At 72.7% G+C, this 56,586-nt stretch carries 45 protein-coding genes and 1 pseudogene; 21 read left to right on the top strand and 25 right to left on the bottom strand.

Features of this window, described 5'->3' with window-relative positions:
* Positions 1-238 precede the first annotated feature (238 nt).
* The 5 genes from IG62_RS0132060 to IG62_RS0132040 all read right to left on the bottom strand — a co-directional run bounded on the left by IG62_RS0132060 (position 239) and on the right by IG62_RS0132040 (position 6,206).
* A complete protein-coding gene (locus IG62_RS0132060) occupies positions 239-1,489 on the bottom strand; it encodes a styrene monooxygenase/indole monooxygenase family protein (protein ID WP_030811409.1) in 1,251 nt (416 codons plus the stop codon).
* Between the two features lie 143 nt (positions 1,490-1,632).
* Positions 1,633-2,250 carry a GTP-binding protein gene (locus tag IG62_RS0132055; protein WP_030811406.1) on the bottom strand — a complete coding sequence of 206 codons (618 nt, stop codon included), beginning with the start codon at positions 2,248-2,250 and terminating at the stop codon, positions 1,633-1,635.
* 37 nt (positions 2,251-2,287) lie between these two features.
* Entirely contained in the window at positions 2,288-2,689 is a 402-nt protein-coding gene (locus IG62_RS0132050; protein ID WP_030415977.1) for a DUF742 domain-containing protein, read from the bottom strand.
* Positions 2,686-3,180: a roadblock/LC7 domain-containing protein gene (locus IG62_RS0132045; RefSeq protein WP_030811402.1), complete on the bottom strand. Its 495-nt coding sequence runs from the start codon at positions 3,178-3,180 to the stop codon at positions 2,686-2,688. Before IG62_RS0132045 ends, IG62_RS0132050 begins: the two co-directional genes overlap by 4 nt.
* Entirely contained in the window at positions 3,177-6,206 is a 3,030-nt protein-coding gene (locus IG62_RS0132040; RefSeq protein WP_234326830.1) for a nitrate- and nitrite sensing domain-containing protein, read from the bottom strand. Before IG62_RS0132040 ends, IG62_RS0132045 begins: the two co-directional genes overlap by 4 nt.
* Positions 6,207-6,819: 613 nt before the next feature.
* Between IG62_RS0132040 and IG62_RS0132035 the strand changes: the two genes are divergently transcribed.
* Entirely contained in the window at positions 6,820-7,665 is an 846-nt protein-coding gene (locus IG62_RS0132035; protein WP_030811396.1) for a protein phosphatase 2C domain-containing protein, read from the top strand.
* 33 nt (positions 7,666-7,698) lie between these two features.
* Here the strand turns inward: IG62_RS0132035 and IG62_RS0132030 are convergent, their stop codons facing one another.
* Positions 7,699-8,190: a MarR family transcriptional regulator gene (locus IG62_RS0132030; protein WP_030811393.1), complete on the bottom strand. Its 492-nt coding sequence runs from the start codon at positions 8,188-8,190 to the stop codon at positions 7,699-7,701.
* 311 nt (positions 8,191-8,501) lie between these two features.
* Here IG62_RS0132030 and IG62_RS0132025 point away from each other — a divergent pair, with 311 nt between their 5' ends.
* Entirely contained in the window at positions 8,502-9,365 is an 864-nt protein-coding gene (locus IG62_RS0132025) for a lysozyme (RefSeq protein WP_030811390.1), read from the top strand.
* Positions 9,366-9,471: 106 nt separating this feature from the next.
* Here IG62_RS0132025 and lon read toward each other — a convergent pair whose 3' ends face one another.
* On the bottom strand, positions 9,472-11,880 hold the full coding sequence (gene lon / locus IG62_RS0132020; protein WP_030811388.1) for an endopeptidase La: 2,409 nt from the start codon (positions 11,878-11,880) through the stop codon (positions 9,472-9,474).
* Positions 11,881-11,969: 89 nt separating this feature from the next.
* Positions 11,970-12,794, bottom strand: coding sequence for a pentapeptide repeat-containing protein (locus tag IG62_RS0132015; RefSeq protein WP_051798883.1), 825 nt, complete (start codon positions 12,792-12,794; stop codon positions 11,970-11,972).
* 300 nt (positions 12,795-13,094) lie between these two features.
* Between IG62_RS0132015 and IG62_RS0132010 the strand changes: the two genes are divergently transcribed.
* Positions 13,095-13,598: a YfbM family protein gene (locus tag IG62_RS0132010; protein ID WP_030811381.1), complete on the top strand. Its 504-nt coding sequence runs from the start codon at positions 13,095-13,097 to the stop codon at positions 13,596-13,598.
* 134 nt (positions 13,599-13,732) lie between these two features.
* Entirely contained in the window at positions 13,733-14,287 is a 555-nt protein-coding gene (locus tag IG62_RS0132005; protein ID WP_030811378.1) for a hypothetical protein, read from the top strand.
* Between the two features lie 335 nt (positions 14,288-14,622).
* Here the strand turns inward: IG62_RS0132005 and IG62_RS0132000 are convergent, their stop codons facing one another.
* A complete protein-coding gene (locus IG62_RS0132000; protein WP_420711140.1) occupies positions 14,623-15,474 on the bottom strand; it encodes a rhomboid-like protein in 852 nt (283 codons plus the stop codon).
* 396 nt (positions 15,475-15,870) lie between these two features.
* Between IG62_RS0132000 and IG62_RS0131995 the strand changes: the two genes are divergently transcribed.
* The 4 genes from IG62_RS0131995 (at position 15,871) to IG62_RS0131980 (ending at position 22,683) form a co-directional block, all read left to right on the top strand.
* Positions 15,871-16,647 carry a spermidine synthase gene (locus IG62_RS0131995; RefSeq protein ID WP_030811371.1) on the top strand — a complete coding sequence of 259 codons (777 nt, stop codon included), beginning with the start codon at positions 15,871-15,873 and terminating at the stop codon, positions 16,645-16,647.
* A gap of 72 nt (positions 16,648-16,719) precedes the next feature.
* Positions 16,720-17,460 carry a response regulator transcription factor gene (locus tag IG62_RS0131990; RefSeq protein WP_030811368.1) on the top strand — a complete coding sequence of 247 codons (741 nt, stop codon included), beginning with the start codon at positions 16,720-16,722 and terminating at the stop codon, positions 17,458-17,460.
* Complete coding sequence (locus tag IG62_RS0131985; RefSeq protein WP_051798879.1) at positions 17,457-18,617, top strand: HAMP domain-containing sensor histidine kinase; 1,161 nt, start codon at positions 17,457-17,459, stop codon at positions 18,615-18,617. Before IG62_RS0131990 ends, IG62_RS0131985 begins: the two co-directional genes overlap by 4 nt.
* Before the next feature lie 250 nt (positions 18,618-18,867).
* Positions 18,868-22,683 carry a multifunctional oxoglutarate decarboxylase/oxoglutarate dehydrogenase thiamine pyrophosphate-binding subunit/dihydrolipoyllysine-residue succinyltransferase subunit gene (locus tag IG62_RS0131980; protein WP_030811362.1) on the top strand — a complete coding sequence of 1,272 codons (3,816 nt, stop codon included), beginning with the start codon at positions 18,868-18,870 and terminating at the stop codon, positions 22,681-22,683.
* Between the two features lie 78 nt (positions 22,684-22,761).
* Here the strand turns inward: IG62_RS0131980 and fxsT are convergent, their stop codons facing one another.
* From fxsT to IG62_RS49210, 7 genes are all read right to left on the bottom strand, one after another.
* On the bottom strand, positions 22,762-25,839 hold the full coding sequence (gene fxsT, locus IG62_RS0131975; protein ID WP_234326829.1) for an FxSxx-COOH system tetratricopeptide repeat protein: 3,078 nt from the start codon (positions 25,837-25,839) through the stop codon (positions 22,762-22,764).
* A 116-nt stretch (positions 25,840-25,955) separates the two neighbouring features.
* Entirely contained in the window at positions 25,956-27,158 is a 1,203-nt protein-coding gene (locus IG62_RS0131970; RefSeq protein ID WP_030811356.1) for an FxsB family cyclophane-forming radical SAM/SPASM peptide maturase, read from the bottom strand.
* A gap of 204 nt (positions 27,159-27,362) precedes the next feature.
* Positions 27,363-27,581: a YxD-tail cyclophane-containing RiPP peptide gene (locus IG62_RS0131960; RefSeq protein WP_030811353.1), complete on the bottom strand. Its 219-nt coding sequence runs from the start codon at positions 27,579-27,581 to the stop codon at positions 27,363-27,365.
* A 104-nt stretch (positions 27,582-27,685) separates the two neighbouring features.
* Entirely contained in the window at positions 27,686-31,357 is a 3,672-nt protein-coding gene (locus tag IG62_RS0131955; protein WP_030811350.1) for an SAV_2336 N-terminal domain-related protein, read from the bottom strand.
* A gap of 5 nt (positions 31,358-31,362) precedes the next feature.
* Positions 31,363-32,427, bottom strand: a complete 1,065-nt coding sequence (locus IG62_RS0131950; RefSeq protein ID WP_030811347.1) for an AAA family ATPase — start codon at positions 32,425-32,427, stop codon at positions 31,363-31,365.
* Between the two features lie 324 nt (positions 32,428-32,751).
* The gene (locus IG62_RS0131945) at positions 32,752-34,926 is read right to left on the bottom strand and encodes a trypsin-like peptidase domain-containing protein (RefSeq protein ID WP_030811344.1); all 2,175 of its coding nucleotides are present in this window, start codon (positions 34,924-34,926) and stop codon (positions 32,752-32,754) included.
* On the bottom strand, positions 34,926-35,516 hold the full coding sequence (locus IG62_RS49210; protein ID WP_030811341.1) for a CU044_2847 family protein: 591 nt from the start codon (positions 35,514-35,516) through the stop codon (positions 34,926-34,928). Before IG62_RS49210 ends, IG62_RS0131945 begins: the two co-directional genes overlap by 1 nt.
* A 153-nt stretch (positions 35,517-35,669) precedes the next feature.
* Between IG62_RS49210 and IG62_RS0131935 the strand changes: the two genes are divergently transcribed.
* The 4 genes and pseudogenes from IG62_RS0131935 to IG62_RS0131920 all read left to right on the top strand — a co-directional run.
* Complete coding sequence (locus tag IG62_RS0131935) at positions 35,670-35,849, top strand: DUF6104 family protein (protein ID WP_030811338.1); 180 nt, start codon at positions 35,670-35,672, stop codon at positions 35,847-35,849.
* A 327-nt stretch (positions 35,850-36,176) separates the two neighbouring features.
* Entirely contained in the window at positions 36,177-37,052 is an 876-nt protein-coding gene (locus tag IG62_RS0131930) for a DUF4097 family beta strand repeat-containing protein (RefSeq protein ID WP_051798875.1), read from the top strand.
* 2 nt (positions 37,053-37,054) lie between these two features.
* On the top strand, positions 37,055-38,212 hold the full coding sequence (locus IG62_RS0131925; protein ID WP_030811335.1) for a PadR family transcriptional regulator: 1,158 nt from the start codon (positions 37,055-37,057) through the stop codon (positions 38,210-38,212).
* A 367-nt stretch (positions 38,213-38,579) separates the two neighbouring features.
* A pseudogene (locus tag IG62_RS0131920) lies at positions 38,580-39,371 on the top strand (SCO6745 family protein); the annotation flags it as partial.
* Positions 39,372-39,792: 421 nt separating this feature from the next.
* On the opposite strand, the gene IG62_RS0131915 reads toward IG62_RS0131920, so the two are convergent.
* Together IG62_RS0131915 and IG62_RS0131910 are read right to left on the bottom strand one after the other, a co-directional pair.
* Positions 39,793-40,755 (bottom strand): zinc-binding dehydrogenase, encoded by a 963-nt coding sequence (locus tag IG62_RS0131915; RefSeq protein ID WP_030811329.1) that lies wholly within the window; start codon positions 40,753-40,755, stop codon positions 39,793-39,795.
* 190 nt (positions 40,756-40,945) lie between these two features.
* Positions 40,946-42,175 carry an NAD(P)-dependent malic enzyme gene (locus IG62_RS0131910; RefSeq protein ID WP_030811326.1) on the bottom strand — a complete coding sequence of 410 codons (1,230 nt, stop codon included), beginning with the start codon at positions 42,173-42,175 and terminating at the stop codon, positions 40,946-40,948.
* Between the two features lie 541 nt (positions 42,176-42,716).
* Here IG62_RS0131910 and IG62_RS0131905 point away from each other — a divergent pair.
* The 3 genes from IG62_RS0131905 to IG62_RS0131895 are packed head-to-tail and all read left to right on the top strand — an operon-like array spanning position 42,717 to position 45,490.
* The gene (locus IG62_RS0131905; RefSeq protein WP_030811323.1) at positions 42,717-43,691 is read left to right on the top strand and encodes an ABC transporter substrate-binding protein; all 975 of its coding nucleotides are present in this window, start codon (positions 42,717-42,719) and stop codon (positions 43,689-43,691) included.
* 60 nt (positions 43,692-43,751) lie between these two features.
* On the top strand, positions 43,752-44,693 hold the full coding sequence (locus IG62_RS0131900) for an amino acid ABC transporter permease (RefSeq protein WP_030811320.1): 942 nt from the start codon (positions 43,752-43,754) through the stop codon (positions 44,691-44,693).
* Between the two features lie 44 nt (positions 44,694-44,737).
* Positions 44,738-45,490 (top strand): amino acid ABC transporter ATP-binding protein, encoded by a 753-nt coding sequence (locus tag IG62_RS0131895; protein ID WP_030811317.1) that lies wholly within the window; start codon positions 44,738-44,740, stop codon positions 45,488-45,490.
* A gap of 80 nt (positions 45,491-45,570) precedes the next feature.
* Here IG62_RS0131895 and IG62_RS0131890 read toward each other — a convergent pair whose 3' ends face one another.
* Entirely contained in the window at positions 45,571-46,332 is a 762-nt protein-coding gene (locus tag IG62_RS0131890; protein ID WP_030811314.1) for a class I SAM-dependent methyltransferase, read from the bottom strand.
* Between the two features lie 94 nt (positions 46,333-46,426).
* On the opposite strand from IG62_RS0131890, the gene IG62_RS0131885 reads away from it, so the two are divergent.
* A complete protein-coding gene (locus IG62_RS0131885) occupies positions 46,427-47,056 on the top strand; it encodes a CGNR zinc finger domain-containing protein (protein ID WP_030811311.1) in 630 nt (209 codons plus the stop codon).
* Here IG62_RS0131885 and sodX read toward each other — a convergent pair.
* Entirely contained in the window at positions 46,960-47,430 is a 471-nt protein-coding gene (gene sodX / locus IG62_RS0131880) for a nickel-type superoxide dismutase maturation protease (protein WP_037839804.1), read from the bottom strand. The genes IG62_RS0131885 and sodX overlap by 97 nt on opposite strands.
* 205 nt (positions 47,431-47,635) lie before the next feature.
* On the opposite strand from sodX, the gene sodN reads away from it, so the two are divergent.
* Complete coding sequence (gene sodN, locus IG62_RS0131875) at positions 47,636-48,031, top strand: superoxide dismutase, Ni (RefSeq protein ID WP_030811304.1); 396 nt, start codon at positions 47,636-47,638, stop codon at positions 48,029-48,031.
* Between the two features lie 183 nt (positions 48,032-48,214).
* On the opposite strand, the gene secY is transcribed toward sodN, so the two are convergent.
* From secY to IG62_RS0131860, 3 genes are all read right to left on the bottom strand, one after another.
* Positions 48,215-49,525, bottom strand: coding sequence for a preprotein translocase subunit SecY (gene secY / locus IG62_RS0131870; RefSeq protein ID WP_030811301.1), 1,311 nt, complete (start codon positions 49,523-49,525; stop codon positions 48,215-48,217).
* A 433-nt stretch (positions 49,526-49,958) separates the two neighbouring features.
* Positions 49,959-50,354: a hypothetical protein gene (locus IG62_RS0131865; RefSeq protein ID WP_051798870.1), complete on the bottom strand. Its 396-nt coding sequence runs from the start codon at positions 50,352-50,354 to the stop codon at positions 49,959-49,961.
* A gap of 11 nt (positions 50,355-50,365) precedes the next feature.
* Positions 50,366-50,872, bottom strand: a complete 507-nt coding sequence (locus IG62_RS0131860; RefSeq protein WP_030811296.1) for a SigE family RNA polymerase sigma factor — start codon at positions 50,870-50,872, stop codon at positions 50,366-50,368.
* A gap of 299 nt (positions 50,873-51,171) precedes the next feature.
* Here IG62_RS0131860 and IG62_RS0131855 point away from each other — a divergent pair, with 299 nt between their 5' ends.
* On the top strand, positions 51,172-51,540 hold the full coding sequence (locus IG62_RS0131855) for a YciI family protein (RefSeq protein WP_030811293.1): 369 nt from the start codon (positions 51,172-51,174) through the stop codon (positions 51,538-51,540).
* 27 nt (positions 51,541-51,567) lie between these two features.
* Here IG62_RS0131855 and IG62_RS0131850 read toward each other — a convergent pair whose 3' ends face one another.
* On the bottom strand, positions 51,568-52,527 hold the full coding sequence (locus IG62_RS0131850; protein WP_030811290.1) for a LysR family transcriptional regulator: 960 nt from the start codon (positions 52,525-52,527) through the stop codon (positions 51,568-51,570).
* 217 nt (positions 52,528-52,744) lie between these two features.
* Between IG62_RS0131850 and snpA the strand changes: the two genes are divergently transcribed.
* On the top strand, positions 52,745-53,413 hold the full coding sequence (gene snpA / locus IG62_RS0131845) for a snapalysin (RefSeq protein ID WP_030811288.1): 669 nt from the start codon (positions 52,745-52,747) through the stop codon (positions 53,411-53,413).
* Positions 53,414-53,666: 253 nt separating this feature from the next.
* Here the strand turns inward: snpA and IG62_RS0131840 are convergent, their stop codons facing one another.
* Positions 53,667-54,104, bottom strand: a complete 438-nt coding sequence (locus IG62_RS0131840; protein ID WP_030811285.1) for a fluoride efflux transporter FluC — start codon at positions 54,102-54,104, stop codon at positions 53,667-53,669.
* Positions 54,105-54,377: 273 nt separating this feature from the next.
* On the opposite strand from IG62_RS0131840, the gene IG62_RS0131835 reads away from it, so the two are divergent.
* Both IG62_RS0131835 and IG62_RS0131830 read left to right on the top strand, forming a co-directional pair.
* Positions 54,378-55,100 (top strand): FadR/GntR family transcriptional regulator, encoded by a 723-nt coding sequence (locus IG62_RS0131835; protein ID WP_030811282.1) that lies wholly within the window; start codon positions 54,378-54,380, stop codon positions 55,098-55,100.
* A complete protein-coding gene (locus IG62_RS0131830; RefSeq protein WP_078872369.1) occupies positions 55,097-56,347 on the top strand; it encodes a CynX/NimT family MFS transporter in 1,251 nt (416 codons plus the stop codon). Before IG62_RS0131835 ends, IG62_RS0131830 begins: the two co-directional genes overlap by 4 nt.
* Positions 56,348-56,586: the final 239 nt, after the last annotated feature.

Here is a 56,586-nt window from a genome sequence, read left to right as displayed (position 1 = left end):
AAGCGACAGCAGTCCACGAACAAGGCCCCGGAGGCCCGTCACCGCACCCACCACAAACCCAGCCCGCCGCAGGCGCAACGGCGACCAAGCCCCGCGGCGCCGCAGACAGCCACGTGCGGGGCGCCGCAAAGCGCGCAACGGCGAGACGACCCGCGGCGGGACGGCCAAGTACGTGCGGGGGCGCCGCAAAGCGCAACGGCGAGCAACCACCACGGCGCCGCAGACAACTACGTGGGGATCACCCCAGCGACGCCAGGTACGCCGCCGTCTTGTCCGGGTCGAAGAAGAAGTTCTCGAAGTCGGACGGGTCGTCGAAGCCGTTGGCGAAGCGGTCGGCGACGGGCTGGAGCTGGCCGGCCGCGCCGATGAGGTTCAGGACGTGCTCCGGCGGCGGGGCCAGCATCGCGTTGGTCCACTTGGTGACGTGCTGGGCGGTGTCCCAGTAGCGGTCGAACGTGGCCCGCATCCACGCCTCGTCGAACGGCTCGTCGCCACGCTCCACGATGGAGGCGAGATAGGCAGCGGCGCACTTGGAGGCCGAGTTGGAGCCCTGGCCGGTGATCGGGTCGTTGGCGACGACCACGTCGGCGACGCCGAGGACCAGGCCGCCGGAGGGCAGCCGGCCGATGGGGTTGCGCACGGTGGGTGCGTAGCGGCCGGCCAGCGTGCCGTTGGCGTCGGTCAGTTCGACCTTGGTGCAGCGGTCGTACTCCCAGGGCAGGAACGTCTTCATCAGGTCCAGGGTGACCGCCAGGTGCTCGGCGGGGTCCTTGACGTTGCCGAAGGCGTCCAGCGGGCCGCCGGGGATGCCCTCCCAGAAGAGGATGTCGGCCCGGCCGGAGGTGGTCAGCGTCGGCATCACGAAGAGCTCGCCGACACCGGGGACGAGGTTGCAGCGCACCGCGTCGAAGTCGGGGTGCTCGGGGCGCGGGCCCATGCCGTGCACGTAGGAGACGGCCAGGGCCCGCTGCGGGGCGTCGTACGGCGAACGGGAGGCGTCGCGGCCGAACATGGAGACCAGCTCGCCCTTGCCGGCCGAGACCAGCGTGAGGTCGTAGCGGCTCGCGAAGAAGTCCAGGTCGGAGACGGCGGCGCCGTGGATGACGAGCTGGCCGCCGCGCTGCGCGAAGGTCTCCATCCAGCCGGCCATCTTCACCCGCTGGTCGACGGACTGGGCGTAGCCGTCGAGCTTGCCGACCCAGTCGATGGCGCGCTGGGAGCCGTCGGGGCCCTCGTGGCTGCCCGGGGCGGCGACGGAGACGCCGAGGCCCTCGATGCGCGGGGCCTGGCTCTCCCAGAAGTTGATGCCGAGGTCGCGCTCGTGCTGGAGGGCCGTGTGGAACATGCACTGCGTCGACATGACCCGGCCGGAGCGGATCTCGTCGGCGGTGCGGTTGGACATGAGGGTGACCTCGTAGCCCTTGGACTGCAGGCCCAGGGCGAGCTGGAGACCGGACTGGCCGGCTCCGACGACGAGTATTTTCCGCATGGCGGCACTCTTCTCTGCTACTGCGATGTTCGGGTGAGGGGTGGGGTCGTGCGAGGGGTGTCCCCTCAGGGGGCGGGCCCGCGGGGGCGGGCCCATAGGAGGACCGGCCTGTGCGAGGGCCGGCTCGTAGGAGGACCGGCCCGTTACTCCGGCGCGGCTTCCAGGGCGTGGCCGACCAGGGCGAGCAGCGACTGGATCACAGTGGTCCGCTTGCGCGCGTCCATGATCACGATCGGTACCTCCGCCGGTACGGTCAGCGCCTCGCGGACGTCCTCGGCCTCGTAACTGTCGGTGCCCTCGAAGTGGTTGACCGCGACGATGTAGGGCAGTCCGCAGCTCTCGAAGTAGTCGAGCGCCGGGAAGCAGTCCTCCAGCCGCCGGGTGTCGGCCATCACGATCGCGCCGATCGCGCCGCGCACCAGGTCGTCCCACATGAACCAGAACCGCTGCTGCCCGGGCGTGCCGAACAGGTACAGGACCAGTTCCTGGTCGAGCGTGATCCGCCCGAAGTCCATCGCGACCGTGGTCGTGGTCTTCTCCGGGGTGGCGGTCAGATCGTCGGTGCCCTCGCTGGCCTGGGTCATCACCGCCTCGGTCTGCAGCGGGGTGATCTCCGAGACCGAACCGACGAAGGTGGTCTTGCCGACACCGAAGCCGCCGGCCACCACGATCTTGGTGGCGATCGGCGCCCGCGACCGGTCCGTCTGCCAGCTCTGCAGCCCCGCGTCGGCGGCCGTGGCCACCGGGCCGCCCTGACCCACGGAACCGGCGGTCGTCGTCGGCCCGGCCGATATCGTGTCAGAGCCTGTGAAGTCCACTCAGCACCCTTTCGAGCAGCGCGCGGTCGGGCCGGCCGGTGCCGTGCCCGGTGCCGTAGACGCGAATCTTTCCCTGGTCGGCGAGGTCGCTGAGCAGGACGCGGACCACGCCCAGCGGCATCTTGAGGAGGGCGGAGATCTCCGCCACCGAGCGCATCCGGCGGCAGAGCTCGACGATCGCCCGCATCTCCGGCATCACCCGGTCGCCCCAGCCGCCGGAGGTGAGCTCGCGCCGTTCTTCGGGGGCTTCCAGCGCGGCCACGAAGGTCTCGACGAGCAGCACGTGGCCGAATCGCGTGCGGCCGCCGGTGAGCGAATACGGCCGTACGCGCGAGGGTTTGCGATCCCCGCCTCGCACGGGGAGTTTGGGAGTCTTACTCACTGGGCGCTCTCCATCGACTTGCGGAGTTCGGTGCGGAGTTCGGGGGTGAGGACATGGCCGGCCCGGCCGACGAACAGCGCCATGTGGTAGGCGATGACGTTCATGTCGCAGTCCGGTGCGGCGTGCACGCCGAGCAGCGAACCGTCGCTGATCGACATCACGAACACGCTGGCCTCGTCCATCGTGATCATCGTCTGCTTGACGGCCCCGCCGTCCATCAGCTTCGCGGCACCCTGGGTGAGGCTGCCGAGGCCGGACACGATGGTGGCCAGGTCCGCGCTGGACCCGCGGGGCCCGCCGGCTCCGCCGGGGCGGGCCGTCTCGTCCGCCCGGTCAGGGTCGGAGCTGAGCAGCAGCAGTCCGTCGGAGGAGACCACCGCGACCGAGCGGATGCCCGGCACCTCTTCCACCAGGTTGCTCAGCAACCAGTGGAGATTGCGGGCCTGGCTGCTCAGTCCATGTCCGTAAGCAGTGGGCGCTTGCGCCTTCACTCGCGTGCCTCCTCGACAATGTGGCTCTCTTCCGGGGCCCCCGCTCCGTCGGTGTCGTGTCGTCGGTCGGTCTGTTCGGTCGTGCCTTCCGCGAGCTCGGCCGCCACGTCGCGCCGGCCGGTCCGCGCCCCCTGCTGGAATCCGCCGAGCCGGCGCCGCAGCGCCTCGGCGTTGGCCGCACCGCTCTTGCGCGGGGCGGTGGGTGCCTGCTGCTGCGCCACGATCCTGGGTGTGCGCTTGGGCAGCCCCAGGCTGGTCCGCTGCTTCTCCTCGGGGCCCGCGGGCGCCGCGCCGTCGGGCGCCGCGTCGTCGGACGATGCCCCGGAAGTGGGCGCCGGGGCCGGGGCCGTGGTGGCCGCCTCGGCGCGGGTGTGCTGGTCGGGGCCGATGGCGTACGGGTCCACCGCGGCCGGGGCGGCGGCCGGCGCGGGTTCCTCCGGCGCGTCCTCCCGGGGCCGGGTGTGCTCGGCGGTCCCGCCGGCCGGGATCCCGGCCGCGTCGATCGCGCGCTCCGCGGCGGCGACGAACGGGTCGCCCTCAGGGCTGCCGGCGGGGCCGTCCTGGCCGGGTGCCGGATCGGCGGCCCGGTCCGGTGCCGGCGCGGCCTCCACCGCTCCGCGGCCCGCCGCCGGGTCCACCCGCGGCACCCGCGTCTGCAGGGCGTTGGAGTTCGCCTCGGCCACCGAGCCGGGCAGCCCCGGGGCGTGCGCGTCGTGCGGGACGGAGAGCGAGGACGCCGGGCCGGGACGGGTCGGCAGGATCGAGCCGGGCAGCACGATGACGGCGGTGACCCCGCCCTGCTTCGCGTCCCGCAGCTGGACCCGGATGCCGTGCCGGGCAGCCAGCCGTACGACCACGTACAGCCCGAGGCCCAGCGCCTCGTCGATGTTCTCGGCGGCCGAGGCGGCCTCCGCGTCCGACAGCCGCTCGTTGAGCTCGGCCATCCGCTCCGCGGTCATCCCGATGCCCTCGTCCTGGACCGAGAGCATGACCTCACCGCTCTCCAGCAGCCAGCCGGACAGCTCGACGTGGGCGTCCGGCGGCGAGAACGCGGTGGCGTTCTCCAGGAGTTCGGCGACCAGGTGGCTCAGGTCGTCCGCGGCGAACCCGGCGACCTGGGAGTGCGGCGGCAGCGACTGGATGCGCACCCGCTCGTAGCGTTCGATCTCACTGACCGCGGCGCGCAGCACGTCCAGCAGCGGGACCGGGCCGGGGTGGTTGTTGCCGTGCTGTTCGGCGCCCGCCAGGACCAGGAGGTTCTCGCTGTTGCGGCGCATCCGCGCGGCGAAGTGGTCCAGCTTGAACAGGGTGTCCAGCCGCTCCGGGTCCTGCTCGGTCTCCTCCAGGCCCTCGATGACGCCGAGCTGGCGCTCCACCAGGCCGAGGGTGCGCAGCGCGAGGTTGACGAACCGGCCCTGTACGCCGGTGTGGGCGGCCTTGAGCCGCTCGGTGAGGTCGGCGACCTCCTCCTTGAGCGCCTCGCCCTGCTCCTGGAGCACCTCGCGCTCGGCGACCAGCCGCTGCCGGCCGCCGATCAGCCGCTTGCGCTCGCCCTCCAGTTCGGTGGTGCGCCGCGACAGCTCGCCCACCTGGGTGTGCAGCGCGTTCACCGACCGTACGGTGGCGGCGAATTCGTCGTTGCGGCCCTTGTAGGTGATGGGGTCCTCGTGCGCCGGGTCGGCGGCCAGCCGGCGGGCGCCGATCCGCAGCGCGGCCAGCGGCTGGGTCATCGAGCGCGCGGCCCAGATGCCGGCGCCGACGGCCAGCAGCAGGCAGAGGCCCTCCAGGCCGATGCGGATCTCCAGCTCCGTGACGTCGTCGTCGCGCAGTTGGCCGAGGCGCTGGATGTCGGCGGTGGCCATGGCCGATTCGACGCCCCGCATCAGCCCGATGCGGGTGGTGAGGGCGTTCTCCACCCGCTGGCGGCTGAGCCGCAGATCGGCGGCGTCCAGGCGCGGCTGGTCGGTGAGCCGGGTCAGATAGCGCTCGGCGGTGCTGATGTCCGTGCCGGTGACGGTGCGGTCGTAGCGGTCCCGGGCGCCCTGGCCCGCGGTCTCCCGGAAGTCGCCCAGCGCGGCCTGCTCACGGACCCGCGCGACCTGGGCGAGACCGGTCAGCGTGGGCTGGCTGCCGCCCGCGTTGAGCCCGGCGAGCAGCAGGGCACGGGTGCCGGCCGCCTGGTCGGTGGCGCGGGCGAGCGCGGGCAGCGCCCGGGTGTCGGCGTCCGCGGAGTCCGCCCGGGCGGGCAGCCCGCGGGCGATGTCGTCGCTGATCGCCCCGAGTGCCTGGATGATGTCGGTGTAGGCGCGGTAGACCTGCTCGGCCGATTCCGTCCGGGCCAGCGCCTTTTGACGGGTTTCCGGGAGGGCCTTGAGCAGTTTGGCGGCGGTCGCGTAGACCGCGCTGTCACCGGAGGCGTCCTGGGCCTCGGTGCGCAGGTCGTCGATCTGCCGGTCCACGCGGGCGCGCTGGGGGCGGGCGACGGCGGCGTTGTCGGCACCGGGCCCGCTGGTGACGGCGGCGCCGGCCGCGGCCGTGTTCGTCCGGGTGCCGTTGACGCCGGGGAGGCTGGTGCCGGTTCCGGTTCCGCCCGTTGTGGTACCGGTCGTTCCGCTTCCACCGGTCGTGCTGGTTCCGCCGGTTGCTGCCCTGCCGCCGGTTCCGGTAGCGCCGCCGGTGCGGGTGCCGTTGACCGTGCCGGTGCCCGCGCTGCTGCCGGTTCCGTTGACCGTGCCGTTTCCGGCCCCCGTGCCCGTCCCCGGGTCCGCGGCGTTGTTGCCCGTGCCCGTACGGCCGTTGCGTCCCGCGGCGGCGTAACCGGTCATTCCGTCGCGCTCGTCGGCGAGGGAGTGCGCCAGCGCGATGGCGCGGGCGTTGAGTTCGGCCAGGTCGACCAGGTGCTGGCTGTTGCCGGCGTCGTCCGCCGTGCCGAGCAGGCCGGGGGCGCCGGCTCCGAGGACCGCGACGGCGACCACGGCCACTGCTCCGACCAGCCGGTTGCGCACCCGTGCGGGACGGTGCCCCACGAGGTCCGCACCGCCGGTCGCGCCCGGTCCCTTACCGGAACCGGAGCTCTTGCCAGGACCCGAACCCGTACCCGGTCCGGAGACCGAACCGGCCGGTGAACCCGGCTTCCCTGCGCCGCCCCGAAGCCGCATCTTCCGCACCGCTGCTCGCATTCCTGTCTCGCCTGCCCACGCCGTATGGCGTCGCGGACCCGGCTCGCTCTCCGCTCGCGGGCGGACCTGCGCGCACTCCGCAGCAAGCGCATACTTCCGCGAGGGGGAACGGTCCGGCTCTGCGCGTCGCGACGAATGTCCTGGCCCCCCGTGATCCGGGCAACGACCATTCCACCGGCCCCGCGCAGTGGCTCGGCATCACATGCCCGGCCACCTGAACGAGTGAACATCAATCGGAGTTTGGCCATCAACTTCCGTGCGGCAACGATTTTCGCCGCACCCCCGCGCACCCCCCGGACGGGTTTGGAGATGCCGCGCCGTCCTGGCAGGATGCGCGCCCGCACGCCGCCAAGGCGCGGTTCCGTACCTTCCGCACGGCGCTGACCTGCCCGTACGCCACACGGGACCCGGTGCGCCCGGTCACCCGGCCAATTCCGCACCCTCCGGCAGACTTGCCGGCATGCGCATCGCACTCGCCACCGAGCCGGGCGACCCCCAACGCCCCAACGAGGACTACGCATCGGTAGCCCTGCCCGCCTCCGGCCAGGGCGGAGTCCTGGTGCTGCTGGACGGCGTGACCCCGCCCGAGGCGGACTACGGATGCCGTCACACGGTGCCGTGGTTCACCGCGCGGCTCGGCGGCGCAATGCTCGAACTGTCGGTTTCACACCGGGATATGACGCTGGCTGAGGCGCTCGCGGCGGCCATCTCCCGGACCGCCGCCGTTCACCGAGGCACCTGTGACCTTTCTCACGCCCGCACTCCGCAGGCAACTGTGGTGGCCGCCAGGTGGTCCACGGACACCGTCGAGCACCTCGTGCTGTCCGATTCGGTGCTCCTGCTGGAGCACGTCGACGGGTCGGTGCGCCCTGTGCTGGACCCGCGGCTGGACGAACTGCCGCCCGAGGTCCTGGCCCTTGGCGCCGTCGTACGGGCGCTGCCCCGCGGGTCGGCGGAACGGGCCGCGGCGGGCCAGGAGTACGGGCGTGCCGTCGAGGCGCTGCGCAATGTGGAGGGCGGCTTCTTCACGGCGGCCGCGGATCCGGCGGTGGCGGCCCGGGCGGTCACCGGCACCACGCCACGGGCCGCGGTCCGTTCACTGACCGCACTCAGCGACGGCGCGGGCCGCTGGGTCGAGGTCTTCGGGGAGGGCTCCTGGGCGGACTGCGCGGGCCTGGTGGCCAAGGAGGGGCCACAGGCCCTGATCGACCGGGTGCGGGCCGCGGAGGCGGCGGACCCGGGGTGCGCCGCCTACCCGCGGGGCAAGGTCCGGGACGACGCCGCGGTGGTCTTCGTCATGCCGTGACGGGCCCGGCCGCGGCGTACCACGACGCGGCTTTCACCCCTCTTCGCCCTCTTGCTCCGCGTTCAAGCGGTGCAGCAGCCGGGCGAGTTCGGCCACCTCGTGGCGGTCCCAGGCGGCGAGGCGGCGGGCGTACTGGGCGCGGCGGGCATTGCGGACGCGGGTGAAGCGCTCGTGGCCCTCGTCGGTCAGGCGCACCAGGACGGCGCGGCCGTCGGCCGGGTCCGGCGCCCTGGCGACCAGGCCCAGCTGTTCCAGGGCGTGCAGCTGGCGGCTCATCGTGGCCTTGCCGACGCCGAAGAAGCCGGCGAGGTCGGTGGCACGCTGCGCGCCGGCGTCGGCCAGCCGGACCAGCAGGCCGTAGGCGGACGGCTCCAGGTCGGGGTGCACCTCCCGGGCCAGTTCGCCGGACGAGGCCCGGGCCCGGCGGAGGAACACCGCCAATTCGCGCTCCAGGGCGAGGAATACGTGGTCCACACCCACCGGCTCGCCGTCCGCCGCCATCCCGTCGGCCCCGGTGTTGTGCACGTCAGCGCCCCTTCCCGCATTTCCTGGTCTGAAAGTTTCCGCCCCCGTCGGCCGAAGCCGCAGCTCGGCCAGTATTTCGCAGGATTAGACCAACGGCAGCCCAGGGACCCTCTTTTGTCACGCCGGTCTACGCGCGTATCGTCATTTATGGCATGGCCACACCAAACGGCGGGCCGTTCGCCAAAGGTTCCGCCGCGCGTCCCGCACGCCGCACCTCCGTGTCCGCCACGCCCGCGCCATGCCGGCAGATCACCCCCCTCAGATCAGCACGCATCCCCCCTCAGGTCACACCGAGATCTCCGGAGACACGTATGTCCGTGCTCAGATCCGGCTCCCCCCATCGCCCCGCACGCTCGCTCGCGACCGTGACCGGGGCCCTCCTCACCCTCCTCGCCCTGCTCCTGGCGCTGCCCGCCACGGCCGGTGCCACGGCCGTGCGGCGCGCACCCGAGCCGAGCCACCCCGGCCAGGACTGGGCCGGCTCGCAGATCGCCCGGCACGAGGGCACCGCGGCCGGCCGCGCCGCCCCGCCGGCGGGCTCGCTCGCGTCGTCCGTCGAAGGCGTGGACGTCAGCAGCCACAACGGCAACGTCGCCTGGTCGACGCTCTGGAACAGCGGCGTCCGGTTCGCCTACGTCAAGGCGACGGAGTCCACCAGCTACACCAACCCGTACTTCGCGCAGCAGTACAACGGCTCCTACAGCGCCGGTATGATCCGCGGCTCCTACCACTTCGCGACGCCCAACACCTCCAGCGGCGCCGCCCAGGCCAACTACTTCGTCGACCACGGCGGCGGCTGGTCCCGGGACGGCAGGACGCTGCCCGGCGCGCTGGACATGGAGTACAACCCCTACGGCGCGACCTGTTACGGGCTCAGCGCGGCCGGCCTGGTCAACTGGATGAAGGACTGGTTCGCCACCTACAAGGCGCGCACCGGCCGGGACGCGGTCATCTACACCTCCACCAGCTGGTGGAAGCAGTGCACCGGCAATTCGTCCGCCTTCGGCGCGATCAACCCGTTGTGGGTCCCGCGCTACGGCTCCTCGGTCGGCGAACTCCCGGCCGGCTGGGGCTTCCACACCATCTGGCAGTACACCTCGACCGGCCCCACGGTCGGTGACCACAACCGCTTCAACGGGGCGATGGACCGGCTCCAGGCCCTGGCCAACGGCTAGCGCGCAGCCGGCCGCCGACCATCTGGCGGGCGGACGGCCCGCCCGCGCACCCCGAGACCCCTCCCGCCTGCCGCGGGAGGGGTCTTCCGCTCCGGTCGCGTTACCGTCACGCCGCGACCGGAACCTCCGGTGCCGCGCCGTTGCGGGCCGGGGTCAGCGCGAGCTCCAGCACCTGGCGGACGTCCGAGACCGGGTGGACCTCCAGGGCCGCCAGGACCTCGGCGGGCACGTCGTCCAGGTCCGGCTCGTTGCGCTTGGGGATGATCACGGTGCTGATCCCCGCGCGGTGCGCCGCGAGCAGCTTCTGCTTGACGCCGCCGATCGGCAGCACCCGCCCGGTCAGCGAGACCTCACCGGTCATCGCCACGTCCGGCCGGACCTGCCGGCCCGACAGCAGCGAGGCCAGCGCCGTCGTCATCGTCACGCCCGCGCTCGGCCCGTCCTTGGGGACGGCACCGGCCGGTACGTGCAGATGCACCCCGCGCTCCTTCAGGTCGCCGACCGGAAGCTCCAGCTCCGCGCCGTGCGAGCGCAGGAACGACAGCGCGATGTGCGCGGACTCCTTCATCACGTCGCCGAGCTGGCCGGTCAGCGTCAGACCGGAGGCCCCGGTTTCCGGATCGGCGAGCGACGCCTCCACGTAGAGGACGTCACCGCCCGCGCCGGTGACCGCGAGGCCCGTCACCACGCCCGGCACGGCAGTCCGCCGCTCGGCCGGGTCCTGGGCCGACTCGGGGGTGTGGTGCGGCCGCCCGATCAGCGGGCGCAGCTGGTCCGCGCCGACGCCGAACGGCAGCTCCCGCTCGCCGATTTCGTGCTGTGCGGCGATCTTGCGGAGCAGCCGGGCGATCGACCGCTCCAGATTCCGCACGCCCGCCTCGCGGGTGTACTCGCCCGCCAGCTTGCGCAGCGCGTCCTCCTCCAGCGTCACCTCGCCGGCCTCCAGACCGGCCCGCTCCAGCTGACGCGGCAGCAGGTGGTCCCGGGCGATGACGACCTTCTCGTCCTCGGTGTAGCCGTCGAGCCGGACCAGCTCCATACGGTCGAGCAGCGGCTCGGGGATGGCTTCCAGGACGTTGGCGGTGGCCAGGAAGACCACGTCGCTCAGGTCGAGTTCGACCTCCAGGTAGTGGTCGCGGAAGGTGTGGTTCTGTGCCGGGTCCAGGACCTCCAGGAGGGCGGCGGCCGGGTCGCCCCGGAAGTCGGAGCCCACCTTGTCGATCTCGTCGAGCAGGACGACCGGATTCATCGAACCGGCTTCCTTGATCGCCCGGACGATACGGCCCGGCAGCGCGCCGACGTACGTACGGCGGTGGCCGCGGATCTCCGCCTCGTCCCGGACGCCGCCGAGCGCGACCCGGACGAACTTGCGGCCCATGGCGCGCGCCACGGACTCGCCCAGCGAGGTCTTGCCCACACCGGGCGGCCCGACCAGCGCGAGCACCGCGCCGCCCCGGCGGCCACCGACCAGCCCCAGGCCGCGCTCGGCCCGCCGCTTGCGGACGGCCAGGTATTCCGTGATCCGTTCCTTCACGTCCGCCAGGCCCGCGTGGTCGGCGTCCAGGACCTCCTTGGCACCGGCGATGTCGTAGGCGTCCTCGGTCCGTTCGTTCCACGGCAGTTCGAGGACGGTGTCGAGCCAGGTGCGGATCCAGGAGCCCTCGGGGCTCTGGTCGCTGGCCCGCTCCAGTTTGTCGACCTCCTTGAGGGCGGCCTTGCGGACGTCCTCGGGCAGATCGGCGGCCTCGACCCGGGCGCGGTAGTCGTCGCTCTCGTCCTCGGGATCGCCGTTGAGCTCGGCGAGCTCCTTGCGGACCGCCTCCAGCTGGCGCCGCAGCAGGAACTCCCGCTGCTGCTTGTCGACGCCCTCCTGGACGTCCTTGGCGATGGACTCGGCGACGTCCTGCTCGGCGAGGTGGTCCCGCAGCGCCTCGGTGGCGAGCTTCAGCCGGGCGACCGGGTCGGTGGTCTCCAGCAGGCGTACCTTCTGCTCGACGGTCAGGAACGGCGAGTAGCCGGAGTTGTCCGCCAGCGTCCCGACGTCCTCGATGCCCTGGACGCGGTCGACGACCTGCCAGGCGCCGCGCTTGCGCAGCCAGCTGGTGGCCAGCGCCTTGTATTCCGTGACGAGTTCGGTGACGGCGCCCGGCAGCGGGTCAGGGACCTTCTCCTCCACTGCGGTGCCCTCCACCCACAGCGCGGCACCGGGCCCGGTCGTGCCGGACCCGATCCGCACCCGGCCAAGGCCCCGGATCAGCGCTCCGGGATCGCCGTCGGACAGCCGTCCGACCTGCTCGATCCGCCCGAGCGTGCCGATGCCGGCGTAGTTCCCGTCGACCCGGGGCACAAGGAGCACCCGCGGTTTGTTGCCCGAGGAGGCGGCGGCCTGCGCGGCCTCCACGGCGGCGCGCACGTCCGCGTCGGACAGGTCCAGGGGCACCACCATGCCGGGAAGCACGACCTCGTCATCGAGGGGCAGCACGGGCAGAGTGAGCGGTGTGGACGTCGAAGCCATGATCTCCCCTTCGGCAAGCAAGTTGAGCTTTACCCACTCAATGTCGGGAGCCGAGGAGATGTTCCCCGCCGCGCGTTCGCTGTGAGCGATCAGGCGGCGGGCCGCCAGTGGCCGGGGCGGGCCAGACCGGACGGGAGCTTGGTGGCGGCGTCGCCCTTGGCCGCGTTCAGTTGGGACTGGGTCAGGAAGAGCGCGCCCGTCAGATCGGCGCCGCTGAGGTCGGCGTCCCGCAGGTCGGCGCCGATCAGGTCGGCCCGGCGCAGGTCCGCCCCGGTCAGGTCGGCGGCGATCAGGTACGCCCCGCGGAGGTTGGCGCCCTGGAGCCGCGCGCCCTTGAGGCGGGCCCCCATCAGGTCGGCGCCGCGCCGCTCCTTCTTCCGGCCGGGCACCTGGGCCCGGACGAGCTCGCTGGTGCGCAGCAGCAGGACGTTGACCTCGGCCCGGTGGGCGGGCACGTCCAGCGCGCCGAGCTCCTCCGCGCTGCCGCGGGTAAGGGCCTCGGTCTTCTCCAGCGCGGCGCGCAGGTCGTCGTGGGCCGGGCGGGCCGCCGGGAGGGTCAGCGCCTCGGACAGGTACCAGAGGAGTTCGTGCAGCTGCCGCATGACGGGGAAGACGTCGAACATCTGCCGGGCCGTACCGGGCGCCTGCCGCCAGTCCTCGCCGCCGAAGGTGACCTGGGAGACCTTCTGCCCGGCACCGAAGCAGTCGAAGACCGTGCAGCCGGAGAAGCCGCGGTCCCGCAGGTCGCGGTGGATGCCGCAGCGGAAGTCGCTCTGGAGGTTGGGGCAGGGCCGGCCGGCGTCCTTGTCGATCGCGAAGTCCGCCGAGCGCGCGAACGGCAGCGCGACGCAACAGAGCCCGAAGCAGCTGCCACAGTCGGCCGTCAGGCCGCGGTCGGCAGGCGTCAGGCCCAGGTCGGCGGTCTGCCCGCCGGGGGCGACGGCGTCGGGAAGCGGACGGGTGGTGCGGTCTCGGGACACGATGCGGATACTCCTGCGGCCGGCGGGCGCGGTACGCGGCGGCGCCCGAATGGGACCACCATTCTCCCAGGCCGCACCCACAACGAACCCCGCCCGCAGCTGGGGGCACCTCCCACGCCCTTCAGGCAGTGGGGGAGCAACGGCGAACAACACCCACGGCGGGACAGCCAAGTACGTGGGCGCCCCCGGCGGAGCCGAGCCGCGTTGTCAGTGGTCGCCCCTAACCTCGGTCACATGAGCATGATCGGAGAGTACGCACGTGTGACACCTGCCGAACTCACCCGTGTCCTGGGCGATCCGGAGTGGGGGCTCACGCTCGTGGCCCGGCGGCGCGAGGCGGAGGCCCAGGCAGCCCCCGAGCCGGCGAAGGCGCGCTGCCTGGACGTCGACAAGAGCTGGGACGCGCTGGGATTCCTGCTGCGCCGCGCGGGCTTCCCGGTGGACGTCGTGCACGGCGAGGAAGCCGTCCCGGACGCCGAGGACTGGGGCTACGGCCCGCCGCGCTACCTCACCCCCGAGCGGGTGCGGACCGCGGCCGAGGCGCTCGCGGAGATACCCGCGGCGAGCCTGACGGCCGGTGTCGGCCCGGAGGACCTGGCCAAGGCGGAGGTCTACCCGACGATCGTGTGGGACCGGGGGGAACCACTGGACTACGTCACCGATTACTACGCACTCCTGCGGCCGTTCTTCGGCGCGGCGGCGGAGAAGGGGGACGCGATGCTCATGTGGCTGGGGTAGGGGGCGGGGAGCCGGAGGGACCAGGGACCAGGGGCCAGGAATCAGGGGCCAGGGAGACGGTCCGCCGCCGCAACAGCCCCTCGGCTCCGGCCCGGACGGTCCGCACGGAACGTCAGGACTGCTAGGTTCGCGGCATGTTGCAGCGGATGTCCGGGGTGTTCATCGGTGCACTGTTCGGGACGGTCTTCGTGGTCGCCAACGCACACGATCCGCTGAGCCCCGCCGTCGGCGTCACCCTGCGCGTGGTCGCGGTGCTCACCTTCGCGGGCCTGCTGGCGCTGGCGCTGCTGGCGGGCCGCCGGGGCCGGGCCGTGGTGGACGGGGACGGGGCTGCCCGGGCGGACTGGTTCCGCGGGAAGTTCGGGTTCGTGGTGGCGGCCGAGGCGGTGCTGCTGATCGGCGGCCGGCTCGCGCTGCGTGCGGCCGGCGCCCCCGACGAGACCGCCGTGGCCTGGATCGCGCTCATCGTCGGCCTGCACTTCATGGCGCTGGCCGCGGTCTGGCAGCGGCGCTCGATCGCCGTCCCGGGCACGGCGCTGACCGCGCTCGGCGTGGCCGGTCTCGGTATGGCCGCGACCCGTGCCGTGGTGTGGGTGCCGTTCGTCAGCGGCGTCCTGTCCGGCGTCGCCCTGCTGGGCGGCTGCGCCTACGCCATCGCGCAGACCTACCGGTCCACCGTACGGCCGTAGTTGGCCCACGGCGGGCGGGGGACCGCGCGGTAGGCGGTGCGGTAGGCGCACGGCGTGCCGGTGCCTGGTCGCGCCCCGCCGGACGGCGTAGCTCCGTTCGTCCCTCCGCTCGTCTCTCCGCTCGTCGCGGGGCGCACGCCCCGAGTTCGGCGCGGGCGCCCGCGCCGTCGGTTCCGGTGCCGGCACCCTGCCCTACAGGGTGGCCGCCCCCGGCCGGCTCAGGGCGTGCCCCCCCGGACGGCTCAGGACGTGCCCGCACCCCGTGGTGAGGGCGGGCCCGCAGCTCAGGACGTGCCCGCACCCCGCGGCTCAAGGGTGCGCCCACGCCCCGCGGTTCAGATGGTGCCCGCGCCCCGCAGGGCCGGGTGGCCCAGGTCGCCGAGGAGCGGGGTGGGGCCGGTGCGAACGGCCCGCCAGCGGCGGAGCAGTGGCCAGCTCGTCACGCCCAGGGTGAGCGAGAGCAGATGGCCCCAGTCCGTCATCGGGTCGGCGTAGGCGAGCAGGGCGGTGCCGGCGAGCCAGCCGACGCCGCCCAGCAGCGGCCAGCGCAGCCAGGCCGGCAGCACCCCGGCCAGGGCGCCGGTGCAGGTCATCACGCCGAAGCTGATGCCGTAGTCGAGGCGGTGCAGCGAGCTCTCCGGCAGCCCGCCGGCGGCGACGGTGAAGGCGACCGGCACCTCGGTGGCGAGGGTGGCCAGCGCATGCCCGCCGAAGAAGACCGCGGCGGTGCGCAGCCCGCCGATCCGCCGTTCCAGCGTGGGCAGTACGACGAGGAAGGCGAGGGCGTAACCGGAGGTCAGCCCGCCGGCGACCCACAACGCGCTGGCGATCAGCACCAGCAGCGGGGCCTGCGCGAGGTGCACCACGTCCGTGCTGGAGCCCTGGAGCAGTTGGGAGACCAGGGTCGGGTCGGCGTGCTCGGCGAAGAGGGAGGTGGCCACGAGCAGCAGCGCGTAGCCGGCGGAGAAAGGGGTGTCGAGCAGCAGCCGCCAGGGCCGCGGGCGGGCGCGTGAGGGACCGGGCCGGGGCTCCGCCGCGGCCACGGGTGCCGCGACCTCCCGGCCGGTGCGCTGCCGGGGGATGCCCGGCAGGACGACGGGCGGTCCGTCCGCGCCCGTCCTCCCGGCCGGCGCCCGGCCGCCCGCCATCCCCGGCGCCCGGCCTCCCGGCGTCCGCTCCCCCCGCATTCCCCCGACGGTTCCCAGCCTGCTCACGGTCACAAGGCCCCTTCCGTCCTGCCGCATCCACCGAGCCACGCCCGGAGTCCCTGGGCCGTGCGTGAGTGCTCCGCCGTGCACCACGTGCGCTCGCCCTGCACAACGTCGCGGACCAGCCTGCACGCTCAACCCATGAAGAAGCTGTGAGAGTGAGATGCATCACATGAGGCAACCCTCACGGGACACCCTCGATCCCGCCGGCCCCCGCCCCACCCGCCCGCCCCACCGTTCCCGGACCGCCGCGCCCGGCGCCACCACCTGCCGGGCGCCCCGACCTGCCGCACGCAACCACCCCTCGCACCCGCAGCCCCCAGAGCCCCCACAAGCCGTTGGACCACCGCGCCCCCTCTTGGCCACCATGGCCGTATGGCTGCTCCCGTCACCCCGTCGCAGACCCCGTCCGAGCTCCCCGAGGCCCCGCGCACGCTCGACCGCCGCGAGGGCCCGTACGGCGAGGTGGTCCTGCGGGAACGGGCCGGGGCCCCGGGCGGCCCGCCCGTCATCCACGAGATCATCGCCAACGGCTGCTTCCTGATGGACACCTCCGACGGCCGCTCCGAGCGCCTGCTGGTCGACGCCGCGCTGAACGAGCTGCCGGCCGACCGGGCGCGGCCCGCCGTCCTCATCGGCGGCCTGGGCGTCGGCTTCTCGCTGGCCCGGGCGGCCGAGCAGCCGCGCTGGGGCCGGATCACGGTCGTCGAACGCGAGGCCGCGGTCATCGACTGGCACCGGACCGGCCCGCTGTCCGCGATCTCGGCCGCGGCGCTGGCCGATCCGCGGAGCGAGATCCTGCACACCGACCTCGTCGCCCACCTCCGGACGGACACCGCCCCTCCCCGCGGCGACGACGGCCCCGTCACCCACAGCGGTCCCGCCACCTACGACGCCCTCTGCCTCGACATCGACAACGGCCCCGACTGGACCGTCACCGAGGACAACAACGGCCTCTACTCCCCCGCCGGCCTCGCCGCCTGCCGGGACCGGCTCACCCCGGGCGGGGTGCTCGCCGTCTGGTCCGCGCAGCCCTCCCCGGCCTTCGAGGAAGCGCTGCGAAATGCCGGTTTCCAGGGGGTGCGTACGGAAGAGATCCCGGTTGTCCGAGGAGTCCCGGACGTGGTCCACCTCGCTCGGAAGGGTGCGTAGCCGACAGTCACACCATGCCCGTACGCTGCTGCCCAGCAAGACGCGACCACGCAGGGAATGCAGGGGCGGGCGATGGACCAGACTCAGACAACGCAGGGCGGCGCCGCCGCTGCCACACCGGGCGCCCAGCGCCGGGTGCTGGTGGTGGAGGACGACCCCACGATCGTCGAAGCCATCGCGGCCAGGCTGCGCGCCGAGGGCTTCCAGGTGCAGACGGCCACCGACGGCCCGGCCGCGGTGGACACCGCCGAGGCCTGGCAGCCCGACCTGCTGGTCCTGGACGTGATGCTGCCGGGCTTCGACGGTCTGGAGGTCTGCCGCCGGGTCCAGGCCCAGCGCCCCGTTCCGGTGATGATGCTCACCGCCCGGGACGACGAGACGGACATGCTGGTCGGCCTCGGCGTCGGCGCCGACGACTACATGACCAAGCCGTTCTCCATGCGCGAGCTGGCCGCCCGGGTGCACGTCCTGCTCCGCCGGGTCGAGCGCGCCGCGCTGGCCGCGCACACCCCGCGCAGCGGCATCCTCCGGCTGGGTGAGCTGGAGATCGACCACGCCCAGCGCCGGGTCCGGGTCCGCGGGGCCGACGTCCATCTGACCCCGACCGAGTTCGACCTGCTGGTCTGCCTGGCGAACACCCCGCGCGCGGTGCTCTCCCGCGAGCAGCTGCTGGCCGAGGTGTGGGACTGGGCGGACGCCTCCGGGACCCGTACGGTCGACAGCCACATCAAGGCGCTCCGCCGCAAGATCGGCGCCGAGCGGATCCGTACGGTCCACGGCGTCGGCTACGCCCTGGAGACCCCGCCGGCATGAGCCCCTGGCGCCTGCGTTCCTGGCCGCTGCCGAAACGCCGGTGGTGGCAGACGCCCGTCCGTGAGCTGGGGAAACGGGTCTGGGAGGCGCTGCGCCCGCTGGACCCGTACCGCTCGGTCAAGGCCGCGCTCGGCGCGCTCGTCAGCGTCTCGGTGATCATCACCACACTGCTGGTGTTCGTCGCCATGCACTCGGCGACCGAGCTGCGGGTGATCACGATCTTCTCGATCATCGCCTCGCTGCTGATCACCCAGTTCGTGGCGAACAGCCTGACCGCCCCGCTCGGCGAGATGACGGACGTCACCCGCGCGATGGCGCACGGTGACTACACCCGCCGGGTCGGCTCGGCCCGTCGCGACGAGTTCGGCGACCTGGCCAACGCCTTCAACCGGATGGCGGCCGACCTCGAAGCGGTGGACACCCACCGCAAGGAGCTGGTCGCCAATGTCTCGCACGAGCTGCGCACGCCGATCGCCGCGCTGCGCGCCGTATTGGAGAACGTCGTCGACGGCGTCTGCGAGCCCGATCCCGAGACGATGCGGACCGCCCTGAAGCAGACCGAGCGGCTGGGCCGCCTGGTCGAGCACCTCCTCGACCTGTCGCGGCTGGACAACGGCGTGGTGCCGCTGCACGCCCGGCGCTTCGAGGTCTGGCCGTATCTGTCCGGGGTGCTCAAGGAGGCCAACATGAGCCGCGGCGCCTCCACGCTCTCCGGACTGACCGGCTCGGGCACCCACACCCGTACGGACGTCCATCTGCACCTCGACGTCTCGCCCCCGGAGCTCACCGCGTACGCGGACGCGGAGCGGCTGCACCAGGTGGTGGCGAATCTCATCGACAACGCGATCAAGCACAGCCCCCGGCACGGCCGGGTCACCGTGCGTGCCCGGCGCGGCGAGGGCCCGGAGGGTCTGGAGCTGGAGGTGCAGGACGAGGGTCCCGGCATCCCGGAGTCGGAGCGTTACCGGGTCTTCGAGCGCTTCAACCGCGGCGGCCCGGGCCCCTCGGGTCCGGGGACGGACGGCGGTACGGGCCTGGGTCTGGCGATCGCCCGGTGGGCGGTGGACCTGCACGGCGGCCGGATCGGCGTGGCCGAATCTGCTCGGGGTTGCCGCATCCGGGTCACTCTTCCGGGGCAGGAGTCAGCACGGAGCTGACGACCGTACGGACGGTCGCTGGCGTAGGGTCGGTGGTAGGAGCACTCACCCCGTGGGTGCGACGACGGTGAGTGCTACCCGCACACGGGCAAACTCCGTGTGTTTCCCGCCAAGTCATGCCCTGAAACCCTTCGGTGAATGTGACGTGCGCGACGAGTGGCCCTCCCGGACTGCACCAAAGGTCACAAGAGGCGTAGCCTTTATTCCCGCTGTCCACCACCTTAGGAAGCGGAAGAGGGCGGTTGCCGCCGTGTCGCTACAGTCCCCCAACACTTCGAGCATCTCGAACGAGGCCGATCAAGCGGGGCAGGGCAAGAGCCCTGCTGCTGCGTTCGGCCCCAATGAGTGGCTCGTCGACGAGATCTACCAGCAGTACCTCCAGGACCCGAACTCGGTAGACCGAGCCTGGTGGGACTTCTTCGCCGACTACAAGCCGGGCGGCGCCACCGCGCCGAGCACGCCGGCGGAGGCCCCCGCCCCCGCCGCGCCCGCCCCGGCCCAGTCGTCCCCCGCGGTCCCCGCCGCGGACGGGCCGAAGCCCGCCGCCGCGCCGGCCACCCCGGCCGCGAGCGCCCCGGCTCCCGCCAAGCCCGCGCCGGCCAAGCCCGCCGACGCCAAGCCCGCCGCCGCGAAGCCCGCGCCCAAGCCGGCCGTCGCGAAGCCGGCTGCCGCGAAGGCCGACGGCGAGGCCCCGGCCGCCGGTCCCGAGTTCGTCACCCTGCGCGGCCCGTCGGCCGCGGTCGCGAAGAACATGAACGCCTCCCTGGAGCTGCCGACGGCCACGTCCGTCCGCGCGGTCCCGGTGAAGCTGCTCTTCGACAACCGCATCGTCATCAACAACCACCTCAAGCGCGCCCGGGGCGGGAAGGTCTCCTTCACCCACCTCATCGGGTACGCGATGGTGCAGGCCCTCAAGGCCATGCCGTCGATGAACTACTCCTTCGCGCAGAAGGACGGCAAGCCGACCCTGGTCAAGCCCGAGCACGTCAACCTCGGCCTGGCCATCGACCTGGTGAAGCCGAGCGGCGAGCGCCAGCTGGTCGTCGCGGCCATCAAGAAGGCCGAGACGCTCTCGTTCTTCGAGTTCTGGCAGGCCTACGAGGACATCGTCCGCCGGGCCCGGGACAACAAGCTGACGATGGACGACTTCACCGGAGTCACCGCGTCGCTGACCAACCCCGGCGGCATCGGCACGGTCCACTCCGTGCCGCGCCTGATGCCCGGCCAGTCGATGATCATGGGCGTAGGCGCCATGGACTACCCCGCCGAGTTCCAGGGCACCTCGCAGGACGCCCTGAACAAGATGGGCATCTCCAAGGTCATGACGCTGACCAGCACCTATGACCACCGCGTGATCCAGGGCGCCGCCTCCGGCGAGTTCCTGCGCATCATGAGCCAGCTGCTGCTCGGCGAGAACGACTTCTACGACGAGATCTTCAAGTCGCTGCGGATCCCCTACGAGCCGATCCGCTGGATGCGCGACATCGACGCGTCGCACGACGACGACGTCACCAAGGCCGCCCGGGTCTTCGAGCTGATCCACTCCTACCGGGTCCGCGGCCACGTCATGGCCGACACCGACCCGCTGGAGTACCACCAGCGCAAGCACCCCGACCTCGACATCACCGAGCACGGCCTCACCCTGTGGGACCTGGAGCGGGAGTTCGCGGTCGGCGGCTTCGCCGGCAAGTCCATGATGAAGCTGCGCGACATCCTGGGCGTGCTGCGTGACTCGTACTGCCGCACCACCGGCATCGAGTTCATGCACATCCAGGACCCCAAGCAGCGCAAGTGGATCCAGGACCGGGTCGAGCGCCAGCACAAGTCGCCCGAGCGCGAGGAGCAGCTGCGCATCCTGCGCCGGCTGAACTCCGCCGAGGCGTTCGAGACGTTCCTGCAGACCAAGTACGTCGGCCAGAAGCGCTTCTCGCTGGAGGGCGGCGAGTCCGTCATCCCGCTGCTGGACGCGGTCATCGACTCCGCGGCCGAGTCGCGGCTGGACGAGGTCGTCATCGGCATGGCCCACCGCGGCCGCCTCAACGTCCTCGCCAACATCGTCGGCAAGTCCTACGCGCAGATCTTCCGCGAGTTCGAGGGCAACCTCGACCCGAAGTCGATGCACGGCTCCGGCGACGTGAAGTACCACCTGGGCGCCGAGGGCACCTTCACCGGCCTGGACGGCGAGCAGATCAAGGTCTCGCTGACCGCCAACCCCTCCCACCTGGAGGCCGTGGACCCGGTCGTCGAGGGTGTCGCGCGCGCCAAGCAGGACATCATCGGCAAGGGCGGCACGGACTTCACCGTCCTGCCGATCCAGCTGCACGGTGACGCGGCGTTCGCCGGCCAGGGCGTGGTCGCCGAGACGCTGAACATGTCCCAGCTGCGCGGCTACCGCACCGGCGGCACGGTGCACGTCGTCATCAACAACCAGGTCGGCTTCACCGCCGCCCCGGAGTCGTCGCGCTCCTCCATGTACGCCACCGACGTGGCCCGCATGATCGAGGCGCCGATCTTCCACGTGAACGGTGACGACCCCGAGGCCGTCGTCCGCGTCGCCCGTCTGGCCTTCGAGTTCCGCCAGGCGTTCAACAAGGACGTGGTCATCGACCTGATCTGCTACCGCCGCCGCGGCCACAACGAGTCGGACAACCCGGCCTTCACCCAGCCGCTGATGTACGACCTGATCGACAAGAAGCGCTCGGTGCGCAAGCTCTACACCGAGTCGCTGATCGGCCGTGGTGACATCACCCTCGAAGAGGCGGAGCAGGCGCTCCAGGACTTCCAGGGCCAGCTGGAGAAGGTCTTCACCGAGGTCCGCGACGCCACGACGGCCCCGGCCGCCCCCGAGGTGCCGCAGCCCAAGGCGGAGTTCCCGGTCTTCGTCGACACCGCGATCTCCCAGGAGGTCGTCAAGCGGATCGCCGAGTCGCAGGTCAACATCCCCGAGCACATCACCGTGCACCCGCGTCTGCTGCCCCAGCTGCAGCGCCGCGCGGCCCAGGTCGAGGACGACGCCATCGACTGGGGCATGGGCGAGACCCTCGCCATCGGTTCGCTGCTGATGGAGGGCACCACGGTCCGGCTCGCCGGCCAGGACTCCCGCCGCGGTACGTTCGGCCAGCGGCACGCGGTGCTCATCGACCGCGAGACCGGCGAGGACTACACCCCGCTGCTCTACCTCTCCGAGGACCAGGCCCGCTTCAACGTCTACGACTCGCTGCTGAGCGAGTACGCGGCGATGGGCTTCGAGTACGGCTACTCGCTGGCCCGCCCCGAGGCGCTGGTCATGTGGGAGGCCCAGTTCGGTGACTTCGTCAACGGCGCGCAGACCGTCGTCGACGAGTTCATCTCCTCGGCCGAGCAGAAGTGGGGCCAGACCTCCGGCGTCACCCTGCTCCTGCCGCACGGCTACGAGGGCCAGGGCCCGGACCACTCCTCGGCCCGGATCGAGCGGTTCCTGCAGCTCTGCGCGCAGAACAACATGACCGTGGCGGCGCCGACGCTGCCCTCCAACTACTTCCACCTGCTGCGCTGGCAGGTGCACAACCCGCACCACAAGCCGCTCATCGTCTTCACCCCGAAGTCGATGCTGCGTCTGAAGGCCGCGGCGTCGAAGACGGAGGAGTTCACCTCGGGCGGCTTCCGCCCGGTGATCGGCGACTCCACGGTCACGCCCGAGGACGTCCGCAAGGTCGTCTTCTGCTCCGGCAAGGTCTACTACGACCTGGACGCCGAGCGGCAGAAGCGCGGCGCGCAGGACACGGCGATCGTCCGCATCGAGCGGCTCTACCCGCTGCCCGGCAAGGAACTCCAGGCGGAGATCGCCAAGTTCCCGAACGCCGAGAAGTACCTGTGGGCGCAGGAAGAGCCGGCGAACCAGGGTGCCTGGCCGTTCCTCGGTCTGAACCTGATCGACCACCTCGACCTGGCGGTCGGTGCCGACGTCCCGCACGGCGAGCGGCTGCGGCGCATCTCGCGCCCGCACTCCTCGTCCCCGGCCGTCGGCTCCGCCAAGCGCCACCAGGCCGAACAGGCCCAGCTGGTCGCGGAGGTCTTCGACGCGTAGGCGTCACCGGACCGACAGGCACAAGCGGAAGGGCCCGTCCCCCTCGGGGGCGGGCCCTTCGCCGTACCGGGAGAGGCGTCATACGGGCTGCGGCTCGAAGTCCCAGTACGGGCGCCGGCGGCGGCGGGCGGAGAGGGTGTGCGGGTGGTCGGCGCCCAGCGTCTCGGAGAGCTGCGCGATGGCCTCCTGCTCCAGCTTCGCCGCCTCCTGGCCGCGGCGGCGCAGTGCGCGCAGGTCCTCGGCCAGCGCCGTCTTCGCGGAGAGGGTCAGCGGGTGCAGGTCGCCCAGCGTCACCTTGGCCCGCTCCAGGATGTCGCGGCCCAGTTCCACCGCGCTCTCCTCGTCGTCGGCCCGGCTGCGGGCGGCCGCGGCGTTCAGCGCACAGCCCAGCGTCCACGGGTGGTCCGGGCCCATGGCCGCGGTCATCCCGGCAAGGGCCCGCTCGGCGAGGTCCAGCGCCTCCGCCACCTCCCCGAACCCCGCGCGCACCAGCCCGACGTTCCCCAGGGTGCCGACGGTGTACGGGTGCCGTTCGCCGGCCAGCGCCTGATAGCGCTCGGCAACCTCCTCCGCGAGGTCACGGGCCTGCCCGAGGTCGCCGTGTTCCCGCAGGAAGGTGGCGTGGTCGGCACGGACCATCAGGGTCTCCGGGTGGCGGGGGCCCTGGACCCGGCGGGAGCGCTCGACGAGGTCGGCCATCAGGGCGGCGGCCTTGGTGACCTCGCCGGAGCGGCGCCAGCACAGCGCGAGGTTGTGCTCGGCGCGCAGCGTCTGGGGCGTGTGCGCGCCCATCACCGCCAGGTGCAGCCGGGCGTTGAGCTCCTGGCTGGAGGTGGCGTCGCGGTAGCGGCCCAGCAGGCGCAGCACCCGGGCGTAGGCGGTGCCCGCGTTGAGCGTGAGGTGGTGCCGGGCGCGCAGTTCGCGCTCCCGGAAGGCCAGCACCTCGCGGTGGGTGACCAGGGCTTCCTCGTAGCGGCCGAGCAGCGCGAGCACGTTGCCGAGGTTGTGCCGGGAGGAGAGGGTGCGCGGCGCCTCGGGTCCGAGCAGAGCGGTGTAGGCCCGCCAGACGGCGTCGAAGAGTTCGTACGCCTGCTCGTAGGAGCCGAGGGCGATCAGGGTGCCGGCGAGGCCGTCCTGGGCGCGCAGCAGGTCGGCGTCGGAGGGGTGGCGCTCGGCGGCGAGCTGGTCGACGACGGCGCTGCCGACCGCCTCGGCCTCGCGGTAGCGGCCGAGCCTGCGCAGCATGTTGGCGTGCTGGTGGGTGAGCACGAGCATGGTGCGCTGGGTGGGCTCCAGGCGGGATTGCCAGCGGGACATGAACTGCTCGCACAGCCGCAGTCCGATCCGGTACTCGCCGCGGACCCGGAGGTATTCGACGCAGTTGAGCAGCAGCTGCTGGACGGCCGGATCGGCGCTGTCGAGGACCCCGGCGGGCTCCAGGTGCGGGATGAGTTCGGCGTAGCGCTCCCAGCAGCGGGTGTCGGAGGGGTTCTGCGGGTCGGCGGTGACCAGCACCCGGCAGGCTGTCGCGGCCATCAGGTCGCGCTCGTCCTCGGTCATGTCGCTGCGCAGGAACCGGTGGTAGAGCCGGTGCATCAGCGCGGTCTCCACGGCCGGGTCGGAGTCCTGGGTGACCTGGTAGTCGAGGCGGACGGCGGTGGACTCGGTCAGCCGGCGCAGCGCGGTGTTCCAGCTGATCGGCTCGGCGGCCAGGTCGGCCAGGTGCTCGGGCAGGTCACCGCGGCGGGCCTTGGCGAGCATCGGGACGGGGATGGCGTCGGGGGCGAAGAAGGCGAACAGCTTGAGGAGTTCGACCGCCGCGGGGCTGCGCTCGCGCAGCGTGTTGAGAGTTATGGCCCAGCTGGTCTGGAAGGCCATCGGGTAGTCGGAGGAGATCCGGATGCCGACGAGGCTGGGCTCGCCGCGCCGGATCAGCTCGATGTACTCCTTGGGGGACATCGGGTTGGCGTCGAGCCAGGCGGCCGTCTGGGCGAGCAGCAGCGGCAGGTCCTGGACGGCGTCGGAGAGCATGTCGGCCTCGACCGGTGTCAGCCGCGGTGCCCGCCGGCGGGCGTAGGCGACGGACTCGACCCGGGTGAACGGCAGCACCTCGATCTCCTGGGCGCTGCCGGAGCCGGACCAGTCGCGGGTGAGCGTGGTGATCAGGACGTGGCCCCGGCCGTCCGGGATCAGGTCCTCGATCTGCTCCATGTCGTCGGCACTGTCGAAGATCAGCAGCCATCGGCGGTACGGGCGGCCGATGCGCAGCGCTTCGTGGACGGCGCGGATCCGGTCTCCCAGCTCGCGGCCGACGGGGAGCCCGAGGCGGGTGGCGAGTTCGGCGAGCTGTTCGCGGGCGGCGCCGCGGTTGGTGGCGCTGATCCACCACACGACGTCGTAGTCGTTGCCGAAGCGGTGGGCGTATTCGGCGGCGATCTGGCTCTTGCCGACGCCGGAGGTGCCGTACAGCGCGAGCCGGGTCTCCAGCGGCGGCGCCGCGGTCACCGCGGTGCCGGCCAGCTTGCCGTAGAGCTCTTCGAGGACGTGGTCGCGGCCGGTGAAGCGGTTGTTGCGGCGCGGGATGTTCCACACCTCGGGCGGGTTGTTCGGGAAGCGCGGCTCACCGGGGCCGTTCTCGTCCACGGTGCGCGGCGGGGCGGCGATGCCCAGCCGGGTGAGGACCCGGCGGTGGGCCTCCTGGGCGTCCAGGTCGCGCAGGTCTGTGGGCCGCAGCAGGGAGGCGGTGGCCGGGAGGCTCTGGGTGGCCACGCTCACCGCGGCGAACCGGTCGGCGTGCGGCGGCACCACCTCGCGCAGCGCGGCGGTCCACTCGTCCTGCGTCTTGGGGCCGAGCCGGAAGTACCAGTCGTCGAGCACCATCAGCAGCCGGCCCTCGGCCTCCAGCAGGCCCGACAGCTCCTCGACCAGGGCGGTGTCGACGTGCGGGTCCCAGCGGAGCAGTGTCGTGCCGTGGCCCTGCTGCTCCAGCTGGTGGGAGATCCACGCGGCCCAGGGCCGGGCGAAGCCCGCGTAGCTGATGGTGATGTGCTCGGCGGAGCCGGCCGGGCCGGACGGGCCGGGGGAAACGGCAGCACCGGACGAGCCGGCGGAACCGGCGGAACCAGCGGAACCAGCGGAAATGGACTGATCGACCATGCGACCGTCTCCCTGAGATGCGATGGTGCGCGCGTGCGGCGGGGGGCCATCGGGCACGCCCTGGTTCTTTCGCACGATAGCCGAAGTGGTGCTCCGGATGACGACAGTGCGTCAGGTCAGGTGGGCGGACCGTCAGTTGGGGAAACGGTGGCGGCCAGCCGGGCGGCGATGTGCCGTATCAGGCGTTCCAGGTCGGCGCAGTACACCGACGGGTTGGTGAAGCCGCCGGTGTCGGCGCGGTAGCGGTGGGCGTAGTTGCCGCCGCCGCAGACCTCGACCAGGGCGCAGCTCCGGCACTGGGCGGCGAGCCCGTCCCGGCCGCTGCGGCGGGCGGCCATGCCGGGGTGCGCGAGGGCCTGGTCGAAGCTGTGGCGGAAGACGTCGAGGCCGGTGGCGGCGGCGCCCTCGTAGGCGGATTTGAGCGAGTCGACCTGTTCGATGGCGCCGTCGGTGTCGACGATCAGGGCGACGACCGGGGAGAGGCCGACCGACTCGCTGGTGCTGGGGCGTCCCAGCAGGAGGCCGAGGATTTCGGTGAAGACCCGTACCCGGGGCCCGGGGCCGCCGTCCCACCACAGGTCGAAGACGGTGCACAGCCAGTCGCCGTACGGGGAGCGGCCGGCGGGTCCGGGCGGGACGGGCCGCCGGGGGCCGTCCCCGGGGAGGGCGGCCGGGGGCGGGCTGGACCAGTTGGCGTGCGGCAGCAGGAAGTCGAGCATCGGCGCGTCCAGTGCGCGTAGTGAGCCGTAGACCTCGGCGGGGTCCGCGGTGGCGTCGATGGTGCACAGGATCCCGGCGAACACGTCGGGGCGGCCGCGGAGCAGTGCCACGGCGCGGGAGACCGCGGGCCACGAGGGCCGGCCGGCGTGGTCGAGGCGGCGGCGGTTGAGGCCGGGGGTGCCGCCGTCGAGGCTGAGGCCGATGCGGAAGCCCGCGCCGGCGAGCGCGTCGACGGTGTCCGGGGTGAGCCGCGTCCCGTTGGTCTGGACGCCGAAGTGGACGGTGCAGCCGGCGGGCAGCGCGGCGCGTACGGCGGCGGCCTGGTCGAGGAGCGGGCCGGGGCCGGTGAGCAGCGGCTCCCCGCCGTGCAGGTCGACGCGGATCTCGCGGAGCCGGTGGGTGCGGGCGTGTTCGGCGATGCGCAGGGCGGTCTGCCGCACGGTGGCGGCCGGGACGGTCCGCGGGCGTTCGCGCCAGCTCCGGTCGGGGCCGGCGTAGATGTAGCAGTAGGTGCAGGCGAGGTTGCAGCGGCTGTGGACCTTCAGGACGAACTGGCGGAACGGCACGACGGTGCTCCGGCCGGTCGTCTCCCCCGCCACGGCGTCGCCCCCCTGCCCCGTATGCAGCGTCGAGGTACGGGACCGGCGCAACCTGGCCGTCAGTTCCCGTCCACTTCCTGCTACATGACGCAGCCCTCGATCGAAGAATCGAATCGTCCGGACAACTGGCCGGATTCCGTGCGCGTTTGCCCAAAAATCGGTGCCCACGCGCCCGGACGGCGCGGAGGAGGTCCGTCCGGCCGTTCAGCGCAGCCAGTTGCCGGGGCCGTCCTCGTAATACGCCACGGCCTCGTCCCCCTTGGGCCAGTTGCGCAGCAGCAGGGCCGCGACCTCGCCGAGCACCGCGTGGTCCGTACGCGCCGCCAGCGAACCCACATCGACCGCCGCGAAATCCGGCAGCGGCTCGGCCGACGGCCCGGGCGGGGCGGCCGCAGCCGGTTCGGTGCGGGGGGTGTTCGCCACGCTGCTCTCCTCTGGCCGGCTGGACGGGGGTGTTCCCGGACTCCGTTCCACGGAAACACGTGCGGGGGGCGGCGGCCGGGCGGCCGGCCGGGGGTGCGGGGGGCTCAGGCGGGGGATTCGAGGGCGCGCATCCGGGCGCGGGTGCGCTGCGCCTCGGGGCCGGGGTCGGCGGCGGTGCGCTGCCAGTGTTCCCAGCTCTCGCGGTAGGCCTGGAGCGCGGAGCGGGGGCCGGCGGTGACTTCGAGGACCTCGGCCCGGCGGTGGTGGGCGCGGGCGGCCAGCAGGGCGCTGCCGGCCCGGCCGGCGGCCGCGGCGGCGCGGCGGTAGCAGGCGGCGGCGCGGTCGTGGCGCTCGCGGGAGCCGAACCGGCGGTCCAGCAGCAGTTGTACGTCGCCGACCTCGATCCACGCCTCGGCACACACCACGTCCGGCACCCCGGCGCCCCGGGCGGCCAGTTCCAGGACCCAGTCGGCCTCGTGCAGATCGGCGACCGAGGGCCGGCGCTCGTGGCGCAGCCGCAGCGCCCGGCCGAACAGCAACCGGTGACTGCCGAGGTCGGGGTCCTGCGGCGCGACCCTGGCCAGCGCCTCGCGCAGGACGTGCACCGCCTCGTCGGCCAGCCGCCGGCCGGGTTCCCCGGCGGGCTCCTGGCGGGCCCGCAGCAGCAGCGCGGCACCGCGTTCGGCGAGCAGCGAGCTGTGTACGGGGCTGTCGGGGGCGGTCAGCCGGAGCGCGGCGGCCAGCGCGTCGATCGCCGCGTCCAGGGCCGTGACGGCACCCGTACGGGTGTGAACGCCGCGCTGCGCGGCGGCGATCCGGCGCAGGCTGTCGGCCTCCAGTGCCGGGTCGCCGAGGGCCTGCGCGATCGCCCGGGCCCGCTCCAGGGTGGGGAGCACGGACGGCAGCCCCGCGCCGCCGCCCAGCCGGCGGGCCGCCGCGAGGTCGAGCAGCGTCTCGCACACCAGGCGGTCGGCGTCGCTGCCGCGGCGGCGCAGCAGAACGGTGGCGGTGTCGAGGTCGTCGGCGGCGCGCACCGCGAGCGCCTCGGCGGGACGGGCCGCGCCGGGCTCCTCGGGCCGGCGGGCGGCGGCCCGGCGGGCCTGGTCGAGCAGCACCCCGCCGCGGGCGGCGTAGACCTCGCCGGGGACCTGCTCCCCGCTGGGCCAGCGGTCGAGGAGCGTGGTGAGGGAACGCTCCGCCTCGTCGAGCGGGTCCGGGGGCGGCGGTTGTCCCGCGGCCCCCTCCGCACCGGCGCGGCCGGGCGGCGCGAGGGTCGCGCCGGGCTCCTGGGCGGCAGGTGCTCCGGGGGTGGCGGCCGTTTCGGGCGAGGTGGCCGGCCCGGGCGAGGCGCTCGGTCCGGCCGGGGCGCCCGGCCCGGGCGAGCTGCTCGTTTCCGGCGGGGCGGCCGTGTCCGGCAGGGCGGCCAGGCGGCGGAGGACCTCGGTGCGCAGCACCATGCTCTCCAGCACCCGGGGGTCGAGCAGGCTCATCAGCCCGCAGGCGGCGTCCAGTTGGCGGGCGGCCTCGGCGAGCGCGGTGCGCTCCCCGGCCGGGTCACCGGCGGCGCGGCGCTCCCGGGCCCGGGCGTGGGCGACCCGGCCGAGCACGATCAGCACACGCGTCCGCTCGACCGCCCCCGCGTCGTCGTCCCGGGAGCCGGGCCCGGAGCCGTCCCGAGAGTCCTGCCGGGAGCCGTCGCGTTCCGCGGTGTCCGCGGGGGGCGCCGCTCCCAGGGCCCGTTCGGCCGCGCGCACCGCACGTTCCGCTTCCTCCAGGGCGTCCGGCTGGCGCCATTCCGCCCAGGCGTGCAGCAGAGCCCGGGCGAGGTCCGTGCCGGCCGGAGGGAGGCGTTCCGCCGCGGCCCGCAGCAGCCGGACCGCCTCGATCAGATCGCGGACGGCGCGGTCCTGTTCGTAGCGCTCCAGGAGGGCGGCGCCCTCCGCCGCCGGGCCGTCGGAGGCGTACGGCCGCCGGTCGGGCGGGCGCAGCGCCGGTTCGAAGCGGCGCAGTACGCGTTCGGAGACCCGGGCGAACGGTTCGGGGACCGCGCGCCGGCCGGTCTCCGGCTCCCGGCCGCTGCCGGAGAGCATGGCCACCGCGACCGCGGGAAAATTGCGGGCGCTGCGGCCGAAGGTGCGCTCGATGTAGAGCGAGCAGTGCTTGAGAACCAGCGCGGCCTCGCCCGCGCTCAGCCGGGCGAGGAGTTCGTCCCGTACGCCGGGCACGAAGTCGTACCAGGGGCCGGTCGCGGCGAGCTGCTCCTCCGGCGGTCCGGCGCCCGGGGCGCGCTCGCCCGGCGGGAACTCCTCCGGCGGTACCTGGGTGACCAGCCCGCTCAGCAGCACCTCGGCCAGCTCGGCCGGCCCGGTCTGCGGCAGCATCGCGCGCTGCACGAGCTGGATGACGGGCAGCGCGAGCGGCACCGCCGAGAGGTGCACCGCGAGCAGCCGGGCGGCCGGCGAGGCCTGCCGGTCGAACTCCCGGACCATCCGGGACGGTTCGCCGCTCCCGGGCGTGGGCGGCGGGCCGGAGCGCGGTTCGGCGCCGTGGTCGGCGCGGACGACGGAGGCCGCGCCGCGCAGCGAGAGACCGGCGTCGGCGGCGGCCAGCCGGGCCCAGGAGCCCAGCGCGGACGGGGTGGCGGCGAGCACCGGGACGGCGCGCTCGCGCGGCGGCTCGGTCTCCGTGCCCGGGGGCGGGGCGGGCCGGCGACGGCGCCGGGCGGGCCGGAAGTCGAGGGGCTGGTACGGGCCCTGGCGCCGGACCAGGGTGCCGGCGACGGCGGGCAGCAGCGTCCGCCCCCACATCCGCTGCGGCAGCGGCTGGACGACGGCGAGCGGGGCGTCGGCCGCCCAGCGGTAGAGCAGCCGCTGCATCCGGCCGTCGTGCCAGAGGGGGCCGGCGCAGTCGCTGACGACGAGGGTGAGGTGGTGGCCCGTCGGGTCGTGCAGCTGGTCGGCGGGGCGCAGCGGACGGCCCGGGCCGGGGGCCGCGGTGACGCCGACGTCCGCGCCGTGCGGATGGAGGTAGTGGACCGTGACGTCCCGGAAGGCGCCCACCCGCTCGCAGACCTGGCGCAGGTCGTGCAGCATCTGCTCCCATACGGCCATCGAGGACGAGCCGTCCATCAGCAGCCGGAGCCCGGCCGTGCGGCGGTGCACCCCGCGCAGCACCGGGATGACCATCTCGGCGTGCGCGGAGAGTTCGGCGGTGGCCCGCTCGTCCAGCTTGCGGCGGGCCGGGGCGGTCGGCGGGCGGTAGCGCTGGACCGGCCGGAGGGCGCGCTGCAGCGGCAGGAGTCCGGGAAAGGCGGAGGCGATCGGGACCGCGACCTCGCCGAGGCGGTAGCGGTCCGGGTCGGTGCTCCGCTCGTGCCGGGCGGGCAGCAGCTCCGCGAGGCCGCGCCGGGCGGCCTCCCGGAGGGCGGCGGCGGACGCGGCCTCACCGGCGGCCGGATCCGGAGAGCGGTCGCCGTCGAAGGGCGCCCCCGTACCGCCCTCCAGGCCCGGTGATACGGGAGGACCCACCCGGAAAGTGGCCGGATCCGCACGGTCGGGACGGCGGTCGGCACCGGCGCCTTTGGCCCCGTGGGCACCGTCGGCCCCACCCGTCCCGCCGCCCTCGTCCGTCCCCTGGGCAGTCGACGGTTCCGGGGTGATCCACTGGGCGAGCCAGAGGGCGTCGGCCATGCCCCGGGCATCGGGCGGCAGCCCCGCCGCGGTCAGCCGGGCGACGAGCTCGTCGAGGGGGCCTGGACCGGGCTCCCCGAGGGGCACCGCACTCACCTCGTCCGATCGAGAGGCCGCATCAGCTCCGCCGTCAGTCGCCGCCGGGTCTCCTCCTCGTCCTGGTCCGTCCAGCCGGCCTTCTGGGTCAGGTGGATGGCGTTGAAGAGCTGGTCGACGGCGCGTACGTCACCGGGCTCGCGGTCCAGGAAGCGGTCGATCACGGATTCGTAGCGCTCGGCCGCGCCCTCGCCGAAGTGGGCCCGCACCATGGCGGCCAGCCGCTCCTTGTCGGGCGCCGGTATGTGGAGGTGGATGCAGCGGCGCAGCAGGGGCGCCGGGAAGTCGCGCTCCCCGTTGCTGGTGAGGACGATGAAGGGGAAGGCGTGGCAGCGCACCCGGCCGCCGCGGACCGTCACCCGCGCGCCGTCGTCGGTGAGCACCGCCACCTCGGGCGCGGATCCGGCCAGCCGCTCCAGCTCCGGGATCCGGAACTCTCCTTCTTCCAGGACGTTGAGGAGGTCGTTGGGCAGGTCGATGTCGCTCTTGTCGAGCTCGTCGACGAGCAGGACCCGGGGCCGGGCGGCCGGCAACAGGGCCGTGCCGAGCGGGCCGAGGCGGATGTAGCGGCCGATCCCGCCGCCCGGTTCGCCGGTGCCGTCCTCGTCGGCCCCTCCGGCGGCGCCGCCGTCCGCGGCGGGCGACGGGGCGGCCCGGGCGATCTGGAGGTCCTGGAGCCGGCCGATGGCGTCGTAGTCGTACAGGCCGTCGCGGAGCGTGCTGCGGCTGACCACCGGCCAGCTGAGCACCCGGCCGAGGCCGAGCTCGTACGCGACCGAATGCGCGAGGGTGCTCTTGCCGCTGCCCGGGGCACCGGTCACCAGCAGCGGCCGGCGCAGGTAGAGCGCGGCGTTGACCAGCTCGCGCTCGGTCTCGCCGGGGCGGTGGTGGCTGGCCTCGCGGTGCTGCACGCCGAGCCTGCGCTCGGAGGCGGGGTCGAGCGCGGCCGGCGGCGCCACCAGGGGGCCGCCGTCGAAATCACGCCAAGGGGGTGGCGGCGGAAGGTGCTCAATTCCGTCGTGCGGTGCTCCCGCGCCACGGTAGATGAGCCAGTCGCTCACGTCGGAACTCCTCGTCGCCGGACCGGGTCGGTACCTTCGGTCACGTCATCGCGCCACCGCGCGGCGCACCCTCACGTCGTCCCGCTCACATCGTCACGCGCACGCATCCGGGCCACGCCGAACTGCCGTCCGCCGTCGCGTGGTTGCGCCACATCGTCCACGAACAAGTCTTCCACGAAGCTATGACAGTACCCATCCCTACGGAAGCGCACGGGGCGGTTTCCGGTCTCGCGGGTCGCAGGCGGGGCGCTGCGCGCCGGGCGGGGGCACGGAAGGGGGGCACGGCATCGGCCACCCGGCGCACGCCGTCGAATGCTCCCCCGCTCACCCCGGGGACACCTGCGGCCGGTCCGGGAAGAGCGGGGGCAGCGGGTCCTCCGGGTCGTCGTAGAGGAGGATCAGGTCCCGCGCCCAGTGACTGCCCTCCTCCGCCGCCTCGGCGGCCTTGGCGCGCAGCTGCCGGACGAGTTCGGGGAGCCGGACCAGGCCGCCCGAGCCCTGCAGCAACTCCCGTACGCCGCGGTGGAATTCCTCGCAGGCGGCGTCGCACTCCCGCTCCTCGCCGTGGCCGCGGGCCGGCCACAGCCCGGCCGGGAAGCCGGTGTCCAGGGCCACCCCGACCGCGTCCCGGCCGAACCCGTCGGCGACCGTCCGGCACAGCGCGGGCAGCGCCCCGTCCTCCGCCGTCTCCAGCAGCCGCCAGACCGCCTCGGCGGAGCCACCGGGGCGCACGCCGGCGCCCGTGGGCGGGATGCGCAACGCCGTCAGCGCGGGGGCGGCGGTCATGCCCTGCCAGCGGCGCAGCCAGGCCGGATCGACCTCCTCGCGCCGGCCCTGGTCACGCAGGACCACGGCCCGGCCGGGACCCACCGGCCGCAGGCGGGCGGTGCGCCGGGTCGACGCGGCGACCTCCCAGTGGCCGGCGGCGGTGTGCCAGCGCCCTTCGGGGACGGCGACCTCCAGCCGCACCCGGGCGCCCGGCCCGGCGTCCCCGTCGGCCCGCAGCAGCCGCCCGCCGAGCCGTCGCAGCACCTGCTCGCGCGCCTCCTCGAACGGCACCCCGCCGGCCGACTCCTGGACGTCCACCCGCAGCCACTGCCCCCGGCCGTAGCCCTCGCTGACCGACCAGTTGTAGAGCTCATGGCCGTTCTCGTCGTAGAAGAGCGGCTCGAACTCGACGAGGACGGAGCGCGGGCGGCGGCGCACCGGACCTATCCGGCGGCGGTCCTGCGGCTGCAGGACGACCGCCCTGGCCTGGACGAACTCCGCGAGCCTGGCCGTGCCTTCGCGGACCGCGGCGGCCTCCTCGCCCGGTACGTCCCGCACCTCGTCGGCGGTCCGCTGGGCCACGATCCGCAGGTAGTGCACGAAGGCGCGGAGTTCCGTGTACGGGTCGCTGCCCTGGTAGAGCGCGCCGTGCCCGTCACGCCAGGTGCGCAGCGACCAGGCGCCGGGCCGTTCGCCGCGTTCCAGCGCCTCGTCGACCGCCGCCTCGACGAGCAGCGGGTCGCGCGGTGCGGGCAGCCGGGCGAGCAGGTCCAGGGCCTGCAGCCGCTCCTGGACGCCCCAGAGGCGGCCGCGGCCCGCCATGATGGCGTGCTGCGCGTCGAACCAGGTGGGCCCGCCGGCCCGGGCGAGGTCCTGTCCGGTCCAGTGCCAGCGGTCGTGCAGCCCCATCAGCGCGTGGTACGGCTCGGGCCCGAGCCCCTCGGCGCCGGCCACCAGATGCTCCGGGCCCAGCCCGCGCAGCGCGGTGACCGGCACCGCGAGGCCCACGTGGTCCTGCTGGTGGCGGCCCTTGACGATGCCGACGACCTCACCGCGGTCACAGTCGATCAGCGGCCCGCCGGACGCCCCGGGGCTGACCCGGACATCGCTGCCGAACTGGAGCCCCCGGGCGTCCCGGGCACCGAACCGGACGGCGATGAACGAGTCCACCGCGGCGGACGGACCCGGCGCCCCGGCCGGCCCGACCACCGCCGACTCACGTAGTACGCGTTCCTCGGCGGCGAAGCCCACGGGCCCGGCACCGGCGGCCGCCGACGATTCCGGCCCGCCGGACCGGTCGTGTCCGCGGAAGATGTAGGCGTCCTCCAAGAGCGTCGCCGGCTGGTCGCTCAGCCAGGCGCACGGATGGTCGGCCTCCGGGTCGAGCAGGCGCACGAGGGCGAGATCGGCGCGGGCCGCGCCGGGTCCCGCCTCCGGGGCGGGCCGGCTCAGGTCGTACACCAGGTGCGCGGGCTCCACCCGGCCGCCGAACGCCACCCCGAAGACCCCGTCCGGACCGGTCTCGCGGCGCCGCCCGTCGCTCGCCGCGAGGACGTGTGCGCAGGTCAGGACCCACCCCGGGGCGATCAGCACCCCGCTGCCCCACAGCCGGGCGTCGACTGCGCCCGGTGCCGCGCGCAGCGCGACGGTGGTGCGGCCGGCGTGCTCCAGGAGCTGGGCGTACCGGGCGCGGTCGCCGCGGTCAGCGGTACGTCCCTCGGCGGTCGCCATCAGCGGCCCGCGTCATCGAGCTCCCGGCGGCCGGCCGGGGGTTGCGCCTGCGGTGCGGCCGGAGGTGCGGCCTGAGGTTCCGGCTGTGGTGCGGCCGGAGGTTCCGGCTGATGTGCGCCGCCGCCGTGGTCCTGTCCGGGCTGCCGGTCCTGGTCGCCCTGCCGGCCTTGGTCACCCTGCTGGTCCCGGCCGCCCTGCCGGTCCTGCCGGTCCTGCCGGTCCTGCCGGTCCTGCCGGTCCTGCCGCCAGGTGAGGGTGACGGAGAGGTTGGTCTTGGCCTCCCCGTCGGCGAGCAGGGCGACCGCCTTGCCCGGTTTCGCGGACAGTTCCACACCGAAGGTCACGCTGGTCTCGTGCGGCGCGACCCGCGCGGTGGCCTGGCGGACGCTGGCGGCGACCCCGCCGATCACCTCACGGAGGCCCTCCACCCGGGCGCCCAGCGCGTCCCAGGCGCCGACGTCCTCGAAGTCCCCGTCCTCGTCCCCGTGCAGTGGGTCGGTCCCGTCGAGCCCGGGGGCGTCCAGCCGGGAGACCCGGGCCCAGACCTCCGTCCCGTCGGGCAGTTCGATGCGCTGTGCGCGATCTTGCATCACGGCCTCCTGCTCCCCCTGGACGGCAATTCGCCGATTGCCGCAGGACCGCTGACAGGTGATCAGGCTAGCCCCCGGGCGGCTGGGGCGCGAGAGGTCCGTGGGCCTGCCTATCCTGGCCGGGAATGACCCATGACCCCTGGTGGAGAGCGCGTGTATTTCACTGACCGTGGCATCGAGGAGCTGGAGAACCGGCGCGGCGAGGAGGAGGTCACCCTCGGCTGGGTGGCCGACCAGCTGCGCACGTTCGTCGACCTGAACCCGGACTTCGAGGTTCCGGTGGAGCGGCTGGCCACCTGGCTGGCGCGACTGGACGACGAGGACGACGAGTAGAGGACTGACCGGCGAGCAACGACCGGCAGCCGAGGAACGACTGGCGGACGAGGAAGAGGAGCGGCGGGGCGGAGCGGGGGCGCCGTACGGCACGGGGAGGACCGTACGGCGCGAGAACGCCGCAAAGAGCACCGCGAAGAACACCGCAGAGGACGCCACAGAGGGCACCGTTGAGAACGCCGTAAGGGACAACGACCAGGGATGACGTAGGGGGCGAGCAGGGGACGGGTCAGGGTCGGGGCCGCTTGACTTCCCGAAGCCGCGATATATCGTGTCTGTTGAGGACGCGATATGTTGCGTTGCACGGCTATCCAGGGGAGGCCAGGAATGTCAGCCCGGACCGCGTGGTCGCAGAATCCGATCGAGGTGACCGCACCGCGCACGCTGGAGATCCCGGACTCCGTCCGCGGGCTCAACGTCCGCCTGGTGGGCGGCACGGTCAACGTCGTCGGCACCTCCGACGGCAGCCCCCCACGCCTGGAGATCAGCGAGCTGCACGGGCCGCCCCTGACCGTCTCCTTCGACGGCGGCACCCTCTCCGTCGCATACGAGGACCTGCCCTGGAAGGGGTTCATGAAGTTCCTCGACCGCAAGGGATGGCAGCGCAGCGCGGTGGTCTCGGTGGCGGTGCCGGCCGGCACCCGGGTCGAGGTCGGGGTGATCGGCGCCAGTGCGGTGGTCTCCGGGATCTCGGGGCGTACGGACGTCCGCGGCATCTCCGGCGACATCACGCTGGTCGGCCTGACCGGTGGAGTGCGGGCGGACACGGTCTCCGGCAACGTCGAGGTCCAGTCGCTCCAGGGGGAGCTGCGGTTCAACTCCGTCTCGGGCGACCTGACGGTGATCGACGGCGCGGGCGGCGCGGTGCGCGCGGACTCCGTCAGCGGCGACATGGTCCTGGACCTCGACCCCGGCAAGGGCGCCGACATCACCCTCACCACGGTCTCCGGCGAGGTCGCCATCCGGTTGCCCGACCCGGCCGACGCCAGGGTCGAGGCCAACACCACGACCGGCACGGTCTCCAACGCCTTCGACGACCTCCGGGTCAGCGGTCAGTGGGGCGCCAAGAGGATCACCGGATCGCTGGGCGCGGGCACCGGCCGCCTCAAGGTCACCACGATCTCCGGCGGACTGGCCCTGCTGCGCCGCCCCGCCTACGAGGACTCCCCCGCCGACCCGCCCGCCGAGAAGAAGGTGCTCTGAGCATGCCCCCCGTCTTCGCCCATGGCCGCCTGCGCCTGTATCTCCTCAAGCTGCTGGACGAGGCCCCGCGGCACGGCTACGAGATCATCCGCCTCCTGGAGGAACGCTTCCAGGGCCTCTACGCCCCCTCCGCCGGCACGGTCTACCCCCGGCTGGCCAAGCTGGAGGCCGAGGGCCTGGTGACGCACGCGACCGAGGGCGGCCGCAAGGTCTATTCGATCACCGACACCGGACGGGCCGAGCTCGCCGACCGCGGTGGCGAACTGGCCGATCTGGAACTGGAGATAAGGGAGTCGGTCGCCGCGCTGGCCTCCGACATCCGCGAGGACGTGAACGGCTCGGCGCGCGACCTGCGCCGCGAGATGCGCGAGGCCGCCCAGCAGGCCCGTGCCGGCGCGTCCACGGGGGGCGGACCCGGCGGCGGCGGGAAGAACGGCGCCACGGGGAGCGCCGGACGCGCCGGCGCCGGACGGCCGTTCCCGGAGCCTTCGGACTACTTCGACGGCGCCTTCGGCGACAAGGAAGCCTGGCGGCAGGCGAAGGAGGAGTTCCGGCGCGCCAAGGAGGAGTGGAAGGAACAGGCCCGGCGGGCCAAGGAGGAGAGCAAGCGGGCCCGGCAGGACGCCCAGCGCGCCCGTAAGCAGGCCCGGGAGGCTCAGGTCTTCGCACGCGAGGAGATCCAGCGGGTCATCAAGCGCGTCCAGGACCAGGCCCAGGGGGCGGTGCGGTCGGGCGACTGGTCGGGCGTGGTGCGGGAGGCGCTGTCCGAGGTGTCCCGCGAGGTCGGCCGGTTCACCGGCGAACGGCCCGCGGAGGACCGCCCCGCCGGACCGTCCGCCCCCGACGACGGCTCCGAGGTGACGGTCGAACGCATCGACCTCACCAAGGAGGACACCGAGCACCCCCAGCAGTCCACCGCGTCCGCGGCGCCGCCTGCCCCCGAGTGGGCGAAGGAGCCGGTCAGCGGTGACCCGGCCCGCGACTTCGACCGGCTGCTGGACCGCTTCCGCGACGACCTGCGGGACGCCGCCCGCGATCACGGTGTCACGCCCGAGCAGTTCAGCGAATCACGCCGCCGCCTGTCGGCCGCCGCCGCCCACATCGGCGCCCTGCTCCGGCACCCGGACCAGCACCCGCCCACGACGGACCCGGAGCGGTAGCCCACCGCCCCCGAAGCCCCACGGCGGCGGCGCGCCCGGGATTGCCGTCACACCGGCCCCAGGAGCCCGCCGCCACCTCCTGCGCACCCGCGGCCGAAAGCGCACCCCACCCCCCACCGCCACCCACCGGGCCCACCAGGCCCGCGGCACGGACCCAACACACCGCCCACTACACAGAGTTGCCTTCTGCGCGCTGGATTCACGCGCCGTAATCGGGGAAGTCACTATTTCGCACGGCTTTTCGTCCGGCACGGGGTTCCGACGGACCCCTCCCCACGCCGCCGGCCGGCGGCCGCGCCCCGGCCCCGTTGGACCGGCCCCGGTCAACTCCCTGTCTGCGCGCACCTGTAGCCCATGAGGTAACGCGATGTCGGAATACCTTTCGGTCGCCCGCCGGATGTGGCATCTGCTGGAGCCACTGCACGCCTTGCTGTACTCCGCGCCCGAGGCCCGTCAGGTCGCGGCGGACCTCGGTTACGACGTCGCCTCCCGCTGGCCCAGCTACTTCGCCTGGCGGACGGCTCCCCTCGGCGCCGCCGGGCCCGAGCTGGTGACCGCCACGTTCTACACCTTCAGCCCACGCCTGGTCGCCCGCTACGTCCCGCAGATCTGGACGGTCGCGGAACCGGCCAAGGTGCTGGACGCCCGGCTGCTGGCCATGGACCGCGCACTGACCGCCCTCATCGACGGCCGGCTGACCACCGCTCAGCTCACGGAGGCGGCCCGGCTCGCCCGCCAGGCCGCCGAGAACGCCGGCCCGGCCGGCCACCCGCTGGCCGCCGCCAACCTCGACCTGCCCTGGCCGGAGGCCCCCCACCTGGTCCTCTGGCAGGCCGCGACCGTCATCCGGGAGCACCGCGGCGACGGCCATGTGGCGGCGCTGCTGACGTGCGGGCTGGACCCGTGCGAGGCCCTGGTGTCGGTCGCGGCGATCGGGGCCGCTTCCGACACCGAATTCGCCGCGCGCGGCTGGAGCGCACAGGAACGGCGCGACGCCCGCCATCGCCTCGCCGCGCGCGGCTGGATCACCCCGGACGGCACCGCGACCGCCCGCGGCCGTGACGAACACCAGGCGATCGAGCGCCTGACGGACCGCCTGGCCGCCGGCCCCTGGCGCGCCCTGGGCCACTCCCGCGCCGACCGCCTGGCCCACCTCTTGCGGCGGCTTTAACCTCCCACGTACCTGTTTGTCCCGCCGCGGGAGTTGCTCGCCGTTGCGCGCTTTGCGGCGCCTCGTACGCCGTGAGTGGAGTGGGAAGAGGTGGGTGGGGGTGGGCGTTGAGGGAACCAGGGGCCCTTGGAACCCGTAGGGGACGGTCGAACATTGTGTGGACGTAAAGCGTCAGCAGTCCACACAACCGGCCCCGGAGGCCCGTCACCGCACCCACCACAAACCCAGCCCGCCGCAGGCGCAACGGCGAGAAACCACCGCGGCGGGACAGACAGCCACGTGCGGGGCGCCGCAAAGCGCAACGGCGAGAAGCCCCGCGGCGGGAAAGACGGCTACGTGCGGGGGCGCCGCAAAGCGCGCAACGGCGAGCAACACCCGCGGCGGGACGGCCAGGTACGTGGGCGAAAATTCAGACCGTGAGGACGATCTTGCCGAAGAGGTCGCCCTCCGCCATCTTCGCGAAGCCCTCGCGTGCCCGGTCCAGGGGCAGGGTGGAGTCGATCACCGGACGGATCCCCTTCGCGGCGCAGAAGCTGAGCAGGCCGGCCAGTTCCTCCTTGCTGCCCATCGTCGAGCCGACGATCTTCAGCTCCAGGAAGAAGATCCGGTTCAGCTCCCCGCTCTTGGGGGTGAAACCGCTGGTGGCGCCGGAGATGACGAGCGTCCCGCCGGGCCGCAGCGACTTGACGGAGTGCGACCAGGTGGCGGCACCGACGGTCTCGATCACCGCGTCCACCCGGTGCGGCAGCCGCTCCCCGCTGGCGAACACCGCCTCCGCGCCGAGCTCCAGGGCGCGCTTGCGCTTGGCCTCGTCCCGGCTGGTGGCGAAGACCCGCAGTCCGGCTGCGGCGCCCAGCACGATCGCGGCGGTCGCCACGCCGCCGCCGGCGCCCTGCACCAGCACGCTGTCGCCGGGCCGGACGCCACCGTTGGTGAACAGCATCCGGTACGCGGTCAGCCAGGCGGTCGGCAGGCAGGCGGCCTCCTCGAAGGAGAGCTCCTTCGGCTTGGGCAGCACGTTCCAGGCGGGGACGGTGACCTGCTCGGCGAAGGAGCCCTGGTAGCGCTCGGTGAGGATGGAGGGCTTCTCCTTGGGGCCGACGCCGTGACCGGTCTGGCCGATGACGGAGTGCAGGACGACCTCGTTGCCGTCCGCGTCGATCCCGGCGGCGTCGCAGCCGAGGATCATCGGCAGCGCGTCCTCGGTGATGCCCACCCCGCGCAGCGTCCACAGGTCGTGGTGGTTGAGCGAGGCGGCCTTGACGTTGACGGTCGTCCAGCCGGGGCGTACGTCGGGGGCCGGGCGGTCCCCCAACTCGAGGCCGTTCAGCGGCTGGTCACGGTCGATGCGGGCGGCATAGGCAGCAAACATGATCCCAACGTAGGCCGCGGGCGGGCGCCGCGGTACCGCGCACGGGTGTGACACGCACCGCGCCACCCGGCCGCAAACCGTCACAACGGCCGCGCACCTCACCAGGACGCACACCGCGACGGGCCGGGCCCGCACCCTGAGGGAGGTGCGGGCCCGGCCCGTTGCAGGGGGCGGCAAGGCCGCCCGGGGCTCAGCGGCGCGCCACGCCCTCGGCGCGGGCGGCGGCGGCCACGGCGGCGGTGACGGCCGGGGCGACCCGCTCGTCGAACGGCGAGGGGATGACCCGGTCGGCGCTCAGTTCGTCGGCGACGACGGCGGCCAGCGCCTCGGCGGCGGCGAGCTTCATGCCCTCCGTGATCCGCGACGCGCGCACCTGCATGGCGCCGGCGAAGATGCCGGGGAAGGCGAGCACGTTGTTGATCTGGTTGGGGAAGTCGCTGCGCCCGGTGGCCACCACGGCCGCGTACTTGTGCGCGACGTCGGGGTGGATCTCCGGGGTGGGGTTGGCCATCGCGAAGATCAGCGAGTTCTTCGCCATCTTCGCCACCGCCGCCTCCGGCACCGTGCCGCCGGAGACGCCGATGAAGACGTCGGCGCCGTCCAGCGCCTGCTCCAGCGATCCGGTCAGCTTGGCCTTGTTGGTGAAGCTGGCCAGCTCGCGCTTGACGTCGGTGAGGTCCTCGCGGTCCGCGGAGACCACGCCCTTGCGGTCGCAGACCGCGACGTCGCCGATGCCCGCCTCGATGAGGATCTTGGCGATGGCGACCCCGGCCGCGCCGGCGCCGGAGATGACCGCGCGCAGCTGCCCCAGCGAGCGGTCGGTGAGCTTCGCGGCGTTGCGCAGCGCGGCGAGCGTGACGACGGCCGTGCCGTGCTGGTCGTCGTGGAAGACCGGGATGTCCAGGGCTTCCTGGAGCCGGCGCTCGATCTCGAAGCACCGCGGCGCCGAGATGTCCTCCAGGTTGACGCCGCCGAAGGACGGTGCCATCCGGACGACGGTCTCGATGATCTCGTCGGTGTCGGTGGTGGCGAGCGCGATCGGCACCGCGTCCACTCCGCCGAACTGCTTGAACAGGATGGCCTTGCCCTCCATCACGGGGAGGGAGGCCTCCGGGCCGATGTCGCCCAGGCCCAGCACCGCGGTGCCGTCCGTGACGACCGCGACGACCTGGGACTTCCACGTGTAGTCGTGCACGAGCTCGGGCTGCTCGGCGATGGCGCTGCACACCTTGGCGACGCCCGGCGTGTACGCGAGGGACAGGTCGTCCCTGTCGCGCACCGGGACGGTTGCCTGAATGGCCATTTTGCCGCCGCGATGCAGCGCGAAGGCCGGATCGAAGGTGCCGTCGGGCGCCGTGCCCGGGCCTTCGTCCGCGCCGGTATTGCCGTCGCTGGCGGGATTGACGATCTCCGCTGCCACTTGTCTTACCCCTTTTATTCGTAAATCTGCTGAGGGTGACCACTCCCTGGTTAAGGGGTGGGCGGGCACCGCGTCCGCGCCCTGCGTGACGGTTGGCCGCCGCGCGGGGGGAGGTACGGACGCCGGGCGCGCCGCACACGCGCCCTGAGCCCCGGATGAGGGGTGTAACGCACCTTTCTACCCGACGGGCGCGGGCCCCGACGAGTCAGATTCATTACCCTCGGGTTCAGAGGCCCGACAATAACGGCGAAATGGACGAAAAAGGCAGAAGAGCCATGAGTCCGCTGTCCGGATTTCGAGACGCCTGGAGCGAACCTAACGTCCCCGGCTTCACACAGGACGCTGGTTTCACATCTGCCACAGGGCTGTCACCTCCGCTTCCCCGTCCGTTATCCGATTTTGACCTGTACGACAGTCCGAATACCGGAGTCCGGATGGCAAGATTCCGTCACCAACCGAGGTCGCGACGCTCGAAGGGGTGCGCACGGCCCTTTCGTCATGTCTTTGTCACGTCGGCTTCTCCACCCGCAGGAGGATCAGCATGACCGCAAGCACCACGCGCCGCCCGGCCGCCGGCAGGCACCGTAAAGCCGTGGCCGCCGCGGCCGCGGTCGTCGCCTCACTGATGGTGCTCAGCGCCTGCGGCGACCAGACCGACGCCGCGATCGCCCGGCGTGAGGCGCAGAAGAACCGGAACGTCCACGCGCCGCTGTTCAAGCTGCTGCCCAAGGACGTCCAGGAGAAGGGCCTGCTCCAGGTTGGTTCGGACATCACCTACAAGCCGGTGGAATTCCGCTCGAACGGCGTGATCGAGGGCATCGACCCGGACCTCGCGGCGGCGATGAGCAAGGAGCTGGGCATCAAGCTCAACTTCAACAACGCCACCTTCGACACCCTCATGGGCGGCCTGAAGTCCAAGCGCTACGACATCGCCATGTCGGCGATGACGGACACCAAGGAGCGCCAGGAGGGCATCGACAGCAACACCGGCAAGAAGATCGGCCAGGGCGTCGACTTCATCGACTACCTCAACGTCGGCGTCTCGCTGTACACCCAGAAGGGCAAGACCAACGGCGTCGACGGCTGGGAAACGCTGTGCGGCAAGAAGATCGCGGTCCAGCGCGGCACGGTCTCGCACGACCTGGCCAAGGACAAGTCGAAGGCCTGCCAGAAGAACGGCGAGGAGCCGATCTCCATCGAGGCGTTCGACAACGACTCCGAGGCCCAGACCCGGCTGCGTACCGCCGGCGTGGACGCCGTCTCCAGCGACTACCCGGTCGCGGCGTACGCGGTGAAGGTCTCCGGGCACGGCAAGGACTTCCAGATGGTCGGCGGCGCGCCCCTCAAGGCGGCCCCGTACGGCATCGCCGTCCCCAAGGGCCGGGAGAAGCTCCGCGACGCCCTCAAGGCGGCCGTGGAACTCGCGATCAAGAATCGCTCGTACGCCAAGGTCCTGGACAAGTGGGACGTCAAGGACGCGGCGGTCAAGGAAGTGAAGCTCAACAGCGGCAGCTGAGCCGCCGGCAGCCGTCCCGTCCCCTCCGGCCCTCCCGCCGAATGCTGAAAGGCAACCTCCGTGTCAGTTGACGTCGACAAGCCGGCCCAGCCGCCGGCGGACGCCCCGCCCCCGCCCGAGTCCATCAAGGCCATCCCGGTCCGCCACTACGGGCGCTGGGTCGCGGCGCTCGTGGTCATCGGGCTGGTCGCGCTGCTGTTCCGGGCCTTCGCCTCCGGGAACGTCAACTGGGGCGCCATTCCCCAGTACATGTTCAACGGGGACATCCTCAAGGGCCTGCGCAACACCCTGCTGATCACCGTCCTGTCGATGATCATCGGCATCGTGCTCGGCGTGATCCTGGCCGTGATGCGCCAGTCCAAGAACCCGGTGACGTCGACCGTCGCGTGGTTCTACGTCTGGTTCTTCCGCGGCACCCCGGTGTACGTCCAGCTGTTCCTCTGGTTCAACCTGGGCCTGGTCTTCCAGTACATCGACATCATGCCGATCTACAAGGACGAGTGGTCGGACTTCATGACCCCGTTCCTGTGCGCGCTGCTCGGCCTGGGCCTCAACGAGGCCGCCTACATGGCCGAGATCTGCCGGGCCGGTCTGAACGCCGTCGACGAGGGCCAGACCGAGGCGGCGCACGCGCTGGGCATGAGCCACGGCAGGACGCTGCGCCGGATCATCGTGCCGCAGGCGATGCGGGTGATCGTGCCGCCGACCGGCAACGAGGTCATCAACATGCTGAAGACCTCCTCGCTGGTCATCGCCGTGCAGTACTACGACCTGCTGCAGGCCGCGCAGAACGTCGGCCGGGACTCCGGTGTCGTGGTCGAGATGCTGATCCTCGCCGCGACCTGGTACCTGATCGCCACCACGGTGCTCAGCATCGGCCAGTACTACCTGGAGCGCTACTACGCGCGGGGCTCCAGCCGCCAGCTCCCGCCCACTCCGCTCCAGCGCGCCAAGGCGCGGCTGTCCGGCGGCTTCAACCGCTCCGCCGGAGGTGTCGGATGACCAGCAAGCTGACGACGAAGACCGCCGGTACCAGCGGCGGCCCGATGGTCAAGGCCGAGGGCGTCCACAAGTCCTTCGGCGCGGCGCACATCCTCAAGGGCATCGACCTGGAGGTGGCGCCCCGGGAGGTCTTCTGCCTGATCGGCCCGTCCGGTTCCGGCAAGTCGACGTTCCTGCGCTGCATCAACCACCTGGAGAAGATCAACGCCGGCCGGCTGTCCGTCGACGGCGAACTGGTCGGCTACCGCGAGAGCAACGGCAAGCTCTACGAGCTGCGCGACCGCGAGGTCGCCGCCCGCCGCCGCGACATCGGCATGGTCTTCCAGCGCTTCAACCTCTTCCCGCACATGACCGCGATCGAGAACGTCATGGAGGCGCCGGTCCAGGTCAAGGGGGAGTCCAAGGCCGCGGCCCGGGAGCGCGCGACCAAGCTCCTGGACCGGGTCGGGCTGGCCGACAAGGCCGGGAACTACCCCTCGCAGCTCTCCGGCGGCCAGCAGCAGCGGGTGGCGATCGCCCGGGCCCTGGCCATGGAGCCGAAGCTGATGCTCTTCGACGAGCCGACCTCGGCGCTCGACCCGGAGCTGGTCGGTGATGTCCTGGACGTCATGAAGGACCTGGCGGCGGACGGCATGACGATGATCGTCGTCACCCACGAGATGGGCTTCGCCCGCGAGGTCGGCGACTCGCTGGTCTTCATGGACGACGGGGTGGTCGTCGAGTCCGGCCACCCGCGCGAGGTCCTGGGCAACCCGCAGCACGAGCGGACGAAGTCGTTCCTGTCGAAGGTGCTGTAAGGCGTTCCCGCCGGACGCGCGGTACGGCACGGTGGGCCGCTCCCCGGGGAGCGGCCCACCGCTGCTGTGTACCGGCGGCGCTACTTCAGCCCGAGCACCAGGGCGTCGGTGGGCGAGGACCACACGGTCCGGGCCTCCGCGAAGCCCGAGTCCCGCAGGGCAGCCGTGTGCCACGCCGCCGACGGGGTGTCGCCGTCGGCGTGCTCGCCGTAGATCTCGAAGCGCTCGGCGGTCGGCCCGGCCAGCCGCGGGTCGGCGGCGGCCAGCTGCCACCACTCGGCCCAGTCGACCGCGCCGGCGGCCTTGGCCTCTTCCATCCGGGCATGCCGGAAGGCCCGCTCGGCGGCGTTGATCCGCGGGGTGGACGCCTCCGGCATGCGGTCGGCGTTGAGGAACACCCCGCCGTCCCGCACCAGCGCGCCGAGCTGGCCGTAGAGGGCCCGCAGGTCCTCGGTGTGCAGCCAGTGCAGCGCGGTCGCGGTGAGGACCGCGTCGTAGGAGTCGTGCGGCAGCTTCGCCGTCCAGTCCGGGTCCTTCAGATCGGCCCGTACGAACCTGACCCGGCGCTCGTTCTCGAAGTACCCTTCCGCGATGGCCAGCAGCGCGGGATCCAGGTCGACGCCCACACTCCCGGCCTCCGGGAACCGCTTCAGCAGCCGGTCGGTGATACTGCCCGTACCGCACGCGAGGTCGAGCACCCGGGGCGCGGGGCCCACCAGCGCCTCGACCATGTCGAGCATCACCCGGAACCGCTCCTCGCGGTCGGGGAGGTACCACTCCTGCTGGCGGTCCCAACTGTCCTGCCACGCCTGCCAATCGGCACCGACGACGGTCTCGGTCATCGCTTCCCCTCCAGGCCGTAATACCCTAGTAGTGGGTCTGCCCATTACTGCGCCCACACGACCGCACCCTATCCGCCGCCCGTAAGGACTACAAGTGGAACTGGCCTATTACTCGGACTATGCCGTGCGACTGGTCAACACCGAGCAGCCCGAGCGCGGCAGCGACAGCCTGACCTCGGTCGAGGCCGTGCGCGAGCTCTTCGGGCCCGCCCAGCAGGCGGCCCGGCGGGCGACCGACAGCGACGTCACCCGGCTGCGGGCGGTGCGCGCCCGGCTGCGCGCGGTCTTCGAGGCCGCCGCCGCCGGCGACGAGGTCCTGGCGGTGGACCTGCTCAACGCGCTGATGATGGAGTTCCCGGTCAGCCCGCAGATTTCCGGCCACGAGCACCGGGACGACGACGGGCGGCCCAAGTGGCACATGCACATCGCCGACCAGGCCGCCAACGCGACGGCCGGCTTCACCGCGACCGCCTGCATGGGGCTGGCCTTCCACCTCACCGAACTGGGCGTGGACCGGCTGGGCATCTGCGAGGCGAGCCCCTGCCGCCACGTCTACCTGGACACCTCGACCAACCGCTCCCGGCGTTACTGCTCCGACCGCTGCGCCACCCGCGCCAACGTCGCCGCCTACCGCGCCCGCAAGCGCCTGGAGAGCGAGCGCTCGGCACGTACCGGACGGACCGCGGACGCCGCCCAGGAGAGCAGCGCGGGCACCGACCGCTGAACCCCGCGCGGCGGCCGCAGCCGCAGCCAGGCGCGGGCGATGACCAGTTCGTCCGGAACGACCCCGAATTCCCGGCTGTCGTTCTCGACGAACGGATTGTCCCCCTGGACCCACCAGCCGTCGTCCTGCCGCCGCACGGCCCGCTTGACGATCAGCAGGTCCTGCCGGAACGGATGCCGCAGCACGACCACGTCACCGGGCCGCACCACCGCGCCGTACTGCACCACCAGCTGGTCACCGGGGTGCAGCGTGGGCACCATTGACGGGTTGTAGACCTCGGCCAGCCCGAACGCACGGAGCAGCCCGGCCCGCCCCTGCCCCGGCTCCGCGCCCTCACCCTGCTCCGGCCCGCGCTCGTCCACCCGCTCCGGCATCCCTTACCTCCCGGTCCAGCCCCGGTCCGACCCTCCCCCGGACTCCGTCCGGGGGCACCCCCATTTCGCTTCGCTCAGGTCCATCCTCCAACAGTCCCGGTCCGGCACCGGACTTTTGCCCTAAGACCCCCGGGCCGCCCGAGAAAAGCCTTCCCGCACCGAGTAATCTCGCACCTGAGAAGACGATCACGAGGAAGGACTGCACATGCTTTCCCGCCTGTTCGCGCCCAAGGTCAAGGTCAGCGCCCACTGCGACCTGCCCTGCGGCGTCTACGACCCGGCCCAGGCCCGCATCGAGGCCGAGTCGGTCAAGGCCGTCCAGGAGAAGTACCAGGCCAACGAGGACCCGGACTTCCGCACCCGCGCCGTCCTGATCAAGGAGCAGCGCGCGGAGCTGGCCAAGCACCACGTCTCGGTGCTGTGGAGCGACTACTTCAAGCCCCCGCACTTCGAGAAGTACCCCGAGCTGCACCAGCTCGTGAACGACACCCTCAAGGCCCTCAGCGCGGCCAAGGGTTCCAACGACCCGGCGACCGGCCAGAAGGCCCTCGACTACATCGCCCAGATCGACAAGATCTTCTGGGAGACCAAGAAGGCCTGAGTCCGGTCCAGGCGGTCCGACCTGCACTTTCGCGGGTGGCCTCGCCTACCTGTCCGCACCCGGTCCGCATGCCGCCGAACACGGCGTCCATGACGGAGCGGGTGCGGTCTTCTTCGTCCGGCCACAGGGCCGGCCCCCCGTTCGCCCTGGCCACGGTGGCCCTCGCAGCCCGGACGATGCGCGTCAGCGCAGGAACCCTTCGTAATTTTGCTGCTGGAGCTGACTCTCGATCTGCTTCACGGTCTCCAGTCCGACGCTCACGATGATGAGGATGCTCGTGCCGCCGAACGGGAAATTGCTGCCGTTGAACAGCACCAGTGCCGCTGTGGGCACAAGGGCGATCAGCCCCAGGTAGAGCGCTCCCGGCCAGGTGATCCGGTTGAGCACGTGGCCCAGGTAGTCGGCCGTGGGCCGGCCGGCCCGGATACCGGGCACGAACCCGCCATGCTTCTTCATGTTGTCGGCGACTTCTTTGGGGGTGAAGGAGATGGCGACGTAGAAGAACGCGAAGAAAACGATCAGCAGGAAGTAAAGGGCCAGATAGATCGGCTGGTCGCCCCTGGTGAGATTCGTGGCGATCCACCGGGCCCATCCGGACGCCGAATCACCGCCGAGATCGATCAAAGCGGGGATGGAGAGCAGGGACGATGCGAAGATGACGGGAACGACACCCGCCTGATTCACCTTCAGCGGGATGTAGGTCGACGTGCCGCCGTAGGAACGGCGGCCGATCATTCGTTTCGCGTACTGGACCGGGATCCGGCGCTGCGCCTGCTCGACGAAGACCACGAGGCAGACCATGCAGAGGCCGACCGCGATCACGAGGGCGAACTCTCCCCAGCCGTCCAGGATTTTTCCCGACTTCTTTATCCCTCCCAGGTTGGCCGGGAAGCCGGCGGCGAGGGAGGTGAACATCAGGAGGGACATGCCGTTGCCGATGCCGCGGTCGGTGATGAGCTCTCCGAGCCACATCACCACGGCGGTGCCGGCGGTCATGGTGATGACCATGACGGAGGTCGTGAAGACCGAGGTGTCCGGGACGATCCGGGCGCCGAGCCGGCAGGTGGGGAAGAGCCCACCGCTTTGGGCCTTGGCCACCAGGGCGGCGCCCTGGAGCACCGCCAGGCCCAGCGTCAGGTAACGGGTGTACTGGGTGATCTTCGCGGTGCCCGCCTGCCCCTCCTTCTTCAGTGCCTCCAGGCGCGGAACGACCACCGTCAGCAGTTGAAGGATGATGCTCGCCGTGATGTACGGCGTGATCCCCAGGGCGAAGACGGTGAGTTCCAGCAGGGCACCACCGCTGAACGTGTTGATCAGGCCGAAGAGGCCGCCGTTGCCGCCACCCTCCTTGATGCACTGCGTGACGTACCGGTAATTCACCCCGGGGACCGGGACGTTCTGCCCCAACCGATAGAGCAGCAGAATTCCCAGCGTGCAGAGTATCTTTTTGCGAAGACCGGGCTCTTGGAAAACCCTGACGAATACGGTAGGCACTTTTCAAATCGTCCTTAATTTACCAGGCGCATGGGAAGGGTGAGGTCGAGCGCGGTTGTCTTCGCGAATTGGTAACCCATGACTTCGGCCCATCTGAATGCGCCTCAACATTCCGGTTGCGGGCAGCCGTCATCGCCTGCCAGAAGCAGTTTTTTCTGAGTGAAGTCAGGGCTGACGTGACGTCAGGGACGTCAGAGAGCTCGTGATGCCGAGCAGGTGGGGCCCACAGGCGCCGCGGCAGCGTCGTGGAACCGACGCGGCGGGGGTACGCGTGCCGTCACCGGTGGCTCGCGGATCTGCCGGCCGTGGGGCGGCCGGTGGTCGTCGACTCGAAGGTCCAGCAGCAGTGCGGCGCAGCGTTCGCACGGGGCGCGTCGCGAAACGTACTTACGGCACTCCCGCTCCCCCCTTGGCCGGCGCTACTTGGCCGGCGCTACTTGGCCGGCGACGAGGGGGTCGGGACCGGGGACGGCACGGTCGTGCAGGTGCGGGTGGGGATCGGGACCGGCACGGTCGTTGAGGTGTGGGCCGGACTCGGGACCGGCACGGTCGTGCAGGTACGGGTCGGGAGGGGGACCGGCGCGGTCGTGGAGGTGGGTCGGTGATGAGGAACGGCGGGCCCGCCCTGGGCGGAAGCGCTCGGCAGGACTTCCAGCCCGACGCCGAGCCCGGCGATCGTCAGCGCGGAGCCGGTGGCCATCCAGACCGTACGGGCCCGCCGACGGGCCCGGACCCCGGCCTGCAGCCGTCGCCGGTGCTGGTCCTCGAAGGGGGTGTCTGCCTGGGTAGCGCGCATCATCCGCGCGAGTTCGTGTTCGAAGTCTTCCATGATGTCTCCTTTCACTTCACCGGCTCGATGGCGTCACCCAGCACCTGCCGCAACCGCGTCACGCCCCGTGACGTGAGCGACCGGGCGGTGCCCACCGGACACCCCAGCGCCTCGGCAACCTGCACCTCGGACAGGTCCTGGTAATAGCGCAGCACCACCGCGGCGCGCTGCCGCACCGGCAGCAATGCCAGCGCGGCCTCCAGCCGGGCCCGTTCCTCCACGGCCGCGGCCACATCCCCGGCCTCGGGAAGCTCCGGCAGCCGTTCCACCGGACGCTCGCCCCACCAGCGACGTCGCGCCGAGCGAGCCGCCGCACGTGCCAGCACCCGGCGCACATACGCCTCCGGCGCCTGCTCGGCCACCCTCGGCCACGCGAACCACAGCTTGACCAGCGCCTCCTGCAGCAGATCCTCGGCCCGATGCCGGTCTCCGCCGGTGAGCAGATGCGCCAGGTGAAGCAGTGCCGACCAACGAGCCGCGACGAACCGGTCGAACGCATCGGCCCGCATCTGCCCCATCAACGCCGTCCCTCCCCTCGATCACTCGCCTACGCCCCTACAAAGGCACTGGCCCACGTCCCGCTATGCACTCCTCGGGCGTGACCTGCCTCACATGCCCGCCGCGGCCCGTGCGTCAGCCCCCACCGAAGCGCACACCCCGGGGGCGTACATCGCTCTCCTTTGTCCCAAAAGCGCATTCCAGGTGGTGTCGGTCCCCGACTGGGCGGTTGGTCGGGTTAGTTAGGGGCGATCCGGCCACCCGGCAGGGGCCGGCCGGGCACCGTAGGGACGACGCGACACGGACACGGGAGGCCGCCATGCGCTTCATGATGCTGCTCAGGACCGACGAGAACGCGATGCCCGCCGGCGGGCCCGGCGCGGAGCTGATGGAGCGGATGGGCAAGCTCCTCGACGAGATGACCGCGGCCGGGGTGCTGTTGGACACCGCGGGGCTGACGTCGAGCACACAGGGCACCCGGCTGCGGCTGTCGGGCGGGCGGATCACCGCGGCCGAGGGGCCGTTCCAGGAGGCCGGAGAGGTGATCGGCGGGTACGCGCTGCTCCGGGCCGGCTCGCAGCAGGAGGCGGTCGGGTGGGCCGAGCGCTTCCTGGGGGCGCACGGGGGCGCCTGGACCCTGACCGCCGAGGTCCGGCAGGTGGACGAGCCGGCGGCCGTCGGGGGGTGACGTCCGGGGAGGCTCCTACATCGCGCCCTACGTCGCCACCGGCAGCGGCGGGTCGTGGCGGGCGAGCCAGGCGCGGTAGGCGTCGCTCGCCCAGGCGATCTCCATGTAGGAGGCGGTCAGGTCGGCGAACAGCTCGTCCGGGGTGCCGGCCGGGGTGCCGTCCTGGCGGCAGGCCATGAAGAGCCGGACCGCGAGCGGGTCGCCGTACAGGGGGCGGATGGCCATGCCCTGCCGGGAGCGGGCGGTCGGCTGACAGGGGGTGACCACCTCGCCGGCCGTGACCAGGTCCACCGTGGTGAGGTAATCGCCGTGCACCACCCGGGGGTTGATACCGGCAGCCGCCCAGATACGGCGCAAACCGGCCCATTCGCCGTCCACCGTCGGGTCGACCATCCACTGGTCCTCGGCGAGGTCGGCGACCCGTACGACCTCCTGCGCGGCCGCCGGATGGCTGTCCGCCAGGGCGATGAACTGCGGCTCGCGGGCGATGAGTTCATGCTCGACCAGGCCGTCGGGGACGCGCAGCGGGGCGCCCTCGACCTCGTGCACGAACGCGGCGTCGAGCTGGCCCGTGGCGACCATGTGCAGCAGGGCGTTGGCGGACACATCGGTACGTATGGTCGTGTCCGTTTCGGGCAGCCGGACCCGTAGCCGGCGCAGCCAGCCGGCGACGGCGGGGCTGTTGGTGCTGCCGATGTGCAGCCGGGCACCCTGCGCACGGTGCGAGACCGACGCGACCTCGTCGACAAGCGCCCGCATTTCGGCCACTATCGGCCGGGCCCGGCACAGCACCGCATGGCCCAGCGGGGTGGGCCGGCTGCCGGTCGGTTCGCGGAAGAAGAGCTGGCCACCGAGGGCCTTCTCGATGCGGTGGAGCTGTGTCGTCAAGGAGGGCTGGGTCATGCCGAGTTGCCGGGCCGCCTTGCGTACGCTGCCGGAGTCCGCGATGGCGCACAGTGCGCGAAGATGCCGTACCTCTAGCTCCACGCCGGGAGCATAACGACGAGGGCATCCGTCACACCAGGCTCTCAAACCCACCGGAACGCGCCTTTTTCGCGAGGGTATTGCGCCAAGCTATCGCCACCTAACATCTCCGCCCTGCGGGTGAAGTCCGTCCAGACTCAACGGCACGAGAAATCCGCAGGGCCCCGGTCGCCGCCCCACACGGCGACCGTACGGCCCTCGGAGATGAAGGAGCCCCCACATGAGATCTCCCAAGACGGCGCTGTCGGCGGCGCTCGGTCTGGGCCTCGCCGCCGCGCTCGCAGCCGCGGCGCCGGTTTCGGCAGCTTCCCCCTCCCCCACCCACTCCTCCCACTTCAGCACCCCGGCCTCGATCGCCGCCTACAACGGCTCGGCGGCCGAGAAGGCGGACACCAAGGCGTTCTTCGAGGCCGTGATGAAGTCGGCGCGGGCCAAGATGAAGGCCCACCCGCACGCGGAATCGGTCACCGTGACCTACGACGCGAGCGCCGCACCGACCTTCAAGAGCCAGATAGCCGAGAGCGCGTCGATCTGGAACAGCGCCGTCAAGAACGTGCAGCTGCACGAGGGCAGCGGCGGCGACTTCCAGTACCGCGAGGGCAACGACCCGCGGGGGTCGTACGCCAGCACCGACGGCCACGGCAAGGGCTATGTGTTCCTGGACTACCAGCAGAACCAGGAGTACAACTCCACCCGCGTGGCCGCCCACGAGACCGGCCATGTGCTGGGCCTGCCGGACCACTACGAGGGCCCGTGCAGCGAGCTGATGTCCGGCGGCGGCCCCGGCACGTCCTGCCAGAACACCCAGCCGGACGCGAACGAGCGCGCCCAGGTGGAGCAGCTGTGGGCCAACGGCCTGACGGGCGTCCACTTCGGCAAGGCGTCCTGACGCCTGGTTCGCACCACGAGTTCGGCGGTGGCCGGCGGACCGGACCGCGCTGACGGCGGACGGTCCACGCACCCGGCCTGGGCTGACGAGTACCGGATCCTGGCGGCCGGCTCTCGTATCCCCACCAGCCTCGCATTTCCTGCGCCGCCCTTGCGGTGGGGCTCCCTCGGAGCCCCACCGCTTTTTCGTGCCCGGGCCTTCGCCGCGGTCACCCGGTCCGTTTCTCCGCGGCCCCCGGTCCCCTTCTGCGCGCTCACACCGCCCGGCGGCCGGACCCGAGGAGGGCGCGGGTGGCGGCCGCCGCGCCCCGTACGGCCACGAGCGCGACGAGCACCGTGCCCGCGAGGTACGCCGCCGCGGCCCCCACCCGCCCGGCGGCGAACAGCCGCTGGACGTCCACCGCGTAGGTCGAGAAGGTGGTGAACCCGCCGAGGACGCCGGTGCCGAGGAACGGGCGCACGAGCGGGTGCGCGGTCCGGACCTCGGTGATCAGCACCATCAGGACGCCCATCAGCGCACAGCCGACCGCGTTGACGGCCAGGATCGCCCAGGGGAACGCGGCGGGTCCGCCGGGCCGGAGCAGCAAGGCCCCGTACCGGGCCGCGGCGCCGAGGACACCGCCCGCGGCCACCACACCGATCACCGGCCACTGCCCCCGCCAGGGCGCCGGCCGGCGGCCTCGCTCCGTCATGTGCCTCCCGGGATCGAGGGCCCTCGGGCCACTGATACCTCCCCGATCATGCCGTCCGTCCCCCGTTCACGCCGGTCCTCCCTGTTCGTGCCGGTCGCCCTTGGCCGTGCCCGTCCGCCGCCGATCAGGCGGTCCTCGTTTGTCCTGCTTGAGACGGTCCTCGTTCGAGCTCCTCCAGGCCCTCCTCGTTTGACAGCCATAAACATGGGATGTTCCTATCACCGGTGGAATGGGGCCGGACCGAGCTCCGGTCATGAGGGAAGGACGTCGTCGATGCCGCTGCGCAGCACCGCCCGGACGAACCTGGTGGACCTGGTCATCGAGCAGATGGAGGGCCTGATCGCCGGCGGCGAGTGGCCGGTCGGGACGAAGATCCCCGCCGAGCCCGTGCTCGTCGAGCAGCTCGACGTGGGGCGCAACACCGTCCGCGAGGCGGTGCGTGCCCTGGTGCACACCGGGATGCTGGAGCCGCGCCAGGGCGACGGGACCTACGTCCGCGCCAGCAGCGGCTTCGGCGCCGCCGTACAGCGCCGGCTGCGGCGGGCCGGCGACCTGGAGACGTTCGAGGTGCGCGCCTCGCTGGAGCGCGACGCCGCACGGTACGCGGCCCTGCGCCGCACCGACGAGGACCTCGCCGCGCTGCGTGCCGCCCTCGCCGAGCGCGACCGGGCCTGGCGCGGCGGCGACCTGCCCGCCTTCATCGACGCGGACCTGGACTTCCACCGCACCATCGCCGCCGCGGCCCACAACGGCGTCCTCGCCGACCTCTACGACCACCTCAGCGACGCCCTGCGGGCCACGCTCCAGTCGGTCGTCGGCGCCCCGGTGCCCGATTCCGTCCGCAACCAGTACGACGCGCACGAGGCCATCGTCGACGCCATCGAGGCGGGCGACGCGGAGGCCGCCGAGCGGGCCGCGCTGGCGCACCTGAGCGAGGGCATGGCGGCCCTGCGCGACGGCGCGGGCCCGGACCGCACGGAGGAAGACCCGCGGTGACCATCGACCGGACCGCCACCCGCACGGCTCCGGCGCCGCCCGCGCCGCCGACCGCGGGCCCCGGGGCCACCGGCCGCCGCGCCCTCCACCTCGGCGCCGGTGTCGTCCTGCTGGCGCTGAACCTGCGTCCCGCGCTGGTCGCGGTCTCCCCGCTCGCCGGCACGATCCGGGACGACAGCGGGATGTCGGCCGCCGCGACGAGCCTGCTCACCGCGCTGCCGCTGCTCTGCTTCGGGCTGCTGGCGCCGGTCGCACCGCGGCTGGGCCGCCGGTTCGGCATGGAGCGGTCGCTGCTCAGCACGATGGCGCTGATCTGCCTGGGCACCGCGCTGCGGCTGCTGGACTCGGTGGTGGCGCTGTTCGCGGGCACGGTCGTGATCGGGGCCGGCATCGCGGTGGCCAACGTCCTGCTGCCGGGCCTGATCAAGCGGGACTTCCCGGCCCGCGCCGGGCTGATGACCGGTCTGTACTCGATGTCGCTCTTCGGCGGCGCCGCGCTCGCGGCCGGTGTGACGGTCCCGGTCCAGCACGCTGCCGGCCTGAACTGGCAGGCCACACTGGCTTGTTGGGGTGCGCTCGCGCTCGTCGCCCTGCTCTGCTGGCTGCCGCAGGTGCGCGGCCGTACGCGGGTGACGGCGGCCGCGGCCCTGGAGGCCGCCCGTCCGGTGCGCGGACTGTGGCGCTCCGCGCTGGCCTGGCAGGTGACCGCGTACATGGGCCTGCAGTCGCTGAGTTACTACGCGGCCGCCGCCTGGCTGCCGACGATGCTCACCGACGCCGGGATGAGCGCGGGCGACGCCGGCTGGATGCTGTCGTTCTCCTCGCTGCTGGGCATCGCGGGGTCGTTCCTCGCGCCGGTGGTCGTCGGCCGCCGGCTGTCGGCCGGCACGCTGGCCACCCTGGGCGCCCTGCTGTGCGCGGCGGCGTTCACCGGGGTGCTGACCGCTCCGGTCGCCGGGGCGTACGTCTGGATGGTGCTGCTGGGGCTCGGCCAGGGCGCGGCGATCAGCCTGGCGCTGCTGTTCATCGTCCAGCGGGCCCCGGACGCCCGGCACACCGCCCAGCTCTCCAGCATGGCGCAGTGCTTCGGCTACGTCCTCGCCGCCACCGGCCCGGCCGTCCTGGGCGCCGTACACGACGCCTCCGGCAGCTGGACGGTCCCGCTGACGGTCCTCCTGGCCCTGCTGCTCCCCCAGATCGCGGCCGCCTGGGGCGCGGCCCGACACCGGCACGTGGCGGGGCGCTGACAGCTTGGCCACCGGCCTCCCCTCGGGCCCTGCGCCCCGGGCCCCGTGCCCCCACTGTTCCACCGGGAATACCCTCGCCCGCCACCCCGTTGTGGCCCCACGGGGGGGGTCCTCGCATCCCTTAGGGGATCTGTTCGCATCCGCCCTAGTACTGCAACCGCATGTGGTGTGACCGTGTGGGCTGGGGCTCGTTGGTGTGACTGTGTGAGAAGTCGCTGACGGTTGAGCAGATCGAGTCG

Origin of the sequence: Streptomyces sp. NRRL S-337 (genome assembly GCF_000720175.1) — a bacterium.
Lineage (GTDB): Bacteria > Actinomycetota > Actinomycetes > Streptomycetales > Streptomycetaceae > Streptomyces > Streptomyces siderophoricus.
This window is presented reverse-complemented; position numbering and strand designations above follow the sequence as displayed.

What these genes read in the sequence shown, in the direction of transcription:
- IG62_RS0132060 (WP_030811409.1), bottom strand. Translation starts at nt 1,489, where the DNA reads ATGCGGAAAATACTCGTCGTCGGAGCCGGCCAGTCCGGTCTCCAGCTC.
- IG62_RS0132035 (WP_030811396.1), top strand. Translation starts at nt 6,820, where the DNA reads ATGCGCATCGCACTCGCCACCGAGCCGGGCGACCCCCAACGCCCCAAC.
- IG62_RS0132025 (WP_030811390.1), top strand. Translation starts at nt 8,502, where the DNA reads ATGTCCGTGCTCAGATCCGGCTCCCCCCATCGCCCCGCACGCTCGCTC.
- lon (WP_030811388.1), bottom strand. Translation starts at nt 11,880, where the DNA reads ATGGCTTCGACGTCCACACCGCTCACTCTGCCCGTGCTGCCCCTCGAT.
- IG62_RS0132010 (WP_030811381.1), top strand. Translation starts at nt 13,095, where the DNA reads ATGAGCATGATCGGAGAGTACGCACGTGTGACACCTGCCGAACTCACC.
- IG62_RS0132005 (WP_030811378.1), top strand. Translation starts at nt 13,733, where the DNA reads ATGTTGCAGCGGATGTCCGGGGTGTTCATCGGTGCACTGTTCGGGACG.
- IG62_RS0132000 (WP_420711140.1), bottom strand. Translation starts at nt 15,474, where the DNA reads ATGCGGGGGGAGCGGACGCCGGGAGGCCGGGCGCCGGGGATGGCGGGC.
- IG62_RS0131995 (WP_030811371.1), top strand. Translation starts at nt 15,871, where the DNA reads ATGGCTGCTCCCGTCACCCCGTCGCAGACCCCGTCCGAGCTCCCCGAG.
- IG62_RS0131990 (WP_030811368.1), top strand. Translation starts at nt 16,720, where the DNA reads ATGGACCAGACTCAGACAACGCAGGGCGGCGCCGCCGCTGCCACACCG.
- IG62_RS0131985 (WP_051798879.1), top strand. Translation starts at nt 17,457, where the DNA reads ATGAGCCCCTGGCGCCTGCGTTCCTGGCCGCTGCCGAAACGCCGGTGG.
- fxsT (WP_234326829.1), bottom strand. Translation starts at nt 25,839, where the DNA reads ATGGTCGATCAGTCCATTTCCGCTGGTTCCGCTGGTTCCGCCGGTTCC.
- IG62_RS0131945 (WP_030811344.1), bottom strand. Translation starts at nt 34,926, where the DNA reads ATGGCGACCGCCGAGGGACGTACCGCTGACCGCGGCGACCGCGCCCGG.
- IG62_RS49210 (WP_030811341.1), bottom strand. Translation starts at nt 35,516, where the DNA reads ATGCAAGATCGCGCACAGCGCATCGAACTGCCCGACGGGACGGAGGTC.
- IG62_RS0131930 (WP_051798875.1), top strand. Translation starts at nt 36,177, where the DNA reads ATGTCAGCCCGGACCGCGTGGTCGCAGAATCCGATCGAGGTGACCGCA.
- IG62_RS0131925 (WP_030811335.1), top strand. Translation starts at nt 37,055, where the DNA reads ATGCCCCCCGTCTTCGCCCATGGCCGCCTGCGCCTGTATCTCCTCAAG.
- IG62_RS0131915 (WP_030811329.1), bottom strand. Translation starts at nt 40,755, where the DNA reads ATGTTTGCTGCCTATGCCGCCCGCATCGACCGTGACCAGCCGCTGAAC.
- IG62_RS0131905 (WP_030811323.1), top strand. Translation starts at nt 42,717, where the DNA reads ATGACCGCAAGCACCACGCGCCGCCCGGCCGCCGGCAGGCACCGTAAA.
- IG62_RS0131895 (WP_030811317.1), top strand. Translation starts at nt 44,738, where the DNA reads ATGGTCAAGGCCGAGGGCGTCCACAAGTCCTTCGGCGCGGCGCACATC.
- IG62_RS0131890 (WP_030811314.1), bottom strand. Translation starts at nt 46,332, where the DNA reads ATGACCGAGACCGTCGTCGGTGCCGATTGGCAGGCGTGGCAGGACAGT.
- sodX (WP_037839804.1), bottom strand. Translation starts at nt 47,430, where the DNA reads ATGCCGGAGCGGGTGGACGAGCGCGGGCCGGAGCAGGGTGAGGGCGCG.
- sodN (WP_030811304.1), top strand. Translation starts at nt 47,636, where the DNA reads ATGCTTTCCCGCCTGTTCGCGCCCAAGGTCAAGGTCAGCGCCCACTGC.
- IG62_RS0131865 (WP_051798870.1), bottom strand. Translation starts at nt 50,354, where the DNA reads ATGGAAGACTTCGAACACGAACTCGCGCGGATGATGCGCGCTACCCAG.
- IG62_RS0131860 (WP_030811296.1), bottom strand. Translation starts at nt 50,872, where the DNA reads ATGGGGCAGATGCGGGCCGATGCGTTCGACCGGTTCGTCGCGGCTCGT.
- IG62_RS0131855 (WP_030811293.1), top strand. Translation starts at nt 51,172, where the DNA reads ATGCGCTTCATGATGCTGCTCAGGACCGACGAGAACGCGATGCCCGCC.
- snpA (WP_030811288.1), top strand. Translation starts at nt 52,745, where the DNA reads ATGAGATCTCCCAAGACGGCGCTGTCGGCGGCGCTCGGTCTGGGCCTC.
- IG62_RS0131840 (WP_030811285.1), bottom strand. Translation starts at nt 54,104, where the DNA reads ATGACGGAGCGAGGCCGCCGGCCGGCGCCCTGGCGGGGGCAGTGGCCG.
- IG62_RS0131835 (WP_030811282.1), top strand. Translation starts at nt 54,378, where the DNA reads ATGCCGCTGCGCAGCACCGCCCGGACGAACCTGGTGGACCTGGTCATC.